This window comes from Stutzerimonas zhaodongensis, assembly GCF_003696365.1.
Taxonomy (GTDB): Bacteria; Pseudomonadota; Gammaproteobacteria; order Pseudomonadales; family Pseudomonadaceae; genus Stutzerimonas; species Stutzerimonas zhaodongensis.
Window position 1 is genome coordinate 1 of record NZ_RFFM01000002.1, and the last position, 57,227, is coordinate 57,227.

Consider the following 57,227-nt stretch of genomic DNA (forward strand, 5'->3'; position numbering starts at 1 on the left):
ACCACCTCTTTCAACCGCTTCCGATCAACCTGACCAGAGCCACCAACAAAGCTCAACCACCACCTTGTCAGCCCGGCGCATTCTACTCGAATTCGCCACCCGTGCAAGCCTTAAATTTCGCTAACTTCTTGATTTACAAGAGATTTCGCTAAAGGCCTGCGCCGGAGAAGGTGCGCATTATAGGCACTGCAATTCTCACGTCAACGGTTGTTTCAAATTTAGCTTCTGCTGTCTGTTCAACATAAGCAATCTGCGCTGCAGCAATCGACCTTCTATAGTGAAGGGTCTAGTTTCTTCTAACGAAGCCCTACACGCTTTACACTTATATATCCCCCGCGAATCTGCCCAGATGGCCTTCATGCCCCATACAGATACCGACCCGCTTGACCTATTACTGTTACCTACCTGGCTTGTTCCGGTGGAACCGGCCGGTGTTGTACTCACGAACTACGCGCTAGGCGTCAGGGATGGACGCATAGCGCTCATTGCTCCACGTGCGGAGGCAGCTCAATACCCTGCCCGAGAAACTCGCGAGCTTAGCGGAATGCTATTGGCACCCGGATTGGTGAATGCTCACGGCCACGCAGCCATGACCTTGTTCCGCGGGCTCGCAGACGACCTCCCCTTGATGACCTGGCTCCGCGATCATATATGGCCAGCCGAAAGCAAATGGGTGGACGAGGCCTTCATTTATGCGGGAAGCGAGCTGGCCATTGCGGAGCAATTGCAGAGTGGCATCACCTGCTTTTCCGATATGTATTTCTTCCCCGAAGTCGTCACCCAGCTTGTTCACAAGCACGGCGTAAGGGCGCAAATAACCATTCCGGTATTAGACTTCCCCATTCCAGGCGCGCGCGATGCCGACGAGTCGCTGCGCAAAGGCGTAGCGTTATTCGATGATCTCAAGCACCACCCGCGCCTGAATATCGCATTCGGCCCGCATGCCCCCTACTCAGTTGCCGACGACAAGCTGGACAGCATTCGGACCCTGGTGGCGGAAATGGACATAGGCATTCATATGCATGTCCACGAAACGGCGCATGAAGTTGAGGAAGCCATAAGCAAACACGGTGAGCGCCCGCTCGCTCGCCTGGCTCGCCTGCAACTCCTCGGCCCACGCTTCCAGGCCGTACACATGACCCAGGTAAACGACGAGGACATCGCACTGCTCGTTGAGCACAATTGCAGTGTCATTCATTGCCCGGAATCCAACCTTAAGTTAGCGAGTGGTTTTTGCCCTGTCGAGCGCCTGTGGGAAGCAGGCGTGAATGTCGGCATTGGGACCGACGGCGCCGCGAGCAATAACGATCTGGATTTGCTAGGCGAAACGCGGACCGCAGCGTTGCTTGCCAAAGCGGTTGCGGGGTCTGCGACTGCGCTCAATGCCCATCGGGCGCTACGCATGGCTACTCTCAATGGCGCACGCGCTCTAGGGCTGGAGGAACATACGGGCACACTGGAGGTAGGCAAGTTTGCCGACATGGTTGCATTCGACCTGTCACGCTTGGCCCAGCAACCCGTTTATGACCCGGTCTCACAACTGATTTATTCCAGCACTAGAGACTGCGTACGTCATGTATGGGTAGGCGGAAAGCAGCTGCTAGATGATCGCAAACTCACCCGTATCGATGAGGAGCGCGTAATCGCTACGGCCAAAGAATGGGGCGAAAGGATAGGCTCCAGAAAATAAACACGTGCCGATGACCACCCACACCGCGACAAACTGACCTACTCGCAGAGCCTCCATCAGGAGCTCTTCGTCTGACGGAAGCTGGCACCATTAGCGATTAGCGCTCAAGCTTCTCCCTCAAGCTTTCAAATGGAACACACCATGAGCAATGTCGACCACGCTGAAATCGCCAAATTTGAAGCATTGGCCCACCGCTGGTGGGACCGCGAAAGCGAGTTCAAACCGCTGCATGAGATCAATCCTCTTCGGGTTAACTGGATCGACGAGCATGTGTCCTTGGCGGGTAAGAATGTTCTTGACGTGGGGTGCGGCGGCGGAATCCTCAGTGAAGCCATGGCCCAGCGCGGCGCCGCCGTAACAGGAATCGACATGGGCGAAGCCCCGCTGTCGGTTGCGAGGCTGCACCTGCTTGAGTCCGGCCTGGAAATCGACTATCGACAAATCACTGCCGAGGCATTGGCCGAAGAGCAACCCGAGCAATTCGACGTTGTCACGTGCCTTGAAATGCTTGAGCACGTGCCCGACCCCGCCTCCGTTATTCGCGCCTGCTACAAGATGGTGAAGCCCGGCGGCCAAGTGTTCTTCTCCACTATCAATCGCAACCCCAAGGCCTACGCATTCGCCATTATTGGCGCTGAATATGTGCTGCAGCTGTTACCGCGCGGTACCCATGACTATCGCAAATTCATTCGACCATCAGAGCTTGGTGCCTGGAGCCGTGACGTCGGCCTCGAGGTCAAGGATGTCATTGGCCTTACCTACAATCCGCTGACGAAGCACTACAAGCTTTCACCTGATGTGGATGTGAACTACATGATCCAGACAGTACGGGAGGCCTGATGCGTCTGCGCGCAATATTGTTCGACATGGACGGCACGCTGCTCGATACCGCACCCGATTTCATAGCGGTTACTCAGGCCATGCGCACCTCTCGCGGCCTTGATCGCGTTCCTGACCAACATGTACGGGATGTCGTATCAGGTGGCGCGCGGGCAATGGTGCTGAGCGCCTTTGCAGTCGACCCGATGTCGGACGAGTTCGAAACCTTGCGACTGGAGTTCCTGGATCGATATCAAGAACACTGTGCCGTTGAAAGCTGTTTGTATGAGGGAATGGCGGAGCTGCTCGTCGAAATAGAGCAAGCAGGCCTTATATGGGGCGTAGTGACAAACAAGCCGTTGCGATTTGCAGAGCCGATCATGCAGCAGCTGGGTCTGGCATCCCGCTCTGCCGTGCTGGTCTGCCCTGACCATGTCAGCAAGAGCAAACCCGATCCGGAACCGATGACCCTGGCTTGCGAGCAGTTAGGACTGGACCCGGCGACCGTACTGTTCGTAGGAGACGATTTACGCGATATCGAGTCCGGCCGGGCGGCAGGCAGCCGCACTGCTGCTGTGCGTTACGGCTATATACACCCAGATGACAATCCAGACGCCTGGGGTGCGGATATCGTTGTAGAACACCCGCTCGAATTGCGGGCGTACCTCAATCAAGTCTCCACCAGCAACTGACATTCTCATCTTTTTTCCGACTTCACTGTGGGCTTTTCCCACGATCTGCAATGAGGCCTCAGATGTTCCAGTATTCCTCCCGCCCTGACCTGCTCAAGGGTCGGATCATCCTGGTTACCGGCGCTGGCCGGGGAATCGGTGAAGCAGCAGCCAAAGCCTACGCGGCTCATGGGGCGACTGTCCTGCTGATGGGCAAAAGCGAAGAAAATCTCAATCGCGTCTATGACGAGATCGAAGCTGCTGGCTGGGCACAACCGGCAGTGATACCGCTGAACCTTGAGACCGCACTACCCCACCAGTACGACGAGCTTGCCGCGACCATTGAGCGAGAGTTCGGCCGTCTTGACGGATTGCTTCACAACGCCGGAATCATTGGACCGCGCACGCCTATCGAACAACTGTCAGGTGACAACTTCATGCGTGTCATGCAGGTCAACGTCAATGCCGCGTTCATGCTGACCAGCACATTACTTCCTCTGCTCAAGCTGTCAGAGGATGCATCTCTAATTTTCACGTCGAGCAGTGTCGGGCGCAAAGGCCGTGCTTATTGGGGTGGATATGCCGTATCCAAGTTTGCCACGGAAGGCTTGATGCAGGTGCTAGCCGACGAACTCGAGGACACCGGAACCGTCCGCTGCAACAGTATCAATCCGGGCGCAACCCGAACTGATATGAGAGCTAAGGCTTATCCTGGCGAGAACCCAAACGTCAATCCGCTTCCATCGGACATCATGCCGCTCTATCTGTATCTAATGGGGCCAGACAGCATCGGCACAAACGGTAAAGCTCTGGACGCTCAGTAACGCAGACAGGCAAGCGCCTGTTTCCCGGCGCTTCGCTTGGGGTGCCATGTCAATTTGGCATCATTTCGCCGTTTCGCTGGCAGCCGTTTGCCACGTCAGCTGTCAATACACCAGTAACCTGCTGTTTCTTAACGGTTTTTCAAATTGGCATCAAATTCGCATTAGATCAACTACTAGCGCAAACTGCGTTCCGAGGTTGATCCCATGCTGCCCAATAAACAGGACCATTCCACAGTAAACATCCGCGCCGCACATGTCCGTCGGCTGGAGTTTCACGGCAGCCGGACGGCAGCACCCAGTAGGCGGACACTTGCGGAAGTGTTGCTAAGCCTTCCATTGCGTCTGCAAACCAGCCTCGAAATTGACCGGATCCTGGGATTCTTCCTAGAAGAAGCTCAGCACCTGCTGCCGCTTAGTGGACTTACTTACCACCATTCCGAGACGGACTTTCATCTTCAGCTCGGACAGCCAGTCGAAAGCAACGACGTCAGCTATTCACTTTTCCATCAGGGCGAGAGCATCGGTGAACTCAGCCTATTGAGTAATGAAGCCATTCCCGAGTGGGCATTGGATCAGGCTGAGCAGCTGATAAGCTGTACGTTGTTCCCGCTACGCAACGCGCTGCTATACCGCAGGGCGATCCAGGCGTCGCTGAAGGACCCACTGACCGGCGCGGGTAATCGCATAGCGTTGGAGCAAGGACTGGTGCGGGAAACAGAACTGTCGCGGCGACACGACCAGTCCCTGTCAGTCGTGATGCTCGACATGGACCATTTCAAAGCCTTGAACGACACATATGGCCATCAGGCAGGCGATGCTGCGCTGAAAGCAGTGGCGCTGCTGCTCAAAGAACAGTTGCGCAATGTCGATATGGTGTTTCGCTTTGGCGGCGAAGAGTTCGTTCTCGTGCTATCCAACACTGGGGCCGAGGCGGCTTTAGTCGTAGCGGAACGTATAAGAGCTGCAGTACAAACGCTTTGCCTGCTTGTTGGCGAAAAACAGGTGCGTCTGTCGGCCAGCCTCGGGTGCGCCACCTTTATGCCAACCGAATCTCACGAGCAATTATTGAGACGCGCTGACGTTGCCTTGTACCAAGCCAAACGGGACGGCCGTAATCTCACGCGTATCGCCTCAGCATAGGAAGCCTGTCCGCGAAAGGTGCCAAAAAGGCGGGCCATTACGGCACCGCCTTACACATTTCGGCGCTAACGCAAGATCAGGGACGCTTGCCGCGGTCGCCTCGGCCGAACCCAGGTCGCTGACCTTCTGACGCGGGCGGGCCGCCGCGCTTGGCAGGGGATGGCTTGCCACGGCCACGTCCTGCTGCGCCAGGACGCTCCGCAACAGGCGTACCACGACTCGGCTTGCTGCGCTCGTCTGCATCGCGAGGCTTACGGACCGGCTTATCGTCACGCGAACGACGGCCGGCGTCGCCGCCACTGGGTACATCCGCCTCGTGTGAAGAACGAAGGACTCGAGGCCGACGATCGCCACGTCCGATAGGCTTGGCTACCTTGCGTTGCATTCGATCGATCTTTTCCTTGGTCTTGGCCTTCATGCCCGGTAGCGCGACTGGCTTGAGGCCAACTTCCTCGCTGAGGATGTCAACTTCGCTCTGAGACATTTCGCGCCAGCGGCCCATGGGCAAATCGGATGTCATGAACACCGGACCGAATCGCACACGCTTCAATCGGCTGACGACAAGCCCTTGGGACTCCCACAGACGGCGGACTTCACGGTTGCGACCTTCCATTACGACGCAGTGATACCAGTGGTTAAAGCCCTCACCACCAGGCGCTTGCTGGATGTCAGTGAAGCGTGCCGGCCCGTCTTCAAGCATGACGCCGGTCTTCAGACGCTCGATCATCTCGTCATCGACCTCACCGCGTACCCGGACCGCGTACTCACGGTCCATTTCATACGAGGGATGCATCAAACGATTCGCCAGTTCGCCATCGGTCGTGAACAACAGCAAGCCGGTCGTATTGATATCGAGACGGCCGATGTTGATCCAGCGGCCCTCTTTCGGGCGCGGCAGGCGATCAAAAACAGTGGGGCGCCCTTCCGGGTCGTCGCGCGTACAGATCTCGCCATCGGGTTTGTTGTAGATCAGCACACGGCGGACTGTCTCAGAAGCTTCTTCGCGCTTGAGCAGGCGGCCGTCAACAGCGATGGCGTCATGCAGATCGACACGCTGGCCGAGCGTTGCGATGGTACCGTTGACCTTTACACGGCCAGCGGCGATCCAGTTTTCGACATCGCGGCGCGATGCAAGGCCGAGACGAGCAAGGACCTTCTGCAGCTTCTCGCCGTGAGCAATATGAGGGGTTGTATCTTCGTGTTCGGTCATCTGGGCACCTCCCGGTGTGGCAGTTCCGATAGAAAGGCCGCGCACTATACGCGGGCCGGCCTGCCAAAGCACTAGGGAGGTTAGCAGCCGAACCGCGTTACGTTCGAGCGCGGCCAGTCCTACCGTCGATTGATCAAGCGTTATTCAGCGCAGCCAGAGCGTCAGCTGTAGCTTTCTGAATGCTGGCCCAGTCTCCATTCTTAAGCGCTGCGCCGTCGATCATCCAGGTTCCACCCACACACATGACGTTCGGAAGCGAAAGGTACTGAGCGGCATTTGCCGCATTCACGCCTCCGGTGGGACAGAAGCGCACGTCAGCGAATGGCCCGCCCAGCGCTTTAATGGCGGCAACACCACCGCACACTTCGGCTGGGAACAGCTTGAAGCGACGATATCCCAGTGCATAGCCACGCATGATGTCGGACGCATTGCTGATCCCAGCCAGCAGCGGCACAGAGCAGTTCACTCCGGCTTGCAGCAGCTCGTCAGTAGCGCCGGGCGATACGATGAACTGCGCACCAGCTGCCTCGACCTCATCCATCATGCGCCTGTCCAGCACCGTTCCTGCCCCAACGCAAAGATCAGGGCGTTCCTGGCGAAGGCGCCGTATCGCCGTCAGGCCGTGAGCAGAGCGCAATGTGATTTCAAGAGCCTTGAGACCACCCGCCGCAAGCGCATCGGCCAATGGCAGGATCTGCTCCTCGCTGCCAATCGTGATTACCGGAAGGATGCGCGCTTCGGTACAGATCTGTTCGATCTGAGCGTTTTTCTGTTCCATGTTCATGGGCAAAGATCCTCGGCCCTCAGGGGCACCAATAGATTTCCAAAGGAGAATGCAGAAATGCGCGAATGGGCATTTGCATCGGTTCGAGGCTCAGGGCCTGTTGCAGTGTTTCGAGCTTTTCCGATCCCTGAATGGACAGTATTTGCGTGCGTGCCGAGACCAGGAGCGGATAGGTCATGGTGATGCGCTGTTGCGGCTTGGACGGCGCCAACATCGGCAGGCAGCGCTCTGTGCCGTCCGGATCCAATGCCTGCTCGAGCATCGGACTGGCAGGAAACAGCGACGCGGTATGACCATCGCTGCCCATGCCTAGTACCAACACATCAATGGGCTGCCGAAGGCTGGAGAGCTTCTGACCAGCCTGGTGTGCGGCCTGATCGAGTGATTCGGCGGGCTGAGACAATCCAATCAGCTGCGCTTCGGCCGCTGCGTTCTGCAACAGATGCCGACGCAGCAGACCCTCATTACTGTCTGGATCGCTGACGTCTACCCAGCGCTCGTCGGCCAGGCTGACCTGGACGCGCGACCAGTCAAGTTCGCATGTGGACAGCGCCTCGAAGAACGCAATGGGGCTTCGCCCACCGGATACCACCAAACTCGCCCCGCCCTGCTGGCTCACCGCATCATCAAGCGCGCGAGCGACACGCTCAGCCAGCGCCTGCGCCATATGCGCTGCGTCTTTGAAGCTTTGAGATCCGACTTCAGCCGGAAGCGGCAAATCAGAGATCGCCATACCAAGACCTCCCGTCACGAGTGATAAGTGCGATGGATGCAACTGGACCCCAAGAACCTGCCGGATACGCTTTTGGCGCATCGCCCATGCGTGACCACCCATCGATCAGCTGATCACACCATTTCCAGGCGTACTCAATTTCATCCTTGCGGACGAAAAGATTCTGGTTGCCCTGCATTACCTCGAGCAGCAATCGCTCGTATGCATCCGGAATGCGGGAGCTCTTGTAGGTTTGGGAGAAGTTGAGTTGCAGAGGCCCGCTGCGTAAATGCATTCCCTTGTCGAGGCCCTGCTCTTTGGTCATTACCTGCAACGAAATGCCTTCGTCCGGCTGCAAGCGAATGATCAACCGATTACTGATCAGCGAGCGCTGTTCGGGGGCGAAAATATAGAAAGGCGGCTCTTTGAAATGAATGACAATCTGCGAAACCTTTTCGCCCATGCGTTTGCCCGTGCGCAGGTAGAACGGCACGCCTGACCAGCGCCAGTTGCAGATGTCAGCACGCAGAGCAACAAAAGTTTCGGTGCTGCTCTCCGCATTGGAGTTCTCTTCTTCGAGATAGCCGGGCACCGCCTTGCCGCCGACCGAACCCGCGACATACTGGCCGCGCACTACTTGCTGGCCGATGCGCTCGGGCGTGATCGGAGCCAGCGCTTTGAGCACCTTCACCTTCTCATCACGGATGCTGTCGGCAGTGAGATCGCTCGGCGGGTCCATCGCGATCAGGCACAGGAGCTGGAGCAGATGGTTCTGGATCATGTCGCGCAGCTGTCCGGCCTGATCGAAGTACCCCCAACGCCCCTCGATGCCAACTGTCTCCGCAACCGTGATTTCCACGTGGGAAATATGGTGCTGATTCCATTGCGTTTCGAACAGACTATTGGCAAAGCGCAGCGCAATCAGGTTCTGCACAGTTTCCTTACCGAGATAGTGATCGATTCGGTAAATCCTCGTCTCCGGGAAGTACTGGGCAACCGCATCATTGACCACTCTGGACGATTCGAGGTCATGGCCGATTGGCTTCTCCAGCACTACGCGGGCCTGATCAGCCAACCCAGCCGCTGCGAGATTTTCACAAATAGCGCCGTACACCGAAGCAGGCGTAGCGAAATAGGCAATCAACGGCAAGTCCGGCGACACCACCTGAGCGAGGGCCGTGTAATCCTGGGCATTACGGAAATCCATTGTCAGATATTCCAGCCTTGCGCCGAACCGGGATAGGGTCTCCTCATCTAACTGCGCCGCTGGGACATACCGACGCAACGCCTGTTCGATCCGATCGAGGTGTACCGCTGAATCTCCGATATCGCGCGAGAGCGCCAAGATGCGGGTGTCACGATGGAGCAGCCCCGCTCGATCAAGCTGGTAAAGTGCTGGGAACAGCTTGCGTAGCGCCAGGTCGCCCAGCGCGCCGAACAAAGCAAAGGTAGTTGCGTCAACAGTAATAGCAGGCATGTTTTTTATACTAACCAAATTAGGCTGCGTGACAGGTTGTTGCGCACATTTTAAGCACATAATGTTGTTATTAAAACAACATATCGTGATTTTTTCGCGTCATGAACAGCTGCCGAAAGCCGCTGCAAACGCGAGCCCTTGAAAGAAGAGACATGGATCGCATGAAAAATCTCTTGGAACAGATAAAAAATCGGCTAGACGAACTGAACAAGGCCGAACGGAAAGTTGCGGAAGTCATCTTGAGCGATGCGCAGCAAGCCACGCGTTACAGCATCGCTGCACTGGCGCAGGCGGCAAAGGTCAGTGAGCCGACCGTCAATCGGTTTTGTCGGTCATTCGGCGCAGCGGGTTACCCTGCTTTCAAGATCCAGCTGGCACAGAGCCTGGCTAGTGGCGCGGCCTACGTCAGCCGCGCCGTGGAAGCTGACGACGGCCCGGAGGCTTACACGCGAAAGATCTTCGGCAGCACTATCGCTTCGCTCGACAGCGCCTGTCAGGCGATAGATCCGCAGGCAATCAGCCATGCCGTGGATCTGATGATCCAGGCGCGTCAGATTCACTTCTTTGGGCTGGGCGCATCATCCTCGGTGGCACTGGACGCACAACACAAGTTCTTCCGATTCAACTTGCCAGTAACTGCCCATAGCGACGTGCTGATGCAGCGAATGCTGGCATCGGTTGCACATACCGGCGACTTGTTCGTAATCATTTCGTACACGGGGCGTACCCGCGAGCTGGTCGAGGCAGCGACGATGGCGCGCGACAATGGCGCCTCGGTACTGGGATTGACGGCAGCAGGCTCTCCCTTGGCGAAGGTCTGCACCCTGAGCCTGGATATCCCCCTGCCGGAGGACACCGATATCTACATGCCGATGACGTCGCGCATCATCCAGCTGACGGTGCTCGATGCACTCGCGGCGGGCGTGACACTGCGCCGTGGGGTCGATTTTCAACCGCACCTGAGAAAGATCAAAGAGAGCCTGATGGCGACTCGCTATCCGGCCGAAGAAAACTGATTTACTTCTTTTTCTTCTTCGCCTTGCCAAGGCCTTTGAGCCGCTCGGCGGCCACTTCGTTGACCGCCTTGCGCTCTTTGTTCTTCATGCCTTTCCAGGCCTTCATCTCGTCCCGGCTGCGACCGCAACCGATACAGATGTCGTCCTTGAGCTTGCAGATACTGATGCACGGATTTTTAGCCTTGTCGCCCAAAACCACCTCCGGTAAAGCTGGGACCCTACCGCTAAGTAGAGGCCCACGCTGCCGGGAGGTTCTAAGCGATTTTGGCTATCGTTCCGATCAGTCCCACCAGTACTCGACCTGAACACCGAAGTTGGAGCCGTGCTGGGCATTGCCAAACGCACCGGTTTCAGACAGTGCGCTACCGGCTGCCATCAAGTTGGCCGCTTGCTGCGCCGCATCGTTCCACTGGGCATAGGTGTAATACAGACGCACTTCAGGACGTGACCAGAAGTCCGGGCCGGCAGGCGACCAGGTTGGCGCAACGGTGAACTTGGTCAGCTTACGGGTTCCTTCCGGAGCATCGATCTGGTCGTGGCCAACTTCTGCCACCAGCTTGAATTGATCGGTGAGTGCATAAACCGGCCGGACGCCCACGGAGATCCAATCCTGATCGCCGCCATCCTGACGCTTGTCCTTCTGATAAACAGCTTGGAACTGCCCACCGAAACGGGGCGTGACCTGCCAGTCGAAGAACTCGACCACGCGCCAGCTCTTATCGCTGCTACCAAGCGTGACGTCTCCGGTGTAGCCCAGCCCGGTGCCGGGACCTTCCCCATATTGAACCGCAAAGGTATTGCTGCCACCCAGGAAGCCAACCTGCTGATGCTGAGCCGTTACAGCCCAGCCGCTATTGGAGTCGCTCTGATCAGGATCATCGATGTAGCTGACCCCGAACTGCAGCTCGCCGTCAGGATTGGATTTGAAGCCCCCAACGTTGAAATCGTGACGGTTGATGTACTCCTTCTGAAACACGCTGTCCTTACGGGAGAAGGCATAGCTATATTTCAGACCGCCGATTTCCATATCTTCGATACCGGCACCGGTGGCGCTCTGGTTCCAGTAATAGAAGTCGGAAATGTGAATATCGTTCCGCTTGTAGAATCGCCGTCCGGCCCACAACGAACCGCCGTTGAGCGCAGGCATCTTGCTCCACTCAGCATAGGCCTGCACCACGCGGGCAAAGCCATGATCGCCAGTGAACCTGGGCGTGTGGTCGTACTCGTTGTATAGCGCAGCCATGCCCTCGATGCTGAATACAGAACCGTCGTTCATCGTGACCAGGTCATGGCGCAAGCCCAGCTCCGCGTACTGCTCGCACTCGTTACCAAGGCGAAACTTTGAAGGTGCGCCAGGCAATTGGAAACAGGCCTGCGAATCACTGCCGCTCGATTCGCCGACGCCGCTGCGAACATATCCGTTGAAGTCCAGTGCATGGACCGCAACAGGCATGGCGAGGCTGGCCAGCGAAACCGCGAGGCCCAGGCGTGTGGTTTTTTTCATATCCGCTCCAATTAGCTTCTTATTGTTGTTACTGCTGTTGGATCGAGCCGAACACGGCTCTCCTTACGATCCGCAAGCTCGCACAGGCGAGCTGCGTTTCGACTTTCTGGCATTTACGGTGTTCGCCCGTATCGCCGAAAAACCATGCACATCAATAACATTCGAATGAAACCTGTGCCGGTACGCAGATATACCGCGACCAAGCCTTTTTCCCACTCGAACTCATCGGGCCATCAAACGGGTAACGGTGCCATTTTGCCCGGTCGAGCCATTGTTTCTGACGACCCCCAGCCTCTCGCCTGTTTTGGCATCGAACAACAGCACCTTGTCCGGTTCGAATTGCAGATTCAGGCTGACACCCGGCGCAGGCGCCGAATCAGGCGCAAGCCGGACGCAGACCTTTGTCTGGTTCAGCTCGACGAAAACCATAGTGTCCGGGCCTGTAGGTTCCACTACCTGCACTTCTGCGCGCAGAGCAGGCAGGCCTCCCTCGGTGCCCAGACTGATCTGCTCGGGGCGAATGCCTAGAATCACCTCGCGACCTTCAAGCGATTCGCCTTCGGCAAGCTGCAGCGGCAGCTCGCAGCGATCCTGCCCACTGTCGAGCACCGCACGCCAGGTCGAACCTTGCTTGTTCAGCCTAAGGGGGATGAAGTTCATCGGAGGAGATCCGATGAAGCTCGCCACGAACAGATTCGCCGGGTTGTTGTAAATCTCTTTCGGCGTGCCGAATTGCTGGACGATACCGTCCTTCATGACCGCCACCTTATCGCCCAGCGTCATGGCTTCGATCTGGTCATGGGTGACGTAGACCGTGGTGGTTTTCAGACGCTGATGCATCAGCTTGATTTCAGTACGCATCTCGACGCGCAGCTTGGCGTCGAGGTTGGATAATGGCTCGTCGAACAGATAGATCTTCGGTCGCCGCGCAAGTGCCCGGCCCATGGCCACACGCTGCTGCTGGCCGCCGGATAGCTGCGAGGGTTTACGACCCAGCAAGTGTTCGATCTGCAGCAACTTGGCGACGCGTGATACTTCTTCCTCGATCTTTGCCGCCGGGATCTTGCGCATCTTCAGGCCGAAGGCAATGTTCTCCTGCACGGTCATGGTTGGGTAAAGCGCGTACGACTGGAACACCATGGCGATGTCGCGATCCTTCGGGCTGGCAGAGCTGATATCAGCCCCATCGACCCGAATCTCTCCTCCCGAAATGTCTTCGAGCCCTGCGATGCAGTTCATCAGCGTCGACTTGCCGCAGCCCGACGGGCCGACCAGGATCAGGAATTCACCATCCTCGATTTTAAGATCGATGTCTTTCAGCGTTTCATTGGCGCTGCCGGGATAACTCTTGCGGACGTTACAAAGTTCTAGTGCAGCCATGGTCGCTCTCCTAACCCTTGACCGCGCCGGCCGTAAGCCCGCGCAGGAAATACTTGCCGGCGAGGATGTACACCACCAGCGTTGGCAGCCCGGCGATCATCGCCGCAGCCATATCGACGTTGTATTCCTTGGCGCCCGTGCTGGTGTTGACCAGGTTGTTCAGCGCCACAGTGATCGGTTGCGTGTCACCGCTCGCAAACACCACACCGAACAGGAAGTCGTTCCAGATCTGGGTGAACTGCCAGATCAGGCAAACCATGATCGTGGGGATCGACATCGGCAGCAGAATCCGCCCGAATATGGTGAAGAAGCCCGCCCCATCGAGGCGCGCCGCACGGATCAGCGCGTCGGGGACGCTCACGTAAAAATTTCGGAAGAACAGAGTGGTGAACGCCAAGCCGTAAACCAGATGCACCAGCACCAATCCGGGGGTCGTGTTGGCGAGTCCGAGCTGACCCAGGGTGAATGAGGCTGGAAGCAGGATCACCTGGAACGGCAGAAAGCAGCCGAACAACAACAGTCCGAAGAACAGCTGCGAGCCACGAAACCGCCACATGGCCAAGACATAGCCATTGAGCGCGCCAAGCAGCGTCGAGATGATCACCGCCGGCACCGTGATCTTCACCGAGTTCCAGAAATAACCACCAACCGCGTCCCACGCCTTGATCCAGCCAATAGCGGTCATCACATCGGGCCACGACAGGAGATTGCCGGTACGGATGTCTTCCGGAGTCTTGAAGCTGGTCAACAGCATTACCACCAGCGGCACCAGATACACGGCTACCGCAATCAGCAAAGTCGCGTAGATCGCCACCCGGCTAAATGTCAGGCGCTTGCGCCCTACCAGACTAGTCATGGCGCTTGTTCCTCAATTCCGAATACAGGTAAGGCACGACGATTGCCATAACGGCCCCGAGCATCAGGATGGCGCTGGCAGCGCCGAGTCCCATTTGCCCACGAGTGAAGGTGTGGGCGTACATGAACATCGCGGGAAGATCCGAGGCGTAGCCGGGGCCACCTGCTGTCATTGCAGCTACCAGGTCGAACGCCTTGATGGCGATATGCGCAAGGATCATCAATGCGCTGAAGAAAACCGGACGCAGGCTCGGCAGAACGATACGAAGATAGATACTCGGTAGGCTGGCGCCGTCGATCTGCGCCGCGCGCACGATGGACTGGTCGACGCCACGCAACCCGGCCAGAAACAACGCCATGACGAAACCCGACGCCTGCCAGACGGCAGCGATGACCAGGCAGTACACGACCCGATCCGGATCCACCAGCCAGTCAAAACGAAACCCTTCCCAGCCCCAGTCGCGCAGCATCTTGTCGATGCCCAGCCCGGGGTTGAGCAACCACTTCCATGCCGTACCGGTGACGATCATCGATAGCGCCATCGGATACAGGTAAACGGTGCGTATGAAGCCTTCACGGCGTATACGCTGATCCAGCAAAACGGCGAGCAGCACGCCGATGGTAAGGCTGATGGTGATGAACAACCCGCCGAATACCAGCAGATTCTTGCTTGCCACCCACCAGCGATCATTGTTCCAGAGGCGCTCGTACTGCAGCAGGCCGACCCATTTATAGCTGGGCATGAAGCGTGAGTTGGTGAACGAAAGCAGGAACGTCCAGAAGATGTAACCGTAGAAACCGACCAGCACGATGAGCATGCTCGGCGCCAGGACCAGCTTGGGTAGCCAGGACTGCAATGCATCGAGCGGCGAGGCCTTGGTCAGCCGGGACGGCTTGGTGATGACAGCGGTTGAGCTCATGGTTGGCTCCGGACGAATACAGATCGCATGACGCGGTTCCAATGCTGATTACGAGGCATGACCTTCCCATCGCGGCCGATCATCGATCGGCCGCCGGGTTACGATGCCGAAGGCATCAGTCGTGTGTAAAAAAGGGCCGCGGAATGCGACCCAAAGCCCTACTGAACCGCTTGAATCGCCGCAGCCAATTGCTGCGCCGCCTTCTTCGGATCGGCAGCAGGGTCGTTGAAGAAGTTGGTGACGACGTCAAAGACCGCGCCCTGGACGTAGCTGGATGCTGCCATCCCATGGGCCAGACTCGGCACCAGACCCGGCCCTTGCGCTGCCGACTTGAAGTCCTTCATCGACTGCTGGGCGCAGACGTCGAATTCGCTCATGTCCTGATCCAGGCGTACCGGAATGGAGCCTTTGTTCTGGTTGAAGAATTGCTGGAATTCAGGCTCCAGAACAGTCCGTGCCAGGTCCTGCTGCGCTTGACGGTTATCGTCGTTGCTGAGTTTGAACATGGCTAGCGAGTCGATGTTGTAGGTAAAGCTACCTTCAGTTCCGGGGAACGGCAGGCACTTGTAATCTTCACCTGCGATCTTTTCTGCTGCGCTCCATTCGCTCTTGGCCCAGTCGCCCATGATCTGCATGCCGGCCTTGCCGTTCATCACCAGCGCGGTAGCACTATTCCAGTCACGGCCTGCAGCGTTGTTGTCGACATAGCCACGCAGCTTCTTCAGCGCGGTAAAAGCTTCGACCATCTTGTCGCCGGTCAGCACGTTGCGGTCGAGATCGACGAACGCCTTGCGGAAGTCTTCCGGGCCGAGCACCGCCAAGGCAAGGTCTTCGAAGACGGTACCGTCCTGCCAAGGCTGACCACCGTGGGCCAGCGGCATGAAGCCAGCCGCCTTGAGCTTTTCTGCCGCAGCAAAGAATTCGTCGAGGGTGGTAGGCGGCGTAGCGCCCGCCTTTTCGAATACTTCGGGATTGATCCACAGCCAGTTGACCCGGTGCACGTTGACCGGCACCGCCACGTAATCACCGTCATATTTCATGGCGGTGGAGACCTGCTTGGGCAGTAACTCGTCCCATTTGGCTTTCTCAGCCACATCATTGAGATCGGTCAGCAGACCCAGCTCGCCCCATTCCTGGATATCGGGACCCTTGATCTGGGCAGCGGCAGGCGCGTTGCCGGAAACGGCACGGGTCTTCAACACGGTCATGGCGGCTTCGCCACCGCCGCCGGCTACGGCGAAATCCTTCCAGGTATGGCCCTGCTCTTCCACGAGTCGCTGAAGGGTGTCTGCGGCGCGCTTCTCGCCGCCCGACGTCCACCAGTGCAGAACTTCAACCTCACCGGCGTGAGCAAAGGGTACGAGGGAGGCCAGGGAAACAGCAGTAACAAGACGATGTATTGCGTTCATTGGTTTTCCTTTCTTGTTGTTATCGATGCAAGTCTTCGCTTGCGCTGCACCGATTCTAGGCGCGAGTTACATCGCGCCGGGTAACGAAGGGATATCGAATCGTCACCGCTCCGTTACAAAGTGAGGGGTCGTTATGACGGCACCACGTGGTGGTCGACTTCAATCATCGTGACGAGGAAGGCTGAGCGTCACGCGCAGACCTCCCTGTTCCAGATTCCGCAGGCTGACTTCACCGCCATGGGCATGGGCAATATTTCGCGCGATACCCAAGCCAAGGCCGTATCCAGGCTGCTTGGCCGCAAGCCTGAAGTTCGGCTCAAACACCTGCTGCAGCCACGCCTGCGGCACCCCGGGGCCCTCATCGTCGACGTGAAGAACAAAGGTGCTCTTGTTGTCCTCAATCAGCAGATGCGCGCGCTCGCCATATTTGAGTGCATTGTCGAGCAGATTGCCGATGCAGCGCTTGAGCGCCAAGGGTTTGCCTGCGTAGGGCGCTGTCGCCCTGCCCTCCACTGTCACTCGCCCATTGCCGCCCGGCGCCAGGTAGGGCTCGGTGACGCAATCGAGCAGGAGATTGAGGTCCAGCGGCTCGATGTTCTCGTGGATATCGGTGTCCTTGACGCATTGCAGAGCGCCCTTGACCAGTAATTCGAGCTCGTCGAGATCACGGCTGAACTTGCGCTGCAGGGCTTCATCATCCAGCAGCTCGACTCGCAACCGCAGCCGTGTGATCGGTGTGCGCAGGTCATGGGAAATGGCGCTGAACAGTTGGCTACGTTCGGTAAGGTAACGACCGATGCGCTCACGCATGCTGTTGAAGGCTCGACTGACCTCAATTACCTCGCTACCGCCCCGCTCCGGCAATAACTCTACCTCGGTGCCAAGAGACATCTCTCGCGCGGCCTGAGCCAACTTCTTGAGCGGTCGGCTTTGCCAGTGCACGAGGATGCCAATGAACAACAGCAGAAAGCTGGTAGTGAGAAAGACGAACCAGAGCTGCTGAGTCGGAATGCCGTCATCTTCCAGGCTCACGTACGGCGCAGGCATCAGGGATGCGAGATAGAGCCACTCTCCGGGCGCAATCTGGATCTGAGTGACCAGCACGGGTGGATTCAGCGGCTCGAGACTCAACGCGTAATGCGCCCAGGACCGTGGCAATTCATCAAGCTTCACCCCGCCGTTGAAAATACGCAGATCATCCGGGCTTACGAAGTTAACCGACATATCCACGTCATTCCCAAGGCGCTCGCGCAGCACTTCATCCACTTCGGCAAGCACAGCCTGCTTGCGCTCGGTGGGCGGGAGAATCTGCATGTCCAGCGGCTTGTCATTTAACGAGACGAAAAAGCGTGTGCCGCCCATGCTGCGCAACTGGTCGAGCACCAGTGGCCGATAGCCGAGCGGCAGAGAGCGAAAGTAGCTGACGCTGGCCGACATCGACTGCGCGACGCTGCGAGCGCTGGTCAGCAATCCTTCCATCTGACTCGCGCGCAACTGGGAAACCCAGATGAAGCTCGACAGCGCCTGCGCCATCAACACCACCAGGAGCGTCAACAGCAGCATCCGGCCGAGCAGAGAGCGCGGGACCGGCAACCATCGGCGCTTAGCCGAGCGCGTCATGGTGCGGGGCCACCTGGGCTGCGAGCAGGTAACCGCTGCCTCGTACGGTGCGGATCAACCGAGGGCACTTGCCGGTATCCCGCAACCGCTGGCGAAGTCGGCTTACGGCCATGTCGACGATTCGTTCGAGCGGCATCACTTCCCGACCCCGCGTTGCGTTGGCAATGGTGTCGCGGTCTAGGATCTGTTGTGGATGATCGAGAAACAGCTTCAGCAGCGCGAAATCGGCACCTGATAACAGAACTTCCTCGCCGTCCTGATGAAACAGTCGATGGCTGATCATATCCAGCCGCCACTCATCGAACGCCAGCACGTCGCTTGCGCGCTCCTGGCCAAAGTTGACACGTCGAAGCAGTGCTTTGATCCGGGCAAGCAATTCTCGAGGGCTGAAGGGCTTGCCGAGGTAGTCGTCGGCACCAAGCTCGAGACCGATGACACGGTCGGTCTCATCTGAACTTGCGGTGAGCATGATGATAGGCATCTGGGCCAGACGTTGATGACCGCGCACCCACCGGCAAAGGCTGAATCCATCTTCGTCGGGCAACATCACATCGAGGATGACCAGGTCAGCCGGATCGCGGGCCATGGCCTCCCGAAACTGGGCGCCGTCCGCCACCGTGCGGACCTGGAAGCCGGAGCGGCTGAGGTAGGCATCCAACAGTTCGCGAATGTCCTGGTCATCGTCGACCAGCAAAATCGATCGTCCAGCCTGGTTCACCTGGCATCCCTTCTCTTGTTATGTATGTGCGTCTGGCCGTCAGCGGCCGCCGAGTGAGCCCTCCAGCAACTGCTGCAAAGCAACCCCAGCGCCTTCCAGCCCCGGGTACTCGGCTGTCACCACCCACACGGGGACCCTGTCAAAGTACCGGCTCATGTTGCCTTTGTCGCGGAAGCTTTTACTGAAGCCACTGCGCGCGAAGAACTCAACGAAGCGCGGCACGATCCCACCAGCGATGTATACGCCACCCTGTGCACCGGTAGTCAGTACGTTATCGCCGGCGATACGACCCAGCCAGACACAGAATTGTTCCAGCACAGCCTCGGCGTATGCATCGCCAGTCAATGCCGCAGCGGTTACTTCGGCAGGAGAGGTGAATCGAGGCGCTTCGCCATCCAGTGCGCAACTGGTCCGATAAAGCTCAAGCAGACCACCACCGCTCAGGATCGCCTCAGCATTAACATGCCCGAGTTTCTCATGCAGACGTGCCCACAGCGCTGCTTCCCGGGTGGTGCCGATTGGCAGACAGACATGCCCGCCCTCGCCCGGCATCGCCTGCCACATCCCGTCACCCACCGGCAGCAGTGTCGCAACACCGAGCCCGGTGCCTGGGCCAATCACGAGGCGCGCACGCCCGGCTGCCGATTGGCCTGGGCAGACCTCGATCAGCTCGCCTTCACGCAGGCGCGTCATACCCAGCGCCATCGCACTGAAGTCATTGATCAGCAACAGATCGCTGAGCCCCAGGTCCTGGCAAAACGAGGTTCGACTCAGGCGCCAGTGGTTGTTGGTAAAAGCAAAATCATCGCCCGATACCGGGCCTGCGCATGCCAGACAGACTGCCTGAAGTGCCTCAACGCTCTGCCCGACGCCTTGCAGATACGCGCGAATGGCGTCTTCGGGGCGCGGATACTCAACTGTCGGCAAGACCCTCACCGACTCGAGCTGACCATCGCGCCAGAGTGCGAAACGTGCATTCGTACCGCCGATGTCTCCTACCAATGCCGTCACTTGAGCGCCTCCAGCTCCTCGGTGAACACACTCGCGCCTTTCTCTGCCGGACTGAAGGCCGAACGTAGAAAGCCGAACAGTTCGCGGCCGCAACCGATCCCCAGATCACTTGGCGCCATGACTCGCTCGCGACTGTCAAACTCAGCCTGGTCAACCAGAACCCGTAACTCACCTGTTTCACCATCAACACGGATGATGTCGCCGTCGCGCACGCGGCACAGCGGGCCGCCGTCCAGCGCTTCCGGGCTGACGTGAATCGCCGCCGGCACTTTGCCCGAGGCCCCTGACATGCGGCCATCAGTCACTAACGCGACCTTGTGGCCACGATCCTGAAGTACGCCAAGGAACGGCGTCAGCTTGTGCAGCTCCGGCATGCCATTGGCCTTCGGTCCCTGGAAACGCACCACTGCAACAAAGTCCCGCTCCAGTTCGGCGTTTTTGAACGCCTGGGCCAGTTCAGCCTGATCACTGAATACACGCGCTGGCGCTTCGACCACGCGGTGCTCTGGAGCCACAGCGGAAATTTTCGTCACGCCGCGACCGAGATTGCCCTCCAGCACACGCAACCCTCCCTCTGGCGAGAAAGCGCGCTCGACCGGGCGCAGGATTGTCTCGTCCAAACTGCCTTGTGGTCCTTCTCTCCAGACCAGCTTGCCCTCCTCCAGAAATGGCTCCTGCGTGTACTGCTTGAGCCCCTTGCCCATTACGGTGAACACGTCTTCATGTAGCAACCCGGCATCTAGCAACGTCCGGACCATGAACGGCACACCGCCGCATGCGTGGAAGTGATTCACATCGGCCTGGCCGTTGGGATAGACCTTGGCCAAGGTAGGCGTGACGGCCGAGACGTCAGCCATGTCCTGCCATGTCAGCTGGATACCAGCCGCCTGTGCGAATGCCGGAATGTGCAAGGTGTGGTTCGTTGAGCCACCCGTAGCGTTCAGGGCCACCACCGAGTTGATGATCGATTTCTCGTCAACGATCTTGCACAGCGGCAGGTAGTTACCAGATTGCGGCGTCAGGCGCGTCACCTGCCGTGCGGCTTCGCGGGTCAATTCGTCACGTAGTGGCGTGTATGGGTTTACGAACGACGAGCCCGGCAAATGCAGACCCATGATTTCCATCACTACCTGGTTGGTGTTGGCCGTGCCGTAAAAGGTGCAGGTGCCGGGGCTATGATAAGAAAGCATCTCCGACTCCAGCAGCTCCTCGCGGCTGGCCTTGCCTTCAGCGTAGCGCTGCCGAACCTCGGCTTTCTGCTTGTTCGGAATGCCAGAAGGCATCGGCCCACCGGGTACGAATACCGCAGGCAGATGGCCGAAACGCAAGGCGCCGATCATCAACCCAGGGATGATCTTGTCGCAGATGCCCAAGTACAGCGCCGCATCGAACATGTTGTGCGACAGCGCAATAGCGGTGGCCATGGCGATCACTTCGCGGCTGGCGAGGCTCATTTCCATCCCCGGGTCACCCTGGGTCACGCCGTCGCACATTGCCGGCACGCCACCGGCGAACTGCCCCACCGAACCAACCTCACGCAAGGCCTGCTTGATGATTTCCGGGAAATGCTCATAGGGCTGATGCGCGGACAACATGTCGTTGTAAGCCGAAACGATTGCCACGTTGGCCTCGTTCATCAGGCGAAGCTGCTGTTTGTCGCTGGTCGAAGCGCAACCGGCAACGCCATGTGCGAAGTTCGCGCACTGCAGCTTGCCGCGTTGCGGCCCGTCGCTCGCCGCACCGGCCATCTGCGCCAAATAGCGTTCGCGCGTCGGGCGGCTGCGTTCGATCAAACGTTCGGTAACTTCTTGAATCCGCGGGTGCATGCCGTCACTCCTGCTTTAATCTGTAGTTTTATCAACAAAACAACTTACATTCGGGCTTGATTTCTATTTTGACAGGAATAATCTTGTAATTCCCACAACAAATTCCGCCCAGGACCTTCTTATGACTATTCGCATCGCCATCAACGGCTTCGGCCGTATCGGACGCAATGTCCTCCGCGCCCTGTACAGCCAGGATTACCGCGAGCACCTTCAAGTCGTGGCGATCAACGATCTTGGCAGCCCGGCGATGAACGCTCATCTCCTGCAGTTCGACAGCGTGCATGGCCATTTCGACGCAAAGGTCGAGGTCAGCGAGTCGGAAATGCGCGTTAATGGCGACACCATTGCCGTCACCGCAATCCGCAATCCAGCCGAGCTACCCTGGCGCCAGCACAAGGTCGACGTTGTATTCGAGTGTACCGGCCTCTTCACCTCCCGCGAAAAAGCCAGCGCACATCTGGATGCTGGCGCCGGCAAGGTAATCATTTCCGCACCGGCTTCGGGCGCCGATGCCACCATCGTCTACGGCGTCAACCACGATATTCTTCGGCAGTCGCATCAGATCATTTCTAACGCTTCCTGTACGACGAACTGCCTTGCGCCTGTAGCCCAGGTGCTGTCGCGCGAATTCGGCATCGAACATGGCTTGATGACCACCATCCATGCCTACACCAACGATCAGAATCTGTCGGACGTCTACCACAGTGATCCTTATCGTGCGCGCTCGGCGACCCAATCGATGATCCCAACCAAGACCGGAGCGGCAGAAGCCGTTGGATTGGTCCTTCCTGAGCTGGCCGGAAAATTGACCGGAATGGCGGTTCGGGTACCCGTGATCAACGTGTCACTTGTCGATCTGACCCTGGAACTCAGCCGCGAGACGACCGCAGAGGAAGTGAATGCACTCATGCAGAACGCCAGTGAGCGCTCGCCAATAATGGCCTGTAACTCGTTACCACTGGTGTCATGCGACTTCAACCACAATCCGATGTCCTCGATTTTCGACACCAACCACACCAAGGTTAGCGGAAGACTGCTGAAGGTGATGGCCTGGTACGACAACGAGTGGGGGTTCTCCAACCGCATGCTCGACACTTGCCGCGCCCTGCACGAGGCTGCGTAAGCGGCCTGCGGCCCATTTCAGTCACTACAAGGAAGAACATGAACCGCATTGATTTCATCAGCGCGACACTGCCAGCACGCAAGCGCATCGCCCTGGTTGCTCACGATCACTGCAAAGGACGGTTACTGGAATGGGCCGAGCGACAGAAAACTCGACTGGAGCGACATGAATTGCTCGCCACCGGCACTACCGGATTGCTGCTGGGGCAGCGCCTGGGACTGCCGGTGGAGTGCATGATCAGTGGTCCTTTAGGTGGGGACCAGCAGATAGGGGCACGCATCGCCGAGCGCCGGATCGACATGCTGGTGTTCTTCTGGGATCCCTTCGAACCCCAGCCACATGATCCTGATGTAAAGGCACTGCTCCGTGTCGCCGCAGTGTGGAATATCCCCCTGGCCGCCAACGAAAGCAGCGCAGATTATCTGCTGTCCAGCCCTATGCTGGATCAGGCGCATTCGCTGAGCATTCCGGACTACGGTAATTACCTGGCAGCTCGCCGACCAGCTGATCAGTAGTCTCGGCTGCGTTCGCTGGGGAAGCCGCTCTCTTCTTCGCTCTTGGCTTCTTCGGTCTCCGCTTCATCGTTCTCAGCTTCGCTGCGCAGATCGTCGAAGTCGGTCTTCAGCCCGGTTTCCATGCTGTCCAACTCTGCCAGCAGACTGCGGAAACTGGTCTGCTCGCGCGGCGATTCCGGATCCTGCTGGAGATCGGCGCGGGCTTGCAGCGCTGCTGGAACAGGAGGGTCCTCGACATCGACTGGCAGCGGTTCGGGCTCCATCTCGCGCAGTACCGCCAAGGGCGGTAGCTCGTCGAGGTTCTTCAGGTTGAAGTGATCGAGAAACTGCTTGGTAGTCGCGAACATGGCCGGCCGCCCCGGAACGTCGCGGTGACCGACCACCCGCACCCATTCGCGCTCTAGTAACGTCTTGACGATCTGACTGTTGACCGCCACGCCGCGTATATCCTCTATCTCCCCCCGGGTGATGGGCTGCCGGTAGGCGATCAGCACCAACGTCTCCAGCAATGCACGCGAGTAACGCTGCGGACGCTCTTCCCACAGCCGGCCGACCCAGGGCGAGAAACGCTCGCGAACCTGCAGACGATAGCCACTGGCAACCTGTTTCAGCTCGAAAGCCCGCCCCTTGCACGACTTCTCGAGTATCTCAAGCGCTTTGCGCAGCAATGTCGGTGATGGGCGCTCGGACTCCTCAAACAGCTCGGCCATTCGCTCGATCGACATCGGTTTACCAGAGGCCAGCATGAAAGCCTCCAGCAGAGACGCGAGATCTTTTGGCTCAGACAGGTTCACAGGCTTGGCTCCATCAGCACGTCCGCCGACAGCGACGACTCCTCGGTTCGCGTCCGGACATGAATTGGCGCAAAGGGCTCGTTCTGTACCAGCTCAACCAACGACTCCTTGATCAATTCGAGCACCGCCATGAATGTCACCACGACGCCCAACCGGCCTTCTTCGAGCGTGAATAACGCCGCAAACGGCACGAAAGCTCCGCCCTTCAAGCGCTCGAGCACATCGCTCATGCGCTCGCGGGTCGACAGGGTTTCGCGGGTGACCTGATGACTCTCGAACATGTCAGCGCGACGCAGCACCTCAGCCATGGAAATGAGCAATTCCTCGAGGCTGACCTCGGGAAGCAGCTTTCGAGCCCGCGCCTCAGGTGCATCCAGGCGCGGCACATGCAGATCACGTCCGACCCGTGGTAGCTGGTCGAGGTCTTCCGAGGCGGCCTTGTAACGCTCGTACTCCTGTAGTCGACGGATCAGCTCGGCACGGGGATCGAGCTCATCTTCCTCGACCTCTGCCGAGCGCGGCAGCAGCATGCGCGATTTGATTTCGGCCAGCATTGCCGCCATCACCAGATACTCGGCCGCCAATTCCAGGCGTACGGCTTTCATCAGCTCGACATAGCCCATGTACTGGCGGGTGATTTCCGCAACGGGAATATCGAGAATATCGATGTTCTGCTTACGGATCAGGTACAGCAAAAGGTCCAGCGGACCCTCGAAGGCTTCGAGGAATACTTCGAGCGCATCCGGCGGGATGTAGAGATCCTGCGGCAGTGTATTGAAGGCCTCCCCATAGACGAGCGCCAGCCGCAGCTGTTCGCCGGGCTGCTCGACCATGGGTACGACTGGGGGTTGCTGCATGATCTCTCCATGAAAGGGACTGTGCTGTAAGGGGCGGCAGCCAACATCGGCGATCCATAGCACCCTAGCGGTGGTTCAGGCCCATCGCCTGCCGCACGACTACCAGGGTTTCACGCGCTTCGTCGCGGGCATGCTCAGCGCCTTCAGCCAGAATGCTTCGCACCAAGTCCGGATTCTGCTCGTAGTCCTGAGCCCTTTCCTGCAGCGGCGCAAGCTCCGTCTTTATCGCTTCGATCAGCGGCGCCTTGCACTCCAGGCAACCGATTCCTGCGCTACGACAGCCTTGCTCGGCCCATTGACAGACATCCTCGGCCGAATGCGCCTGATGCATTTGCCAGACCGGGCAGCGCGTCGGCTCACCCGGGTCGTGACGATGCACCCGCGCTGGATCGGTCGGCATGCGTTTGATCTTTTCCTCGATTTCCGCAGGGGTATCACGCAGAAAGATCGAGTTGCTGGCAGATTTTGCCATCTTCCCACCGTCCAGGCCGGAGACCTTGGGCGTATCGCTGAGTAATGCCTGCGGCTCAGGCAACAGCAGCCGACCTCCCCCTTCCAGATAGCCGAACAACCGTTCCTGGTCGCCAATGGTAATGGTCTGCTGATCCTTGAGCAGTGCGCGGGCTGTATTCAAAGCGTCGAGATCGCCTTGTTCCTGGTAACTCTTGCGCAGACTTGAATAGAGTTTCGAACTTTTCTTTCCAAGCTTGCGAATAGCCGCTTCGGCTTTCAGCTCGAAATCTTCTTCGCTGCCATAAAGGTGATTGAAACGCCGGGCCACGTCACGCGCAAATTCGATATGCGGTAGCTGGTCCGCCCCCACCGGCACTACGCCGGCGCGGTAAGCCAGGATGTCGGCTGCCTGCAACAGCGGATAGCCAAGAAATCCGTAGGTGCCCAGGTCCTTGTGCTGCGCGTCGAGCTGCAGCTCCTTGTAGGACGGTACGCGCTCGAGCCACGACAAAGGGCAGATCATTGAAAGCAGCAAATGCAGTTCGGCGTGCTCTGGCACCTGGGATTGAATGAACAGATTTGCAGAGCTGGGGCTGATGCCTGCTGCCAGCCAGTCAACTGCCATGTCCTGCGCATTGCGGGCAATCTCGGCGCCCGAAGCATAATCGGTCGTCAATGCGTGCCAATCGACGATGCAGAAAAAGCACTGGTACTCGTGCTGCATCTTTACCCAGCTCTTCAATACGCCGTGGTAGTGACCAAGGTGAAGACGGCCGTTCGGCCGCATTCCGGAAACTACACGTCGCTGAGAATCCATGGAGCTCAAAAGGGTTTCCTTCGTAGGTTATAAAAAGGCGAACAAGGATCAGCCGCCAAAAGGTGCGGGGTCGCCGCAACCGACACGAACCACCTCAGGATCGCCATCCACCAGGCTGATTACCGTAGAGGCTTCTACGCCACCGTAACCGCCGTCGATGATCAGGTCCACCTGATGTTCCAGCGCGTCACGCATTTCATATGGATCGCTCATCGGCTCGGCTTGGCCGGGCAGAATCAGGCTGACGCTCATCAATGGCTCACCGAGTTCGGCAAGCAGCGCTTGGGCGATGGGTTGCGCGGGCACCCGCAGGCCGATGGTACGTCGCTTGGGATGCAACAGCATCCTTGGGACTTCCCGAGTAGCGCTGAGAATGATGGTGTAGGGACCGGGCAGATGAGTCTTGAGCAACCGGAAAGCCGCAGTATCCACCTTGGCAAACAGGCCGAGCTGGGACAGGTCGCGGCAGACCAGTGTGAAGTTGTGCTTGTCATCCAGCTGTCGCAACCGACGGATCCGCTCGATGCCTGTCTTGTTTCCCATCGAACAACCAACGGCATATGACGAATCGGTGGGGTAAACGACCACGCCCCCGTTGCGAATGATCTCGACCGCTTGCTTGATCAGCCGCGCCTGAGGATTGTCGGGATGTATCTGAAAGAACTGACTCATTGGAACTCCCTGCTCAGCCGGCAACAGCCGCGCCTGGTTCATGATCGAAATGTCTCCACAGTGGTTGCAGATCTTCGGGCAAGGTCCGGTACATTCCCAGCTCCGACCAATCGCCCGGCGCGTGAAAATCACTGCCAATGCTCGCCATCAAACCGAACTCGCGCGCCAGGATCGACAGACCACCGACCTGCTCCAGCGGCTGCATGCCATTGACCACTTCCAGCGCATGCCCGCCGGCCTGAGCAAACTCGTTCACCAGCCGGCGCCGTTTGCTGCGAGTGAAGTCGTACTGCCAGGGGTGCGCAAGACTGATCCAGGCGCCAGCATCGCGCAATGTGGTTACTGTCTGCTCCAGCGTTGGCCAATGCTGCTTGACGTCCCCGAGCTTGCCCGACCCCAGCCATTTTCGAAACGCCTCGGCGCGATCACGTACGTGGCCGGCGCGCACCAGATAATCAGCGAAATGCGGGCGCGCCGGCGCGTTGCCGCTGTCTCCCAGCTCCTGTTGAATCGCCCGGGCACCTTCCAACGCGCCAGGCATGCCTTTGGTTTCCAACCGCTGAGCGATCATCTCGGCCCGTCGCCAACGACCATGGTGGAGCTCGCCAATGGCCCGCTGCAACGCCTCGGCATCAGGGCGGAAGGCATAACCGAGCACATGAATGGTGGCGCCACTCCAGACGCAGGACAGTTCAATCCCATTGACGAGGCGGATGCCTAGCGAATCCGCTGCGGCGCGGGCGTCATCCAGGCCTTCCACCGTGTCGTGATCGGTAAGAGCGAGCAACTCGATGCCTCGCGCATGAGCGCGCTCCACGAGCATCGCTGGGGCCAGCGCGCCGTCAGAGGCGGTGCTATGGCAATGCAGATCAACAATCATTCAGAACAGGTTCTCCAGGGGCTTGACGGCACACATCTTGTGACCGTCAGTGCCGACGCTCGTGCAATCGTCCAACTTGGCAAAGCTTGCGCGATGTCGTGGAAATGGCTGGCGGACAGCGTTTCGCCAAAAGCGCGGTTTGTTATTATGCCGGCCACTCCCGCCTCTGGCTTGCCTTGTGAAACAAATCATCGACTTCGTTCCGCTGCTGCTGTTCTTCATCGTCTACAAACTCGAGCCGCAGACGTTCGAGATCTGGGATATGAGTTTCAGCATTGGCGGGATCTTCAGCGCGACGGCCGTACTCATCGCCAGCTCGGTGATCGTCTATACGGCATTCTTCATTCGTCAGCGCCGCCTCGAAAAGAGCCAGTGGCTTACCTTGGCCGCGTGCGTGCTGTTTGGCGGTTTGACGCTCGCGCTCCACAGCGAAACGATACTGAAATGGAAGGCGCCGGTACTCAACTGGTTATTCGCCTTGGCCTTCGCCGGCAGCCACTTCGTCGGTGACAGGCCACTTATCCAGCGCATGATGGGTCATGCGATCCAGCTGACTCCGGCGCAGTGGGCGCAGTTGAGCATCGCCTGGATACTGTTCTTTCTCGTCTGCGGCTTCGCCAACCTGTTTGTCGCGTTCGTCTATCCGGCTATCTGGGTAGACTTCAAGGTATTCGGCAGTCTTGGGCTGACCTTGCTGTTCATGGCAGGCCAAGCCGTGTATCTCGTGCGTCACATGCAACCCGAACCTGAACAATCATAGGAGTGACCATGCTTTACGCCATCATTGCCACCGATGTCCCCGATTCGCTGGAAAACCGCCTTGCGGCGCGCCCTGCTCATCTGGCCCGCCTGGATGACCTGAAGAATCAGGGCCGCATGGTTCTGGCCGGCCCGCATCCGGCAGTCGACAGTAACGACCCCGGCACCGCGGGCTTTACCGGCAGCCTGGTAGTCGCCGAGTTCGACTCCCTGCAAGCGGCCGAAGAATGGGCCGCTGCCGATCCGTACAAGGCTGCCGGCGTATACGGCAACGTAATAGTCAAACCCTTCAAACAGGTTTACCCCTGAGTCGAGCGACTTACACGCTCAGGTCAGTCTGGCCGTAGGGTTTCCCCGGCCCGTTGAGGAAAAAGGAGTTCCGATGCGCCAAGGTCTGCTGTCCCTACCGCTGGTCCTTATGCTGGCCAGCCCACTGCTTCAAGCCGAGCAAGCCCCGGCCGCTCAGGGCCCGATTGTGGATACAACTGATCGACAGGCAGAGTTGGAAGATCGCCTGAGCGAAAATCTGCAACAGCGCCAGACTCTGAAAGAGAGCCCGGATGTGACAGCCAGCGCCGCAGGCCAAGCGCAACTAGCCAGACTTCGGCAGGAAAACCATCGGCTTCGTTTGCAGCTCGAGGAATTGCAAGCCCGTCCGCAGGCGGAGCCACAACTGTTGAACGATCAGCAACAATGGTTTGCGGTCGGTGGCGGCGTTGGCGTACTGGGTTTTTTGCTGGGCGTACTGACGACCCGCGGCCGACGTCGCCGGCAATGGCTGAACTGAACCGACAAGAGTGACCCATGAGCGAATTGCTGCTGATAGACGACGATCAGGAACTCTGCGAACTGCTGGTGAGCTGGCTGGCCCAGGAGGGATTCGTCGCCCATGCATGTCATGACGGACGAAGCGCACGTGCCGCCCTGGCAGAACATCAGCCATCAGCCGTCGTGCTAGACGTGATGCTTCCAGATGGCAGTGGCCTCGACCTACTGAAGCAACTGCGCAGCGAACACCCGGACCTTCCGGTGCTGATGCTATCCGGACGCGGCGAACCGCTCGATCGTATTCTCGGTCTGGAGCTTGGCGCCGACGACTATCTGGCCAAACCTTGCGATCCTCGCGAGTTGACTGCCCGCCTCAAGGCCGTGTTACGCCGTAGCCAACCGGCCAGCGCGCCGACCCAGCTGGAACTGGGCGACCTCTGTTACAGCCCCGCACGCGGCGTCGCGAGCATAGGTGGGCATGAAGTTACGCTGACTCTCTCCGAAGGGCGAATTCTCGAAGCATTGCTCAGCCAGCCTGGGGAGCCACTTGAGAAACAGGCGCTCGCTCAACTGTCGCTGGGCCGTAAGCTAACGCTGTATGACCGCAGCCTGGACATGCATGTCAGTAATCTACGGCGCAAACTCGGCCCCCATCCGGATGGCCGCCAGCGCATCGTCGCGCTACGCAGCCGCGGCTACCTTTACGCATCCTGACGGCCTTTACCCTGCCTTTACCCTGCCCTGACGGCCGCTGACCTTGCGCGCCCTAGACTGAGCTCATCCGATCGAAGCCAGCTGAAGCCTGATCCACAGCGATGGCCAGAGATCGGTTTTCATACTCAGGAGATACCCACGATGCGCAAGACACTCATCGCCGTACTGTTCGCTTCCGCTCTTCCAGCTTTCGCCATGGCAATGCCAGACGGCAGCGGCTACCGCCATCATGGCGGCAAGCACGCGCCCTTCGAGCAACTGGACCTGACCAAAGAGCAGCGTGCCGAAATGCGCAAACTGATGGGCGAGCAGATGAAAAATCATCGCGACATCACCCAGCGCTACCTCGACAAGCTGCCCGAAGCCGAACGTAAGGCCATGCAGGATGAGCTCAAGAGCAGCAAGGAAAAGACTCACAAGCAGATGCGCGACCTTCTCAAGCCTGAGCAGCAGAAGAAGTTCGACGAAATGCACGAGAAGATGGAAGCCAAACGGGCCGATCGTGCCGAGTTCGAACAGTGGAAAGCCGAACGCGATCAGAAGAGCTGATCGACGACTGAACGACAACCCACCCGGCCCACGGCGCCAGCAACAGGCGCGCAGGTGCCGGGCTCTGCTTTGGAGTAGCTGACAGGTGCGATCACTGTTCTGGCGAATTCTTGCGACATTCTGGTCAGCAATCGCACTGGTGGCAGGCCTGGCGATGCTGCTCGGCCATGCGCTCAATCAGGACAGCTGGATTCTCAACCGCCACCCGGGTGTCAGCGGTCTGGCAGAGATGTGGACTAGGGTCTACGAGCGCCAGGGGCCGATCACAGCGCAGTTCCTGCTCGAACGGCACCGCAACCGATTTGGCGTCGATGTGCAAGTGCTCGCGGAAAATGGACAACCCATCATTCGTGGCACCTTCCCCCCTCGCGCCGCAGCCTTCGAAGCGCGTCAGGCACACCGCGACGGACGCCTGCCCTGGCGCCGCCTGACCAGCGATTACACAAGTCCTGATAGTGGCAATACCTACCTGTTCATCTATCGGATCCCCAATCAGGAGTTGCAGGCGTGGCACCGCGGCAGCCTGTTCTGGCCGCTCAGCGCCATCGCCATCGCCCTGGTCGTGCTGACAGGGTTCAGCCTCCTCCTCACCCTTTCCATCACTCGCCCGCTCGATCGCCTGCGCGGCGCTGTACATGATCTCGGGCAGACCACTTATCAGCAGAATTCACTGGCGCGGCTGGCCAAGCGACGCGATGAACTGGGCGTGCTGGCCAACGACTTCAACCGCATGGGCGCGCGGCTGCAAAGCCTGATCGGCAGTCAGCGGCAATTACTACGCGACGTCTCTCACGAGCTGCGCTCACCATTGGCACGCCTGCGCATCGCGCTGGCGCTCGCCGAACGGGCGACCCCCGCTGAACGCGAAGTCATCTGGCCACGCCTGGCGAAAGAGTGTGATCGGCTGGAAGCGCTGATCAGTGAGATTCTGGAGTTAGCGAGGCTTGACGCCGAACCAGGGCCGCCCAGCCCTGTCGACCTGCGTTCGATGTTCATGCAACTTGAAGACAACGCACGCATCGTTTCGCCGAACCAGCGTATCGAAATTCAAATCGAGACCGAAACCCAGCTCCAAGGCTGGACGGACATGCTGGAACGCGCCTTGGACAACCTTTTACGTAACGCGCTGCGCTTCAACCCGGAAGGGCCTCCGATAGAATTGCGCGCCAGCAGCGATGAGCAACATCTGCTGCTTAGCATTCGCGACCATGGCCCCGGGGTGGACGAAGCGCACCTTGCGCAATTGAGTGAGCCATTCTTCCGTGCTCCCGGCCAGACCACAGCTGGACACGGACTGGGCCTGGCTATCGCGCGTCGGGCTGCCGAGCGACACGGCGGAGAATTATTGCTGGGAAATCATCCCGACGGCGGTTTCGTTGCCAGTTTAAGGCTGCCCTTGAAAACTCCGCCTCAGCCAGCACGGCTGCCAGAATGAATCACTGCAGGCCGTCCCATGAGCCTACGAATTCGGCGGGATCAAGTTCTGGCGGTGTCCTCAGCTTCCCGTCTGGCGTGCCGAGGTAGATGAAGCCCAACATTAGCTCGTTTTCCTCCAGGCCCAGCGCTTTCGCCAGATATCGGTCGTACGAAAACTCACCCGTTCGCCACACGGCTCCGAGCCCCTGTGCGTGGGCAGCCAGCAGAAGACCGTGCGCCGCGCACCCGGCAGCCAGAACTTGCTCGTTGTCTGGCACTTTCGGATGCGGTACGACTCGCGCGATAACAACCACCAGCAACGGAGCACGCAACGGCATCTTGCGCGCTTTCTGCACCGCCTCCGGTGTTGCTTCCGGCTGACGAACCAACAGCGACTCAGCCATGACATCGCCCATCCGTTCGCGGGCTTCACCCTGAATTGTCAGGAACCGCCATGGCCGAAGCTGGCCGTGGTCGGGTGCTCGCAGCGCTGCGCGAAACATGATGTCCAACTGGGCGGTCGTTGGCGCCGGGTCCGAAAGTCGCGTAACGGATACACGGTTGAGCAACAGATCGAGAGCTTCCATCCAGCCACCTCCAAAAAACGAATCGGACATTCTAGAGCCGCAACCCGTTCGTTGGCAGTGCAGTTTCGCTGGCTTCGGTGGCGCCTCTTTCTCAAGCCACCCGATCAGGGGAAAGCTGCGGCTCCAGTGGCGGTGTCAGAGGAGGCAGGCCATGCGCTGCCCGAGCCGTGTCGCAATGGGCATTGTGCTGACCGTCGACCCATGACGCTTCGAATTCACGGCATGTGCTCGAGCGCTGCTCATACATGGTACAGCGCACGCCACACCCGACATCACCCATCAAACCGACGCAACGCGCGGGCTTTGATTCAGTGCCGAGCATCGCGACGTGGAACGGGCTCACCTGCACCGTCACGTTGTCAGGCACCACACCGCCGGACGAGGCGCATTCGCCCCAGAAGAAGGACACACGAAAGTACGCGCAGCAGGCGCCGCACGTGAGGCAAGGATTTTCGATGGACATGGTAGGCGGACACCCAGAAACCGGCAAAGGGCCGGCACCGAGCGGCTATTCTAGTCATCGCCAAGAACTTGGGAAGAGGGCCGACGGGGGCTTTGCGAAAGATTTTCCAACAAGCCGATCGCCGGTTTACTGCCGCTCCCACAGGGGTAGAATGGCGCCCTTCATTTTCAAGCCGAGCAGCAATAACACATGGCCTTGCCGACCCTGCGCATCATCGGTTTCATTCTCGGCATCTTCCTGATCACACTCGCTGTCAGCATGATCATTCCGATGATCACGTTGCTGACGTTCGATCGCACTGATGACCTGCAGGCGTTCATCTGGGCGAGCCTGATCACTTTCAGTAGCGGCATAGCCTTGGTAGCACCCGGACGCCCAGAGCTAACTCAGTTGCGGCCTCGGGATATGTACTTCCTCACCACGGTCAGTTGGCTGATCGTGTGCTGCTTTGCTGCCCTGCCCATGATGCTGATTCATCACATCAGCTACACCAATGCATTCTTCGAAACGATGTCGGGAATCACAACCACGGGCTCGACGGTCTTGTCCGGCCTCGACTCGGCATCGCCAGGCCTGCTGATGTGGCGATCAATGCTGCAGTGGCTCGGCGGCATCGGCTTCATCGGCATGGCGGTAGCCATTTTGCCGCTGCTGCGCATCGGTGGTATGCGTCTGTTCCAGACTGAGTCGTCTGACTGGTCGCAAAAAGCGATGCCGCGCTCGCACGTGATGGCGAAGTCGATCCTGTTCGTCTATCTGGCACTGACGCTGATCTGTGGAGTGGCTTATTGGCTCAGTGGAATGACGCCATTCGAGGCTATCAACCACGCCATGACGACGATCGCCACCGGCGGCTACTCAACCTCTGATAGCTCGATGGCAAAGTTTTCACCTGCCGCTCACTGGGTCGCGATCTGCTTCATGCTACTAGGAGGGTTGCCCTTCATTTTGATGGTTTCGACCGTGCGCGGAAATCGCTACGCATTGGTTCATGATCAGCAGGTTCAAGGCTTCGTGGGCATGTTGCTGATCATTTGCTTTGCGTTCGCAATCTGGCTGACGATGCATTCCGACTATGCCTTTCTGGACGCATTACGGATTGTGTCGCTAAACGTCGTGTCAGTTGTAACGACAACGGGTTATGCATTGGGCGACTACACACAGTGGGGTGAGTTTGCAGTTCTTGCCTTCTTCTACCTGACATTTATAGGCGGATGCTCAGGCTCAACTTCCGGGGGCTTGAAGGTTTTCCGTTTCCAGGTGGCTTATGCCTTGTTACGAGCCAACCTGGGGCAGCTCGTACATCCGCGAGCCGTCATCAAGCAGCGTTATAACAAGCACACGCTCGATGAGGAGATCGTACGATCCATCCTCACGTTCTCTTTCTTTTTCACAATAACTATCGGTGCGCTAGCGTTAGCGCTGGCACTGCTGGGACTAGACATGCTCACCGCTCTCACGGCGGCGGCAACGGCAGTCTGTAACGTGGGCCCAGGACTTGGGCCTATCATCGGGCCCGCCGGCAACTTCTCCACGCTGCCGGACGCGGCCAAGTGGCTGCTGTCGTTCGGCATGTTGCTAGGGCGTCTTGAGATCATCACCGTACTCGTGATGCTGACGCCCTCGTTCTGGCGTCACTGACAGCTTCAGGTCTCGCCAATGTCCTCGTTCCACAGCTCGGGGCTGTTGGCGATGAAGCTGCGCATCATTTCGACGCAGCTCGCATCCTGCACAACCTGCACGTCGACGCCCCGGCCACGCAGCAGCAGTTCCTCGCCCAGGAAAGTCTGATTCTCGCCGATGATCACCTTCGGAATGCCATAGAGCAGGATCGCTCCACTGCACATGGCGCACGGCGAGAGCGTGGTATAGAGCACCGATTCGGCATAGACGCTGGCTGGCTGGCGACCCGCATTCTCTAACGCATCCATCTCGCCGTGCAGCACGGCACTGCCCTGCTGGACACGCCGGTTATGCCCGCGCCCGATGATCTGGCCCCGATGGACGATCACCGAACCAATAGGTATGCCGCCTTCAGCGAGCCCCTGCTTAGCTTCATCGATTGCCGCCTGCATGAATGGGTCCATCGTTTCGCCCCCGTGTTCAAGCCTTCGTTAAAGTAAGCCTGAGTATGGTCAGGCTGCGCTGGTCTTGTCGCCACCTTTGAACAATCGGCCGCCCAGGGTTACAACCGCTAGAACCAGGCCTCCGACGAGTATGCCGAAGGCGGCATCTAATAGTGTCGGCAGCAACCCTGCCAGCACCGAGCCTATGTAGGGCAGCGCTACGGTGTTCTGCGCGCTGTCTTCGATGAAGTGGTGGATCGCCTTTATGCCATGAGTGAGGATGCCGCCGCCTACCATGAACATCGCCGCGGTGCCGACGACCGACAAGGTTTTCATCAGCCAGGGCGCTACGGTAAGAATCCCTCGCCCGATTGCCTGCGCCGCCCCGCTGGCACGCTTGCTTAGCGCCAGCCCGGCATCGTCGAGTTTGACGATGCCTGCCACCAGGCCATAGACGCCAACCGTCATGATGATCGCAATGCCAGCAAGCACAGCGATCTGTTGCGTGAAAGGCGCCGCCGCTACTGTGCCCAGCGTTATCGCGATTATTTCGGCAGACAGAATGAAGTCGGTGCGCACCGCACCGCTGATCTTGTTCCGCTCGAAGGCCACCATATCCACAGTGGGATCAGCCAGGGCATCAAGCTGCTGGGCATGGTGATCGTCGTCCTTATGCAGGAAGCGATGAGCAAGCTTTTCGAAACCTTCGAAACAGAGAAAAGCACCACCGAGCATCAACAGCGGCGTGATCGCCCAGGGAATGAATGCGCTGATCAACAAAGCCGCTGGCACCAGGATCAGTTTGTTGCGCATCGACCCTTTCGCCACTGCCCACACCACTGGCAGCTCCCGGTCGGCCTTGACGCCAGTGACCTGCTGGGCGTTGAGCGCAAGATCGTCGCCGAGTACCCCGGCTGTTTTCTTTGCGGCGATTTTCGTCATCACCGAGACGTCATCAAGAACTGTCGCAATGTCATCAATCAGAGCAAGCAGGCTACTGGCCAAGTCGGGCGTCCTTCGTCGTAGAAGCTAATGAGCGTGGCGCGAGCGCCGCAACAATTGGTAATAAGGCTATTCTCACCGGTCACAAGTTCCGGCGCTCCAGCGATAGCGTGAATCAACCCTCAATAGGCCGGCTTGACCCCGGCAGCGCGTAACCACCTGTCCGCGGTGTTCAGTGGACACCCGCGGAGCCATAGCCAGGAAGTGGCGAGCGAAACTAGACTGTGGTTTCAAAATAAGAGGAGGTGCAGCATGAGCACTCGAACCGCTGAACGCTTTACCCGGTTTGCAGATTTCTACCCCTTCTATCTGGCCGAACACAGCAATCCGACATGCCGCCGGCTGCACTTCATCGGCAGTCTGCTGGTGCTTTCGATCCTCGCCTACGCGTTGATCACTCAGCAGTGGCTATGGCTACTGGCAATTCCACTGGCCGGTTACGGTTTCGCATGGGTCGGGCACTTCATCTTCGAAAAGAATCGCCCTGCGACCTTCCAGTACCCGCTTTACAGCTTTCTCGGCGATTGGGTGATGCTCAAGGACATGCTCACCGGAAAGATACGATTCTGACGAATTCAAGCGCTACGGTGCTGTGGCCGATCCGCGGGCCGTCACGGATTGGACGGGTGGTTTGGCGCAATGGTGGCGACTTGGTTATCATCCGCGAGCCAGCGCCGGCTCACGCGCTGTCGCCTTCAACGGTGCATGTCAGCGCGCCGGAATTTCTCAGGGATAGCAACCACGATGTCAACCGTGACCGGTGAACGGCGTAACGGCCTTGCAACTCGCCCGCTGCGTGAGTATTACGCTCGCGTTTTTGCCTATCTGATATGCGCCGCAACGCTTGCCGCCGGAGTCTACACCCAGCAATTTGCCCTCAACCTGCTGTGGATGGTTCCGTACGCCCTCCTCTACCCCCATTTCGCTTATCACCTGAGCTACCGATTCAAGCGCGAACACCCAGAGCGAACATCGCAGACGCTCTTGTGTCTTGACGCGCTGAACGCTGGCGCCGGCATCGTGCTACTCGGGTGCACCCTCGTGCCGAGCATGATGTTTGTGCTGACGCTGACCTTCAGCGCGCTGGTCATCGGCAGTCTGCGAAACCTGTTGATGACGATGCTGATGGTCGCTATCGGCGTTGGCCTGACTAGCCTGCTGGTGCCTTTGCGCTTCGACAACGACGCATCGTTTCTGGTGTCGGCCGTCAGCATTCTGCTCACTTCGCTCTATGTCTGCGTCACGGCTTACTACGTGCATCAACAGGGTGTACGGCTGGCCCAGGCGCGCAGTGAAGTGGAAGCGCAGCAGGCGAAAGCCGCAAAGCTGGCTCGCAACCTGGCCAAGTACCTTTCACCCCAGGTTTGGGAGTCGATTTTTTCCGGCAAGCGCACCGTCCGCCTGGAAACCCAGCGCAAGAAACTCACGGTGTTCTTCTCCGACATCAAGGGGTTTACCGAGTTATCTGAAGAGTTGGAAGCGGAAGCTCTCACCGATCTGCTCAACACCTATCTCAATGAAATGTCGAAGATCACGCTCAAATACGGCGGGACCATCGACAAGTTCGTTGGCGACTGCGTGATGGTGTTCTTTGGCGACCCGGCCAGCCAGGGAGCGAAAAAGGACGCCGTAGCGGCCGTCTCGATGGCAATCGCCATGCGCAAGCACATGAAGGTGCTCCGGCAGCAATGGCGTGCCCAGGGCATCACCAAACCGATGGAAATTCGCATGGGCATCAACACTGGTTACTGCACTGTCGGTAACTTCGGTGCTGACACGCGCATGGACTACACCATCATCGGTCGGGAGGTGAATCTGGCCAGCCGGCTGGAGAGCTCAGCCGAGGCAGGCGAAATCCTGATCTCCCACGAAACCTATTCGCTGGTCAAAGACGTCATCATGTGCCGCGACAAGGGGCAGATCACCGTCAAAGGTTTTACACGTCCAGTTCAGATCTACCAGGTCGTGGATTTCCGGCGCGATCTGGGTGCGACCAATAGCTTCGTTGAGCACGAGCTGCCTGGCTTTTCGATGTACCTGGATACCAACGGCGTGCAGAACTTCGACAAGGAGCGGGTCATCCAGGCGCTCAATCAGGCGGCCGACAAACTGCGTGACAAGGTGATCATGTAGTAACCGACATTGGCTGGATGAGATGCGACTGCATATTCGGCCAGCCCTGATGGCCACTCCATCACAAGCAGCCGAGGACACCATGCCACCGATCCTGTCGCTGCGGCATTACAACCAAGACCAGATTATCCACAGCCATCAGCACACTCAGCTGGTATTCGGGCTTCAAGGACAACTGGACTTCGAAATCGATGGCCGCGGCAGTCGCATCCATCAACAGCTGCTCGCAGTGGTGCCAAGCGCTGCTCAACACGCTTGCGACAGTGTGAACGGCAGCCTTTGTCTTGTGGTGGATTTGCCTGATCTCGATTGGATGCGCACTCGCCTCGGGCATCACGCCGACTCCGCACGGCGCATGCTTGATCAAGCTGCAGCGCTGCGCCTGAGTGCAACGCAAAACCAGTTGGTGACCTGGCTTTCAGCAAGCCCGATCAATGACCCCATCATCGCCGAGCAAGGCGCTGTTTTATTGCTGGCAAGCTTGGCCTCAGGTTGCGAACCGATTGGTCGTAGGTCCCCGCTGCCTCTGGACGCGATACATGCTCACATCGACCGCCATTTGGCACACCCATTAGAAGTTCGAGATCTGGCACGGCTGACGGGCCTTTCCGTGCAACGCTTTCATCATCGTTTCGTCAACGAAACGGGTAAGACGCCTCAGGAGTTCATTCGATTACGGCGCCTTCATGAAGGACGAGAGTTGATAGTAAGCACCCAGCTGCCGATCGGCGAGATAGCTACACGGGTCGGATACTCATCGCAGAGTGCCTTCACCGCGGCCCTGAGCCGTGAATACGGTTCGACGCCACGGGTGCTCAGACGCGAGCCACGCGACAAAACGCGGGGGTAGCGCGACAGACTGCCCGCCGCGCGGTCCTTATCATGGATGCCCAAGTCTGCACGCTCCTTACACCGAGGCTCCATGTCCGTTATTTGCTCTGCTTCGTTCCGCCATCCCATACCGGGTTTGGTCCGGTGACCATGACCCATCGCAACGCGCTGCTCGCCATTCACTTCGGCGCGCTGATGTTCGGGCTGGCCGGCATCTTCGGTAAGCTCGCCGAGAGTTCGCCGCTCATCATCACCCTTGTCCGAGCCGGTTTTGCCGTGATCGCATTGCTGCTGGCCGCGAAATTTCTTCAGAGCAACGGAGCGTTACCTAACGGCCGACAACGAGCAGGCCTACTGCTTGGTGGATTATTATTGGGTGGCCACTGGCTGACCTTCTTCATGGCCGTGAAGATCGCCGGAGTGGGCATCGCCACGCTGGGTTTTGCCAGCTTTCCAGCCTTTACTCTGTTGCTTGAAGGGCTACTGTTCCGAGAGCGCACCCGGCCGGTGGAATTCGGCATGGTGGCGCTCGTCTGTGCGGGTTTGCTGCTGGTCACACCTCACTTCGATCTAGCCAACGAAAGCACCCTGGGCCTGCTTTACGGGATTCTTTCGGGACTGATGTTCGCCCTGCTGTCGCTGCTCAACCGGGCGGTGACGCGCGGCGTCGATCCAGTTCAGGCCGCCCTCTGGCAGAACGGCATCATTCTGGTGTGTCTGCTGCCCTTCACTTGGGCCTCGCTACCGGCTGTTCCGGCCATGGACTGGGTATGGCTCGGGTTACTGGGGGTGCTCTGTACCGGCCTGGCGCACAGCCTGTTCGTGGCCAGTCTGAAAGTCCTGAACGCACGTACGGCCTCGGTTATCTTCGCGCTGGAGCCGGTTTATGGAATCGCGTTCGCATGGTGGCTGTTCAATGAACAGCCCACACTACGAATGCTGATCGGCGGCGCCTTGATCATCCTCGCCTCGGTCATCACCAGTCGATTGAAGGCGCCAGCCGCGAAAAATGAGGCAACTCCGCTCGCAAGTCCTCAGCCTGCCTCAGAACGACAGTGACAGCGGCAGCCGCACAAAATACGGCCGCGCTATGGCGATCAATGCGAATGGCGCGGCACCTCGGCGCCGCGGCAACCGACCAGGAAGTCGAAGTCGCACCCCTCATCGGCCTGCAGCACGTGATCGACGAACAGGCGCCGGTAGCCACCGTCCCACAGCAAACCCTGCGGAGCCTGCCAGGAAGCCAGTCGTTCTTGCAGTTCAGCATCAGAGATATCCAGGTGCAGGCGACCAGCAAAACAATCCAGCTCGATGAAGTCGCCGTTGCGCACCACCGCCAGCGGGCCGCCAGCAGCGGCTTCGGGAGCGACGTGCAGCACCACGGTGCCGTAAGCCGTGCCACTCATGCGCGCATCGGAGATCCGCACCATGTCGGTAATCCCTTTGGCCAGCACCTTCGGCGGTAGCCCCATATTGCCGACTTCGGCCATGCCCGGATAACCCTTTGGCCCGCAGTTCTTCATGACCAACACGCAGGTTTCGTCGACATCCAGCTCCGGATCGGCGATGCGCGCCTTGTAGTCATCGAAATCTTCGAAGACCACCGCGCGCCCGCGGTGCTTCATCAGTTCAGGGGTCGCCGCCGACGGCTTCAGCACCGCACCGCTCGGCGCAAGATTACCCCGCAGCACACAGATGCCGCCGTCCTCGCGCAGTGGATTGTCGAGCGCACGAATCACTTCGTCCTCTCCGTAAATGGGGGCCTGTGCGCAGTTGTCCCACAGCGACTTACCGTTGACGGTGAGCGCATCGGGATTGGGCAACAGCTGATTTTCACCCAGACGCCGGATGACTGCGGGTAATCCACCGGCGTAGTAGAACTCCTCCATCAGGAAGCGTCCGGAAGGTTGCAGATCGACTATGGTCGGCATGCCCCGCCCGATGCGCGTCCAGTCATCCAGATCGAGTTCGACACCCATCCGCCCGGCGATAGCTTTGAGGTGGATCACTGCATTGGTCGATCCGCCGATAGCGGCATTGACCCGAATTGCATTCTCGAACGCCTGCTTGGTCAGCACCTTCGACAACCTCAAGTCCTCTTGCACCATATCGACGATGCGCATGCCCGACAGATGCGCGAGCACGTAGCGGCGGGAATCCACCGCTGGTATCGCCGCGTTGTGCGGCAGTGAAGTTCCCAGCGCTTCGGCCATGCAGGCCATGGTTGACGCCGTGCCCATGGTGTTGCAGGTTCCGGCTGACCGCGACATGCCGGCCTCGGCAGACAGGAACTCATCAAGGCTGATCAGGCCCCCCTTATAAGCTTCGTGCATCTGCCAGACGATGGTACCGGCGCCGATGTCGCGGCCGTTGTGCTTGCCATTAAGCATCGGACCGCCGGTGACGACTATCGCGGGAACGTCGCAACTAGCCGCACCCATGAGCAGCGCCGGCGTGGTCTTGTCGCAGCCGGTGAGCAGTACCACGGCATCGATGGGGTTGCCGCGGATCGACTCCTCCACATCCATGCTGGCGAGATTACGCGTGAGCATGGCGGTGGGCCTGAGATTCGACTCACCGTTGGAGAACACCGGGAATTCGACGGGGAAACCACCTGCTTCCAGCACGCCTTTCTTCACGTGCTCGGCGATTTTGCGAAAGTGCGCATTGCAGGGCGTCAGCTCTGACCAGGTGTTGCAAATGCCGATGATCGGCTTGCCCTGAAACTCATGGTCGGGGATGCCCTGATTCTTCATCCAGCTGCGGTACATGAAACCATTCTTGTCGGTGGTACCGAACCATTGAGCGGACCGCAGGGGGCGTTTTTCAGTCATTGCAATGCACCTGTTTTCGTCGATGGGCCACAGGGCCCGCCAGATTGAACGTTCGGGTTGGTTAGAGCAGCCAGGTCGAGATTGCCGGGACGTACAGCAACAGGCCGAGCACAGCGATCTGAATGACGATGAAGGGGACCATCGAGCGATAGATATCGGTCAGGGTGATATCTGGGGGTGCCACGCTCTTGAGGTAGAAGGCTGCCGGCCCGAAGGGTGGCGAGATGTAGGAAACCTGCATGCTCACCGCGAAGAGAATGCCGAACCACACAGGGTCGTAGCCGAGCTGGACGACGATGGGAACGAAGATCGGCAGGCAGAGCATGGCGATTCCGATCCAGTCGAGGAACATGCCCAGCAGCAGGAAGATCAGCATCATCACCAATATGATGACGAACGGCGCTACCTCGAGCCCAGTGATCGCCGACAACACGAATCGGTTGCCGCCCATGAGGTTATAGACACCCACCAGGCAGGCCGCACCAATACCGATCCAGACGATCATCCCACAGGTTTCCAACGTCTGCGTCAGGCTTTCCTGTAGCAGCTTGAGGCTGAACTCCCCCCGTACCAGCACTGCCATCAGGACGCCCAAGGCTCCCATGGCCGCCGCCTCGGTAACCGATGCGATACCACCATAGATGCTGCCAAGCACCAGCCCGGCAATGGCAATCGGAAAGAACATGCCCTTGAAGGCTTCAACCAACGTGAGCCGCGGCTGATTGACGTCCTTCTCAAGATGCGCGCCGCCCATATGCGGGTAACGCATGCACATGATCACTACATAGAGCATGTAACTGCCCATCAGCAGCGCTGCGGGCATGATCGCCGCCTTGAACAGGTCAGCAATGGAGACGCTGGCAATCAACCCGTAGATGATCAGCACGATCGACGGGGGCACCATGGTGCCCAGCGAACCGCCTGCGCAGACCACGCCGATGGCGATGCGCTTGTCGTAGCCAAGCCGCAGCATCTGCGGTAACGCCAGCACACCCAGCAGCACGATTTCCCCACCGATAATCCCGGAGATTGCGGCCAGAAAGAATGCGACCACAATGGTCTGCACCGCGACGCCACCCGGCAGCCGCCCGGCAAAAAAGCGCATGGCATTGAAGAGGTCGCGCGCCAATCCGGATCGATCCAGCAGCCCCGCCATGAATACGAACATCGGGACGGCGACCAGCGAATACTCGGTGATGAAACCGAACATGCGGCTCGCCACTAGCGGCACGCCAACCGGGCCGAACCAGCCCAGGGTGAAACCTGCGGCGACCAGACCGGTGACAAAGGCCAACGGCAGGCCCAGAACCAGCAGCGCGAAGATGGCAAAAATCATCAGGTAGGTAGCGATCTCGATGCTCATTTGGGCGCATCCAGATCAGAGCGCGCACGCCGGTGAGTGGCGATCCGCACCACTTGCTGCACCGCCATGAGCGCGATGGACACCAGAATCACGATCTTGGTGAAGGCCGGCAGCGGCTGATTCCATGAAGAACCGGAGGTTTCCAGGCGCCAACTGCCATCCGGCGCATGTGTCGCGTTATAGGCCAATACCCAGGCCGCATAGCCGATAGCCAGGCAGAACAGGACTCCCAACACCAGATTCAGCAGTTCCAGCCAGCTCCGCTTACGCGGCGAAAGCCGGTCAAGCAGGATGCGAATCTGGATATGCCGATTGGTGGCCAGCGCGTAGGGCCCGCCCAGCGCAAAGATACTGGCGACCAGAAACGTGGTGGTCTCGTGCGCCCAGTCGGTGGGCGCGCCGAAGCCATAGCGCATGACAACTTCGAACACGCTGACCAGCATTGCCAGGAATACCAGCCAGGCAATCAGCTGACCACCGCGTCTGATACCGCGATCGAGAACGCCTTGCCCGGGCTCGGGGGCAAAGGCGTCGAGATGATCGTCAGACGAGGGTTGGGGTTTTTTCACAGCGAAACTCCTCGGACAGCCCGGCTATACCGGGTGTCGTTGGTCATCGAACAGACTGCCGCTGAACGCGGCTCAGAGCATGCCCTTGTCCTGCAGGTAGGCCTGGATGGAATCCACTGCCTCCTTGGCCTGGGGGCTGCGGTCACGCCAACGCGCCCACTCTTCGCGAGCGGACTGACGGAATTTCTTCAGCTCGTCCTCAGGGAGTGAGGTCAGCGTCACGTCGCCTTTCTGTTTCGCCAGCGCCACCTGCTCCTCGTCTTTCTTCTGCAGGTCACTGACCAGCTGCTCGGTGAAGGCATCGACCGAGTCTTCGAGGATTTTCTGCTGCTCGGACGACAGGTCGTCCCAGAGCGTCTTGTTGACCGAGATATCTTTCATCGGCATCGAATGAAAGCCCGGATAAACCGCGAAGGGTGCGTACTTGTGATAACCCTGTTGGTAGTTGGTCGAGAACACCGTGTAATCGGCGGCGTCGATCACGCCCTTTTCCAGCCCGGTGTACACCTCGGAGGTAGGCAGATTCACCGGGGTGGCGCCGACAAGCTTGAAGATGTTGGAAACCATCCCCTCTGGCGCACGGACTTTCAGGCCCTTGAGATCATCGAGTGACTCGATATTGCGCTTGCTGATAAGGGCTTCCGCACCGACCGCACCGGCGCGAATGAGGTGCACGTTGTAAGGCTCGACGAGCCGGTTGTAGCCCTCCTCGCCGCCGGCGTTGCGCATGTAGTCGAGGAATGGAGCCGGGCCGGTCCAGGCGCCGACCATATTGCCGTACACCGCGAACGCCGGGTTCTTGCCTGAAAAATAGCCAGGATCGGTGATGTGGCCCTGAATGATGCCCGCGCCAACGGCATCAAGCGTCTCGTTATTGCCTACGATGGTGCCGGTCGGTAGCACCTCAATGGTGATTTCACCATTGGTCTTCTCACCGACGCTTTTCGCCCATTGCTGAGCAATCTGATATTCGTCGTCCCCCGCGTTGACGTTGATCTGGAATTTCCATTCCTGCTTGGCGAAGGCACTGCCAGATGCGAGCACCAGAGTTGCGGCAAGGCCGAACCCGAAACGTTGGACGTTCGATTGCATAGCTGCCTCTCCAATTATTTTTATAAGGCATTTGATCTCGAGCGAGGCGCAGGCCGTAAGCATGCGCCCCTCGTTTAACCAGAGCCTAAGGAGACAAGGCATTATCAACAAATATATATTTCGGTCTTACCCATACATGAATGGATATGCCAAATGAAGCCGATCAACAGCAACTGGTTCGTCCGGGCAAGGCTCAAGAGCCGCCACATCCCGCTGCTGGCGGCCCTTGGCGACACCGGAAATCTCAATCGAGCCGCTGTTGGCCTGGGTATTTCCCAGCCCGCCATTTCGAAGCTGCTCAAAGAGTTGGAGGACGGGCTTGGCGTCGAGCTGTTCGAACGCCATGCACGTGGGGTGGTCCCGACGCTGTATGGCGAAGCGATGATCCGCCACGCCAGGCGTATGTTGAACACCCTCGACAGCGCCTACAGTGAAGTCGACGCTCTGCGACACGGGCAACAGGGGCATGTGCGCATCGGCACCATCCTGACGCCCTGCGCAGAGCTGCTGCCCGAGGTGATCCGCCTTGCCAAACAGCGTTTTCCAGCCCTGGAGATAACCATCCGCACCGGGTCCAGTCGCGACCTGTTGGCGATTCTGGATGACGGGGAATTGGATTTCCTGGTGGCGCGGTTCTCCGCTGGCAGCCACCAGGACAATCTGTACTTCGAGCCATTGGCCAAGGAGCCGCTACAGATCTGCGCACGTGCCGGGCTTATTGAAGGCCCCATGTCGCGCGCCGAGCTGAATGCTGCGGATTGGGTGCTGCCACCGACTGGAAGCGTGTTGCGCCAGGAGTTCGATGCGCTATTCCAAAGGGTCGGCATGCGCCCGCCTAGAAAGGTCGTGAACGCGGAGAACCTGTTGATGGTGACTACACTGGTCGAGAAGGACGACATGCTCACCGTCCTGCCGCGCGACGTGCTGGCCCACTATGCGCGCTATGGCATGTTGGCGGAGATCGAGGTTGACGCGAGCATCGACGCCGATCTCAACCAGGGCCTGATGGCATACGGCATTATCACCAAAACCCCACACCAGCTCTCGCCAGCCGCCGTTGGCGTGCTTGATCTGCTTCGCACTACCGCAGCGGGAATGGGGTTGGGAACGAAAGAAAGCAGCTCACCCGTAGCCGAGTGAGCCGCTTTGCGCTCAGAGCGCTGCGTCTGAGGTTTCACCGTCCACAAGGCGCTTGATGCGCAGCGGATTGGCATTTTTCAGCGCATCCGGCAGCAACGCATCCGGGAAGTTCTGGTAGCACACGGGACGCAGGAACCGGTCGATCGCCAATGTACCGACCGAAGTACCCCGCGCATCCGACGTGGCAGGATAAGGCCCGCCATGCACCATGGCATCGCAGACTTCCACACCGGTCGGATAGCCGTTGAGCAGCAGTCGGCCGGCCTTTTGCTCCAACAGAGCCACCAGGTCGGCGGCTTCGGTCAGGTCACCTGGTTCGGCAATCAGCGTCGCGGTCAGTTGGCCATGCAGGCCCTGGAGCGCGCGCATCAACTCGGCCTTGTCAGCAACTTCGACCACGACGGTGGTCGGGCCGAACACCTCCTCCTGCAGCAGCGGATCCCCTTCGATCAGCAGTCGCGCATCTGCCTTGAACAGCTGCGGTTGCGCCTGGTTGCCTTGCTGCGCCTTGCCGGCAAGATGGCTGATCCCGGTATGGCCCTTCAGATGTTCCAACCCGCTGCCGTAGCTGCTCAGCGTACCCGCGTTCAGCATGGTTTGTGCCGGCTGCTCGCTCATGAAACCGACCAGTTTCTCCAGAAGCGCGTCGAACTCAGGGGAGCGCACACCGATAACCAGGCCTGGGTTGGTACAGAACTGACCACAGCCCATCACGACTGAAGCGGTCAGCTCGTTGGCGATAGCATCGCCGCGATTCTTGAGCGCATCGGGCATCACCACCACAGGGTTGATGCTGGACATCTCGGCAAATACGGGGATCGGTTGCGGGCGCGCCGCGGCCATGTCGCACAGGGCGCGGCCGCCGCGCAGCGAACCGGTGAAGCCCACCGCCTGGATGGCCGGATGCTTGACCAGCCACTCACCAACTCCGCCCCCATAGATCATGTTGAACACGCCTTTGGGCATGTTGGTTTTTTCAGCTGCGCGGATCACCGCATCGGCGACGCATTCAGCCGTGACCATGTGCCCGCTATGGGCCTTGAATACCACCGGGCAGCCTGCAGCCAACGCCGATGCGGTGTCACCGCCCGCCGTGGAGAACGCCAACGGAAAGTTACTTGCGCCGAACACTGCTACCGGGCCAAGGCCCATGCGGCACTGACGAAGGTCCGGTCGGGGCAGTGGCTTGCGCTCTGGCAGCGCACGATCAATCCGCGCGCCATAGAAGTCGCCCCGACGCAGCACTTTGGCGAACAGCCGCATCTGGCCGCTGGTACGGCCTCGTTCACCCTGAATGCGGGCGGCCGGCAATGCCGTTTCGCGGCATACCAGCGCGACGAAATCATCGCCAAGGGCATCCAGCTCGTCGGCAATGGCGTCGAGAAACTCGGCTCGCCTGCTCGCCGATAGTGAACGGTATTGAGGATAGGCGCTGGCCGCCGCTTGCGCGGCAGCATTCACTTCTTCTTCGGTGGCTTGATGGAATTCATAAGGCAAGGCCTCCCCGGTGCTGGCATCGAGACTCTGCACGATGACTGTGCCTTTCGCACTACGAGCGCCGGCGATGTAGTTCTGACCGCTGATATCGGGCATGGAATGTCTCCTCTGATTGCATGGATTCATGAGGCTTCGCCCTGTCCGCTACGAGCGAAGAGCTTGAAACGAGCAACCCGGCGTACTGTGCACGCCGGGTTGTGTTGCGGCCTATCAACCGCCTGGAAGGACGTCAGAGTGGCGTTACGCCGCCCGGAGAAATACCCGGTTGGCAAACGCTGATGCCGTTGCGCAGCGGCGCGCCGAACTCGTCCAGACTGACCTCGAACTGATCACCCGGCTGGGCTTTGATCCCGTCGGCAAACGAGAGCGTTGCCGTGCCAAAGAAGTGCACGTGTACATCACCCGGACGCAGGAACTGCGCATACTTGAAGTGGTGGTACTCCAGATTCTCCAGGCTATGACACATGTTCTCCTCGCCGGATAGGAACTCTTTCTCCCAGAGCACTTCACCACCGCGACGAATACGACTGATACCCGCCAGATGGGCTGGCAATGACCCCACTCGCAATTCGGGACCGAATGAACAGTAGCGTAACTTCGAGTGCGCCAGGTACAGGTAGTTCTTGCGCTCGAGCACGTGGTCAGAAAACTCGTTACCCAGGGCAAAGCCCAGCCGGTAAGGCCGCCCATCCCCCCCAATCACGTAGAGGCCGGTCAGCTCGGGCTCCTCACCGTAGTCCTCTGCAAACTCCGGTGCCGGGAAGTCTCCGCCCGGGCGCACCACGATGCTGCCATCACCCTTGTAGAACCATTCGGGCTGCGCCCCAACGTTACCCGACTGTGGGCGGCCGCCCTGAATGCCCCAACGGAACATCTGCATGGAGTCGGTTAGCTTTGCGTCGTCCTGTTCGCCCTGTTGATGCATCTTGTCTCGTGTCGCTGCGCTACCCAGATGGGTCAGACCGGTGCCACTGACGAGGCAATGAGCGGCGTCGCTATGATCGAGTGGCGGTAGCACATGGCCTGCTTCGAGCAGGTCGCGGTATGGCGGGCCTGGTTGGCGTTCTGCCATCTGGATCTGCTCACCCAGGCTACGTTGCCCGCGGATTGCCTCCAGTGCCAGCTCGCGAGTGCTGCCAACCCCGGCAAGCACCTCGATGCGCTCACCGGCAACCACGCCCACCTGCCTGTGACCCTGCTCGTTTTCGAATTGAATCAACCGCATGCGCACCTTCCTCTTGTTGTGTTGCCGCCCCACCTCATGGAGGTTTGTTGTGATCACTTTAAAAACCGCTCTCGCTGGTGCCTAATGACGGCTTCTGATTGAGTGATAACTTCCAGTCATCCCATGATTGCCGCCCTGCCCTCCATCGTTTCCCGCCTCCGGCTCAAGCAGCTGCGGTTATTGATCGCCCTCGACGAACAGGGGTCGCTGCATCGCGCCGCCGAGCAGGTGTTCATCAGCCAGCCCGGCGCGACCAAGTCGCTGCATGAGATCGAAAACACCTTTGGCGCAGAACTGTTCACCCGCAACAGCCAGGGGTTGGTGCCAAACGACCTGGGCCGCTGCGTAATCCGCTACGCCCGCCTGATCCACAGCGATCTGGCGCACCTGCGAGAGGAAATGGTCGGGATACTGCAGGGCCAGGGAGGACGGCTCTCTGTGGGCACGATCATGGGCGCCGTTCCGATGCTGATGCGTGCCCTGGGCCGGCTACGGCGCAAGCAACCCGAGCTTTCAGTGGAGATCGTCGAAGACACCAGCGCGCGTTTGCTGGGACTGGTCGAGCAAGGCCGGCTGGATCTTGCGATCTGCCGTACCAGCGTGAGCCAACGGCCGGACGCCTACGACGCCCTGACGTTGCATCCTGAGCAACTGACCATTGTGGCTCACCCGGACCACCCAGCTGGGCGCGCAGGCATGCTCTCCCTGGCCGACCTCAGCATTTACCGCTGGGTCGTCTATCCCGCCAACATGCCCATGCGGCTGCTGCTCGAACGTGAGTTCAGCCAGTGCGCTTTGGAATTCCCGCGCTACCCGGTTGAGACCGCTTCTACTTTTACGATGCTCAGCCTCCTTCAGGAAGACCCGGAGCTGGTCGCGGTGATGCCATTGGCGGTCGCGGAGTTCAGCGAAAAGTTCGGCATTATTCGCCGCCTGCCCCTGAAGCTGCAGTCACGTAGCGAACCTTATGGCGCCGTCGCCCGGCGTGGCAGCAGGCTGTCTGCTGCGGCTCTGTTGTTGCTCGAAGAATTGCAGACCGAGCAGCTCTCGGCCTGACTGCTGCGCCAATGAGAGTTGCCGGCCGCTCAAGGCCGATCGTTATGCCCCAGGCTACGCTGAGGATCGATCTGGTCGCGCACCCGTTGCTTCAACTCCTTGGCCTCGGGGAAACCGCCGTCCAGCTTGCGTTCCCAAATCTGAACGCCATCGCAACTGATGTGGAAAGTGCCGCCAGTGGCCGGCACCAATGAAACCTTGCCCAGATCGTCGGCAAAGGTGGAGAGCAGCTCCTGAGCGAGCCAGGCGGCACGAAGCAGCCACTGGCACTGAGTGCAATAGGTGATGACGATTTCCGGCTTGGTATCTGCCATGGTAGAGCGCTCGGATCGGTGATCGGACGCCTATAATAGCCGCCATTTTCGCGTGCTTCCGTTCGGTACTGCCATGCTGCGCATCCTCTGTTTCTTCTGCTTGCTACTGCCGCTTTCAAGCTTCGCCGACACCCGCCAGAGCACAGGTCTGGTGTTGTCGGGCGGCGCCGCACGCGGGCTGGCTCATATCGGTGTATTGAAAGCACTCGAGGAACAGGGTGTGCAGATCGATGCGATTGCCGGCACCAGCATGGGCGCGGTGATTGGGGGTCTTTATGCAGCAGGCTATAGCGTTCATGAGCTGGAAAAGCTGGCACTCGAACTGGATTGGCAACAAGTGCTCTCCGACGATCCACCGCGCCAGGACATCCCTTTCCGACGCAAGCAGGATGACCGGGATTTTCTGGTCAAGCGTAAACTGAGCTTTCGCGATGACGGCAGCCTCGGCCTACCGCTCGGTGTGATCCAGGGCCAGAATCTGGCGCTTCTGCTCGAGCGATTGCTGGTTCATGCCAGCGATACACGGGACTTCGATCGGCTTCCTATTCCGTTCCGTGCTGTGGCAACCGATATCGCCAATGACAAGAAGGTGATATTTCGAAACGGTCACCTCCCCCAGGCCATCCGGGCCAGTATGTCGATCCCAGCGGTTTTCGCTCCGGTAGAGATCGATGGAAGACTGCTGGTGGACGGCGGCATGGTCGACAACATTCCCATGGACGTCGCGCGGGACATGGGCGTGGATCGACTGATCGTCGTCGACATCGGCACGCCTTTGCAGCCCCGTGAGCAACTGCTGACCGTCGTTGACGTACTCAACCAGTCCATCACCATGATGACCCGGCGTAACTCGGAAGCGCAGCTGGCGACCTTGCGTCAGGAGGACATTCTGGTCCAACCGATGCTGGCCGCTTTCGGCTCCACGGACTTCGAGCGCGCCGAGCAGCTGATCGACGCCGGTTACCGTGCTGCCGATGCTCTGCAAAATCGACTCGCCGGCATGCGCCGGGAAAGTGGTGGCAATCTTGCACTGAGCCTTGCTCGCTCCGCCGAGCCGCGTACGCCACTGATCACTGCCGTTCGCATCGAGAACGACTCGAAAGTTGGAGACGCAGTGATCCGTCGCTACATCCGTCAGGAGGCCGGAAAACCGTTGGACCTGCAGGATCTGCAGAAAGACATGGGCACTTTGTACGGACTGGACTACTTCGACCAGGTCGAATATCGCGTCGTGCACGGCGAGGCTGGGAACACGCTGGTGATCACAACCCGAGAGAAACGCTCAGGAACCGACTACCTGCGCCTGGGCATTAACCTCTCGGATGATTTTCAGGGCGACAGTGCGTTCAACATTGGCGCGAGCTTCCGCAAGAACGGTATCAACGAATTGGGAGCCGAGTGGCTGACTCGCCTGCAACTTGGCGACCGACAGGAACTTTTCAGCGAATTTTATCAACCACTAGATGCGGGCTCGCGCTGGTTCGTCGCGCCTAACCTGATCGCCGAAGCGCGAAATGTCGACGCGATTCTGGATAACGACCCCATCGCCGAATATCGGCTGCAACGCTACGGCTACGGGCTGAACCTGGGACGGCAGATTTCCAACAATGGCGAAATACGCTTTGGAATAGGACAGAGCTGGGGCGAGGCAAACATTCGCGTCGGCGATCAACAAATGCCGGACTTCAGCTTCGAGGAAGGTTATTACCAGCTTCAATACGCTTTCGACACGCTCGACAACGTCGACTTCCCTCGCGAAGGAGAAGATATAGGTCTAGGGCTACGTCAGTACGATCCTGCGCTCGGTTCGGATGAGCGATACCGGCAGTGGGAGATCAACCTGGACAAGGCAGTCAGCCATGGCGTGAATACGTTCGTTCTGGGCGGTCGATACGGCCGCACCCTGGACGAGGCTGAAGTGATCACATCGAGCTTTCAGCTCGGCGGTGCGCGGCAGCTATCGGGCTTTCGGCAAGACGCCCTGGCCGGTCAGAACATCAGCCTGGCACGAGTGATCTACTTCCGGCAGATGACACCGCGGTCATTTCTGCCTCTGGATTTCCCACTGTATCTAGGCGCCTCGCTTGAACGCGGGCGGGTGTACAACGACAACGAATTCGACAGCGGCTACATAAACGCCGGTAGCATCTTTGTCGGTTACGAAACACCCCTCGGCCCTCTGAACTTCAGTTACGGGCTGAACGATGAAGCCGAACGCGCGCTTTACATGAACCTGGGACGCAGCTTCTAACTGCGTCCAGACCATGAACGGCCGTCAGGCGATCTGTGCGAGCAACTCGTTGACCTGTTGGCGCTGCGCTTCGTCGCCTTCTGTCGCCAGGGTTTCGAGAATGATGCACGCACTTTCCATGTTGCCTTGCTTTATGTAAGCAACGGCCTGGTTGAGCCGTATCAGATGCTCCGGGTTCGGCTCGAGCTGCCGTAGTTCCTCGGCCGTCGGTTTCACCTCGACAGTTTCTGAATTTCCCAGCAGCGACGGCAATTCGCCTAGCGTCAGGGCTTCGTCGAAGCCATCGATTAGTGGTTGCGCCGGATAAACCCGAGTGGCTTGCACCGATGGGTTTTGCTGATCAAATTCGAACGAAGGATCCAGAAAGTCCGCATCCAGCGTTTCATTCAACACGAAGGTTATGTCCGGATCCAGAATCGGCTCAGCTTCTGCCGGCTCGGCGGCCGCAACTGCAGACGCCAAAGCCGGATGCAACGCCAGCAGCTGATCGAGCTGCGCACGCGCACCGCCAACGTGCAAGAACCCGGCAGCTGCCGCGCTGTAGCTTTCAACATCGCCAGATTCGGCCAGAAGCCCGAGGTAGCGGAGGCGTATATCCAACTGATCAGGCGTGCGCTCGATGCCGCGCTGCAGTACATCGAGCGCCTCATCGCGACGGCCATAGGTGATGTAGATGTCCGCTGCTTCAAGGACATCTGTCTCGCTGACAGAGGCCTGCGCGGGCTGACGCGGCATTTCCACTGCAGCTTGTGTGGCCGCGTTGGGCACACGCTGCGCCTGCACGGGTGCTACGAATTCCGGCTCGAGTGCCTTGGGTCTGTTCCGTCGACCAAGCCAGAGCGCCCCAAGTAAGAGGGTTGCCAGCACCGCACCGCTTGGCAACGCCCAGTCCTGCCACCTCAACGGCGGAGTTGACTCGACCGACATCATTGCGGGAGTCGGTTCTGCCACTGCTTGGGTCACGTTTTGCACCACCGGCTGAGGTGCAGCGGACTGCGCACTTCTCTGCTCGACCAGTTGGGCAGTTACCGTCTCCATCTGAACCTGCATGTCCATCAGCATTTGCTTGAGCTGCTGATTTTCCTCGCGGCTGGCGGCGAGCTCTTCGAAGAGCTGGCGCCGCAGATTCGCGACTTGGTCGTCCACTGGCTCCGCGTCGCCTGCCATAGCAACAGTAGCCGGCCGTGATTCAAGGGGCTCGGCCAGCGGTTCACGCTCAGCGATCGCAGCCTTTGCCGGCTCAGCCGAATCCGGCAGGAGCAGGTTCGCACCGGCTTTGATACGCGCAGCATCACCGCCTGCGAACGCTTCTGGATTCAATGCTTTGATGTCTCGCATGAACTGCGCCTGGGTCCCCCGAGCGCCGCCCGCGTAAAGACTGGCAATTGTCCAAAGGCTCTCGCCATCCGCGACCCGGTGACGCTTGCCCTGCCCCGCTTGAGGAAGTTCGGCTGGAGGAACGAAACGCGACGGTTCGGTGCGCAAGGTAGAAGTGACGCTTTGTGGAACACTGGCAGCCACTTCACTCACCGCATCCGGCATGCCTGGCAGGGGATCGAGGAGCACCGTGTATTCCCGAAGCATCCGGCTCTTGGCCCGGGTGATCTCGACCAGGAAATTAAGGTATGGCTCACGCACCGGCTTGCTGGAAACCACTTGAATGCGGCTGCGCTGGCCATCGATCACAGGTGTGAAATTGAGGTCCTGAAGGAAATCCACGCGCTCTACACCCGAGCGCGTAAAATCAGCGCTGGAGGCCAGCACGACGCGGACGTCGTCCGCCGACAGATCGCCGACGTCCAGCAGATCGATATCAGCGCTCAGTGGTTGATTCAGCGCAGAATGGAGTGTGATATCACCCATTCCCAGCGCCGATGCCACGCCCGAATAGACCAGCGAGCCGAAAGCTACGGTTAACAAGACTCGACGACCTAGTGCCATGGCATCTCCGCGAGCGGCCGGGCGTGTGTTCGCCGGGTCCACTGTTCGATTGTTGAACTGTGACGCGGTTATCGACTGAATCGGCAAAAGGTTGATGCAGTTCGTCGGCTAGCGCTTGAAGGCATTGTGCCATCACGCAATGGCGCAGCCTAGCTGCAGAAGACAAACGGTGGCGGACCGGGGTAGCCAGAACAGACTAAGTGCTGTACCGAGCTGCTGGGGGCGTACGCCGGTGCGTAGTTATGCCCAGCTTGGCAAAGGCTCGCGGCGGTGCGTTAGCGCTTGGCTGTAACGAGATTGGCCAGGATCCGTTCATGCACCTGCTGGCACTTGCGCAGATCGGCTTCATCGATGCCATCGAACAGCTCCTGCCGGACTTGGGTAGAGATCGCTTCGATTCTCTGGATTAGCGGGCGGGCCGGGGCGCCAAGGGTGATCAGTTTAGCTCGCCGATCTCCGGGTGCCGGTTTGCGATGTACCAGCCCTTGCGCTTCTAGACTATCGAGCAACCTCGCCAGTGTAGGCCCCTCCACTGCCACGCTCTGTGCAAGCTCGCGCTGGGTGGGGTCGTGATCGAATCGTGCGAGGTGCAGCAAAACCAACCAGCGGGCCTGTGAAAGGCCTAGATCGGCCAGCCGACGGTCCAGTTCAGCGCGCCAGCCACGCGAGAGTTGTGCGAGTTGCATCGCGAAGCGGTGTTGGTCGGGATACATGGAGCAGTCTTTCCGGAAATACTAATTATTAGCGAGCTAACCACAGCTCCCGGATACAGGCAAGACCACTATTGGCGGGGTGCGTAACCCTGTGTTGCAAAGCACCGCGCCAGAGCGCGTGCCGTCCAAGCGAAGCGACAGCAGGTCGCTCCCATTTGCGAATCAAAGTTCGAATTCGGCCTGCAAGGACGCGCGAACACAGAACAGCACTGCCTCGGGCACACGCCCGGCGAACTGCTCTGCGACTGCCGCAACCGGCGGTAGCTCGCCCTCCCCGTCAAGGAAGGCCTCCTGGATTTCACTCAGCAGGTCCTCCGGTAGATCCAGCGCCTGTTCCAGACTGAGCTGTTGCTGACCGATAGCTTCAGCGAGCATGGCGTAAACGTTCTTTTCACTGCAGTCCAGCTGCCGGGCGATCTGCGCTGGCGTCATCCCTGCACGGGCAAGCGTGATCAGCTCATGACGAATATCAGCGGGCGATCTGACTACTTTTGCATCGCCCTGCAGCACTTCCAGAAACGCCTGGCCGTAGCGTTCCAGTTTGCGTGCCCCGACACCACTGATTCGCGCCATGTCGCCCAGAGTACCGGGTTGACTACGCAGCATCTCCAGCAAGGTCGCATCGGGGAAGATCACATAGGGTGGTACGCCATGCTCTTCGGCCAGCTTGCGGCGCAGGGTCCGCAGCGCCTCCCAGGTCTCGCGCTCCTCGCTGCGCACCAGCTGGCTGGCTGCGCTGACGGCAGACTTGGGAGTCTTTGCCGTCAGTTCACGGCGCAGCTCCAGTGTCACTTCGCCGCGTAGCAAGGAACGACAGCTGTCGCTCAGACGCAGACCACCGAAGCCCTCAAGGTCCACATCGGCCAGCCCACGCGCAACAAGCTGACGATATAGCGAACGCCAGTCACCTTCGGACAACCCTTTGCCAACGCCGAATACAGAGAGGTGCTGATGTCCGAGGCTGCGAATCTTTTCGTTGTCGCGGCCCAGCAGGATGTCCACGAGATGCCCGACGCCGTAACGCTGGCCGCTACGGTAGATGGCCGACAGCGCCTGTCGGGCCGGCTCGGTCGCATCCCAGGTCTGGACGCCGTCGACGCAGTTGTCGCAATGACCGCATGGCTCAGGCATTTGCTCGTCGAAATAGGCGAGCAAAACCTGGCGGCGGCAACGGGTCTCCTCGCACAGAGAAAGCATGGCGTCGAGCTTGTGTTGCTCGATGCGCTTGTGTCGGTCGTCGCCCTCTGAATTGTTGAGCATCTGCTTTAAAAAGATCACGTCTTGCAGCCCGTAGGCCATCCAGGCGTCTGCCGGCAGACCGTCCCGACCCGCGCGGCCGGTCTCCTGGTAATAGGCCTCAAGGGACTTGGGCAGATCCAGATGCGCAACGAAACGGACGTTAGGCTTGTCGATGCCCATGCCGAACGCAATGGTTGCCACCATGATCAGGCCTTCCTCATTAAGGAAGCGCTTCTGATGGAAGGCTCTGAGCTCGTTTGGCAGGCCTGCGTGATAAGGCAACGCCGGGAAACCCTGCTCGGTGAGAAAGGCGGCAATGTCGTCGACCTTCTTGCGCGACATGCAATAGATGATGCCAGCATCGCCGCGACGCTCCGCCAGAAACGCCATCAACTGTTTGCGCGGCTGCTCTTTGGGCACGATGCGATAGAAGATGTTTGGCCGGTCGAAACTGGAGAGAAAGCGCTCGGCTTTCTCCAGATGCAGTCGCTGGACGATTTCTTCCCGGGTACGTTTGTCGGCGGTTGCGGTCAGCGCAATCCGCGGCACGCTGGGGAAAAATTCTGCCAACTGACCCAGCTGCAAATACTCGGGGCGGAAGTCGTGCCCCCACTGGGATACGCAGTGCGCTTCGTCGATGGCGAAAAGTCCGATCTGCAGACGTTGCAGGAAGGCCAGCATGCGCGGTTGAACCAGGCGCTCCGGCGCCAGGTAGAGCATCTTGATTTCGTTGCGGCGCAAGCGATCGGCGATGTCACGCTGCTGCTCGGGCGTCAGGGTCGAATTGAGCGCAGCAGCAGAAACGCCGAGCTCTTCCAGCGTGGCGACCTGATCGTCCATCAGCGCGATCAGCGGCGACACCACGACGGCCAGGCCATCGCGAAGCAGGGCCGGCACCTGATAGCAAAGCGATTTGCCGCCGCCCGTGGGCATCAGCACCAACGCATCCTCGCCATCTGCCACACGCTGGATGATCGCACCCTGGTCGCCACGAAACGCGTCGTAGCC

The 57,227-nt window shown here is 59.2% G+C and carries 55 protein-coding genes (1 of these 55 running past the window's edge); 22 read left to right on the plus strand and 33 right to left on the minus strand.

All coding sequences use genetic code 11. The features are described from left to right. The first annotated feature begins 358 nt into the window (after positions 1–358). The 5 genes from EA797_RS08300 to EA797_RS08320 all read left to right on the plus strand — a co-directional run bounded on the left by EA797_RS08300 (position 359) and on the right by EA797_RS08320 (position 5,144). Positions 359–1,690: a TRZ/ATZ family hydrolase gene (locus EA797_RS08300; RefSeq protein ID WP_122166184.1), complete on the plus strand. Its 1,332-nt coding sequence runs from the start codon at positions 359–361 to the stop codon at positions 1,688–1,690. Positions 1,691–1,831: 141 nt separating this feature from the next. Next, entirely contained in the window at positions 1,832–2,530 is a 699-nt protein-coding gene (gene ubiG, locus EA797_RS08305; RefSeq protein WP_122164755.1) for a bifunctional 2-polyprenyl-6-hydroxyphenol methylase/3-demethylubiquinol 3-O-methyltransferase UbiG, read from the plus strand. Beyond that, entirely contained in the window at positions 2,530–3,201 is a 672-nt protein-coding gene (gene mupP / locus EA797_RS08310) for an N-acetylmuramic acid 6-phosphate phosphatase MupP (RefSeq protein WP_122164756.1), read from the plus strand. The genes ubiG and mupP overlap by 1 nt, the downstream gene beginning before the upstream one ends. Before the next feature lie 62 nt (positions 3,202–3,263). Next, a complete protein-coding gene (locus EA797_RS08315; protein ID WP_122164757.1) occupies positions 3,264–4,004 on the plus strand; it encodes a YciK family oxidoreductase in 741 nt (246 codons plus the stop codon). A gap of 204 nt (positions 4,005–4,208) precedes the next feature. Beyond that, positions 4,209–5,144 (plus strand): GGDEF domain-containing protein, encoded by a 936-nt coding sequence (locus EA797_RS08320; RefSeq protein WP_122164758.1) that lies wholly within the window; start codon positions 4,209–4,211, stop codon positions 5,142–5,144. A 76-nt stretch (positions 5,145–5,220) separates the two neighbouring features. Here the strand turns inward: EA797_RS08320 and rluB are convergent, their stop codons facing one another. The 4 genes from rluB to zwf form a co-directional block, all read right to left on the minus strand. Next, a complete protein-coding gene (rluB, locus tag EA797_RS08325; RefSeq protein WP_122164759.1) occupies positions 5,221–6,354 on the minus strand; it encodes a 23S rRNA pseudouridine(2605) synthase RluB in 1,134 nt (377 codons plus the stop codon). A gap of 133 nt (positions 6,355–6,487) precedes the next feature. Next, positions 6,488–7,138: a bifunctional 4-hydroxy-2-oxoglutarate aldolase/2-dehydro-3-deoxy-phosphogluconate aldolase gene (locus EA797_RS08330; RefSeq protein ID WP_122164760.1), complete on the minus strand. Its 651-nt coding sequence runs from the start codon at positions 7,136–7,138 to the stop codon at positions 6,488–6,490. A 19-nt stretch (positions 7,139–7,157) separates the two neighbouring features. Next, the gene (gene pgl / locus EA797_RS08335) at positions 7,158–7,871 is read right to left on the minus strand and encodes a 6-phosphogluconolactonase (protein ID WP_122164761.1); all 714 of its coding nucleotides are present in this window, start codon (positions 7,869–7,871) and stop codon (positions 7,158–7,160) included. Beyond that, positions 7,858–9,327 carry a glucose-6-phosphate dehydrogenase gene (gene zwf / locus EA797_RS08340; RefSeq protein ID WP_122164762.1) on the minus strand — a complete coding sequence of 490 codons (1,470 nt, stop codon included), beginning with the start codon at positions 9,325–9,327 and terminating at the stop codon, positions 7,858–7,860. Before zwf ends, pgl begins: the two co-directional genes overlap by 14 nt. Positions 9,328–9,479: 152 nt before the next feature. Between zwf and EA797_RS08345 the strand changes: the two genes are divergently transcribed. After that, positions 9,480–10,343, plus strand: coding sequence for a MurR/RpiR family transcriptional regulator (locus EA797_RS08345; RefSeq protein ID WP_122164763.1), 864 nt, complete (start codon positions 9,480–9,482; stop codon positions 10,341–10,343). A 1-nt stretch (position 10,344) separates the two neighbouring features. Here the strand turns inward: EA797_RS08345 and EA797_RS08350 are convergent, their stop codons facing one another. From EA797_RS08350 to edd, 10 genes are all read right to left on the minus strand, one after another. Continuing rightward, a complete protein-coding gene (locus tag EA797_RS08350; protein WP_122164764.1) occupies positions 10,345–10,536 on the minus strand; it encodes a DUF1289 domain-containing protein in 192 nt (63 codons plus the stop codon). Between the two features lie 87 nt (positions 10,537–10,623). Continuing rightward, a complete protein-coding gene (locus tag EA797_RS08355) occupies positions 10,624–11,847 on the minus strand; it encodes a maltoporin (RefSeq protein WP_122164765.1) in 1,224 nt (407 codons plus the stop codon). 222 nt (positions 11,848–12,069) lie between these two features. Beyond that, a complete protein-coding gene (locus EA797_RS08360; RefSeq protein ID WP_122164766.1) occupies positions 12,070–13,227 on the minus strand; it encodes an ABC transporter ATP-binding protein in 1,158 nt (385 codons plus the stop codon). Between the two features lie 10 nt (positions 13,228–13,237). Next, positions 13,238–14,083, minus strand: a complete 846-nt coding sequence (locus EA797_RS08365) for a carbohydrate ABC transporter permease (RefSeq protein WP_122164767.1) — start codon at positions 14,081–14,083, stop codon at positions 13,238–13,240. Next, complete coding sequence (locus EA797_RS08370; RefSeq protein ID WP_122164768.1) at positions 14,076–15,002, minus strand: carbohydrate ABC transporter permease; 927 nt, start codon at positions 15,000–15,002, stop codon at positions 14,076–14,078. The genes EA797_RS08365 and EA797_RS08370 overlap by 8 nt, the downstream gene beginning before the upstream one ends. A 158-nt stretch (positions 15,003–15,160) precedes the next feature. After that, complete coding sequence (locus EA797_RS08375; RefSeq protein WP_122164769.1) at positions 15,161–16,411, minus strand: ABC transporter substrate-binding protein; 1,251 nt, start codon at positions 16,409–16,411, stop codon at positions 15,161–15,163. A gap of 159 nt (positions 16,412–16,570) precedes the next feature. Continuing rightward, positions 16,571–18,031, minus strand: a complete 1,461-nt coding sequence (locus EA797_RS08380) for an ATP-binding protein (protein WP_122164770.1) — start codon at positions 18,029–18,031, stop codon at positions 16,571–16,573. Then, a complete protein-coding gene (locus tag EA797_RS08385) occupies positions 18,015–18,749 on the minus strand; it encodes a response regulator (RefSeq protein ID WP_122164771.1) in 735 nt (244 codons plus the stop codon). Before EA797_RS08385 ends, EA797_RS08380 begins: the two co-directional genes overlap by 17 nt. 39 nt (positions 18,750–18,788) lie before the next feature. Then, entirely contained in the window at positions 18,789–19,760 is a 972-nt protein-coding gene (locus EA797_RS08390; RefSeq protein WP_122164772.1) for a glucokinase, read from the minus strand. Further along, entirely contained in the window at positions 19,757–21,586 is a 1,830-nt protein-coding gene (gene edd / locus EA797_RS08395; RefSeq protein ID WP_122164773.1) for a phosphogluconate dehydratase, read from the minus strand. The genes EA797_RS08390 and edd overlap by 4 nt, the downstream gene beginning before the upstream one ends. A 121-nt stretch (positions 21,587–21,707) precedes the next feature. On the opposite strand from edd, the gene gap reads away from it, so the two are divergent. Continuing rightward, complete coding sequence (gene gap / locus EA797_RS08400) at positions 21,708–22,709, plus strand: type I glyceraldehyde-3-phosphate dehydrogenase (RefSeq protein ID WP_122164774.1); 1,002 nt, start codon at positions 21,708–21,710, stop codon at positions 22,707–22,709. A gap of 38 nt (positions 22,710–22,747) precedes the next feature. Continuing rightward, positions 22,748–23,224 carry a methylglyoxal synthase gene (locus tag EA797_RS08405; RefSeq protein WP_122164775.1) on the plus strand — a complete coding sequence of 159 codons (477 nt, stop codon included), beginning with the start codon at positions 22,748–22,750 and terminating at the stop codon, positions 23,222–23,224. On the opposite strand, the gene scpB is transcribed toward EA797_RS08405, so the two are convergent. From scpB to EA797_RS08430, 5 genes are all read right to left on the minus strand, one after another. Further along, the gene (gene scpB / locus EA797_RS08410; protein WP_122164776.1) at positions 23,218–24,018 is read right to left on the minus strand and encodes an SMC-Scp complex subunit ScpB; all 801 of its coding nucleotides are present in this window, start codon (positions 24,016–24,018) and stop codon (positions 23,218–23,220) included. The two genes, EA797_RS08405 and scpB, sit on opposite strands and share 7 nt — an antisense overlap. Then, entirely contained in the window at positions 24,015–24,875 is an 861-nt protein-coding gene (locus EA797_RS08415; protein WP_122164777.1) for a segregation and condensation protein A, read from the minus strand. The genes scpB and EA797_RS08415 overlap by 4 nt, the downstream gene beginning before the upstream one ends. Positions 24,876–24,939: 64 nt before the next feature. Next, a complete protein-coding gene (locus EA797_RS08420) occupies positions 24,940–26,115 on the minus strand; it encodes a tryptophan--tRNA ligase (RefSeq protein ID WP_244214110.1) in 1,176 nt (391 codons plus the stop codon). A gap of 78 nt (positions 26,116–26,193) precedes the next feature. Next, positions 26,194–26,817: an L-threonylcarbamoyladenylate synthase gene (locus EA797_RS08425; protein ID WP_122166186.1), complete on the minus strand. Its 624-nt coding sequence runs from the start codon at positions 26,815–26,817 to the stop codon at positions 26,194–26,196. Positions 26,818–26,830: 13 nt separating this feature from the next. Continuing rightward, the gene (locus tag EA797_RS08430; RefSeq protein ID WP_122164779.1) at positions 26,831–27,697 is read right to left on the minus strand and encodes a PHP domain-containing protein; all 867 of its coding nucleotides are present in this window, start codon (positions 27,695–27,697) and stop codon (positions 26,831–26,833) included. A 178-nt stretch (positions 27,698–27,875) separates the two neighbouring features. Between EA797_RS08430 and ispZ the strand changes: the two genes are divergently transcribed. The 6 genes from ispZ to EA797_RS08460 all read left to right on the plus strand — a co-directional run bounded on the left by ispZ (position 27,876) and on the right by EA797_RS08460 (position 31,922). Next, positions 27,876–28,457 (plus strand): septation protein IspZ, encoded by a 582-nt coding sequence (ispZ, locus tag EA797_RS08435; protein ID WP_122164780.1) that lies wholly within the window; start codon positions 27,876–27,878, stop codon positions 28,455–28,457. Between the two features lie 8 nt (positions 28,458–28,465). Continuing rightward, positions 28,466–28,765, plus strand: a complete 300-nt coding sequence (locus EA797_RS08440) for a YciI family protein (RefSeq protein WP_122164781.1) — start codon at positions 28,466–28,468, stop codon at positions 28,763–28,765. 73 nt (positions 28,766–28,838) lie between these two features. Beyond that, positions 28,839–29,243: a hypothetical protein gene (locus EA797_RS08445; RefSeq protein ID WP_122164782.1), complete on the plus strand. Its 405-nt coding sequence runs from the start codon at positions 28,839–28,841 to the stop codon at positions 29,241–29,243. A 17-nt stretch (positions 29,244–29,260) separates the two neighbouring features. Beyond that, positions 29,261–29,938, plus strand: a complete 678-nt coding sequence (locus EA797_RS08450) for a response regulator transcription factor (RefSeq protein ID WP_122164783.1) — start codon at positions 29,261–29,263, stop codon at positions 29,936–29,938. A gap of 141 nt (positions 29,939–30,079) precedes the next feature. Further along, positions 30,080–30,487, plus strand: coding sequence for a Spy/CpxP family protein refolding chaperone (locus EA797_RS08455; protein ID WP_122164784.1), 408 nt, complete (start codon positions 30,080–30,082; stop codon positions 30,485–30,487). A gap of 85 nt (positions 30,488–30,572) precedes the next feature. After that, the gene (locus EA797_RS08460) at positions 30,573–31,922 is read left to right on the plus strand and encodes a sensor histidine kinase (RefSeq protein ID WP_122164785.1); all 1,350 of its coding nucleotides are present in this window, start codon (positions 30,573–30,575) and stop codon (positions 31,920–31,922) included. A 1-nt stretch (position 31,923) separates the two neighbouring features. Here the strand turns inward: EA797_RS08460 and EA797_RS08465 are convergent, their stop codons facing one another. Continuing rightward, the gene (locus EA797_RS08465; RefSeq protein WP_122164786.1) at positions 31,924–32,490 is read right to left on the minus strand and encodes an NAD(P)H nitroreductase; all 567 of its coding nucleotides are present in this window, start codon (positions 32,488–32,490) and stop codon (positions 31,924–31,926) included. Positions 32,491–32,581: 91 nt separating this feature from the next. Next, the gene (locus tag EA797_RS08470; protein WP_122164787.1) at positions 32,582–32,953 is read right to left on the minus strand and encodes a YkgJ family cysteine cluster protein; all 372 of its coding nucleotides are present in this window, start codon (positions 32,951–32,953) and stop codon (positions 32,582–32,584) included. Positions 32,954–33,142: 189 nt separating this feature from the next. On the opposite strand from EA797_RS08470, the gene EA797_RS08475 reads away from it, so the two are divergent. Further along, a complete protein-coding gene (locus EA797_RS08475; protein WP_122164788.1) occupies positions 33,143–34,594 on the plus strand; it encodes a TrkH family potassium uptake protein in 1,452 nt (483 codons plus the stop codon). Positions 34,595–34,599: 5 nt separating this feature from the next. Here the strand turns inward: EA797_RS08475 and EA797_RS08480 are convergent, their stop codons facing one another. Both EA797_RS08480 and EA797_RS08485 read right to left on the minus strand, forming a co-directional pair. Beyond that, complete coding sequence (locus tag EA797_RS08480) at positions 34,600–35,040, minus strand: nucleoside deaminase (protein WP_122164789.1); 441 nt, start codon at positions 35,038–35,040, stop codon at positions 34,600–34,602. A gap of 48 nt (positions 35,041–35,088) precedes the next feature. Further along, positions 35,089–36,024, minus strand: a complete 936-nt coding sequence (locus EA797_RS08485; protein WP_122164790.1) for a DUF808 domain-containing protein — start codon at positions 36,022–36,024, stop codon at positions 35,089–35,091. 249 nt (positions 36,025–36,273) lie between these two features. On the opposite strand from EA797_RS08485, the gene EA797_RS08490 reads away from it, so the two are divergent. The 4 genes from EA797_RS08490 (at position 36,274) to EA797_RS08505 (ending at position 40,044) form a co-directional block, all read left to right on the plus strand. Continuing rightward, a complete protein-coding gene (locus EA797_RS08490; RefSeq protein ID WP_122164791.1) occupies positions 36,274–36,591 on the plus strand; it encodes an Mpo1-like protein in 318 nt (105 codons plus the stop codon). Between the two features lie 174 nt (positions 36,592–36,765). Beyond that, the gene (locus EA797_RS08495) at positions 36,766–38,154 is read left to right on the plus strand and encodes an adenylate/guanylate cyclase domain-containing protein (RefSeq protein ID WP_122164792.1); all 1,389 of its coding nucleotides are present in this window, start codon (positions 36,766–36,768) and stop codon (positions 38,152–38,154) included. An 82-nt stretch (positions 38,155–38,236) separates the two neighbouring features. Beyond that, on the plus strand, positions 38,237–39,004 hold the full coding sequence (locus EA797_RS08500; RefSeq protein ID WP_122166188.1) for a helix-turn-helix transcriptional regulator: 768 nt from the start codon (positions 38,237–38,239) through the stop codon (positions 39,002–39,004). A 131-nt stretch (positions 39,005–39,135) separates the two neighbouring features. Further along, complete coding sequence (locus EA797_RS08505) at positions 39,136–40,044, plus strand: DMT family transporter (protein WP_122164793.1); 909 nt, start codon at positions 39,136–39,138, stop codon at positions 40,042–40,044. Between the two features lie 38 nt (positions 40,045–40,082). On the opposite strand, the gene EA797_RS08510 is transcribed toward EA797_RS08505, so the two are convergent. From EA797_RS08510 to EA797_RS08525, 4 genes are all read right to left on the minus strand, one after another. Next, positions 40,083–41,819: an IlvD/Edd family dehydratase gene (locus tag EA797_RS08510; protein ID WP_122164794.1), complete on the minus strand. Its 1,737-nt coding sequence runs from the start codon at positions 41,817–41,819 to the stop codon at positions 40,083–40,085. Positions 41,820–41,880: 61 nt separating this feature from the next. Further along, complete coding sequence (locus EA797_RS08515; protein ID WP_122164795.1) at positions 41,881–43,182, minus strand: TRAP transporter large permease; 1,302 nt, start codon at positions 43,180–43,182, stop codon at positions 41,881–41,883. Then, complete coding sequence (locus tag EA797_RS08520) at positions 43,179–43,751, minus strand: TRAP transporter small permease subunit (RefSeq protein ID WP_244214083.1); 573 nt, start codon at positions 43,749–43,751, stop codon at positions 43,179–43,181. The genes EA797_RS08515 and EA797_RS08520 overlap by 4 nt, the downstream gene beginning before the upstream one ends. Positions 43,752–43,823: 72 nt before the next feature. Then, positions 43,824–44,843 carry a TRAP transporter substrate-binding protein gene (locus EA797_RS08525; protein WP_122164796.1) on the minus strand — a complete coding sequence of 340 codons (1,020 nt, stop codon included), beginning with the start codon at positions 44,841–44,843 and terminating at the stop codon, positions 43,824–43,826. Positions 44,844–44,996: 153 nt separating this feature from the next. On the opposite strand from EA797_RS08525, the gene EA797_RS08530 reads away from it, so the two are divergent. After that, complete coding sequence (locus EA797_RS08530; RefSeq protein WP_244214084.1) at positions 44,997–45,983, plus strand: LysR substrate-binding domain-containing protein; 987 nt, start codon at positions 44,997–44,999, stop codon at positions 45,981–45,983. A gap of 12 nt (positions 45,984–45,995) precedes the next feature. On the opposite strand, the gene EA797_RS08535 is transcribed toward EA797_RS08530, so the two are convergent. Together EA797_RS08535 and araD1 are read right to left on the minus strand one after the other, a co-directional pair. Beyond that, the gene (locus EA797_RS08535; protein ID WP_122164797.1) at positions 45,996–47,576 is read right to left on the minus strand and encodes an aldehyde dehydrogenase (NADP(+)); all 1,581 of its coding nucleotides are present in this window, start codon (positions 47,574–47,576) and stop codon (positions 45,996–45,998) included. Positions 47,577–47,709: 133 nt separating this feature from the next. Continuing rightward, positions 47,710–48,705: an AraD1 family protein gene (gene araD1 / locus EA797_RS08540; RefSeq protein ID WP_122164798.1), complete on the minus strand. Its 996-nt coding sequence runs from the start codon at positions 48,703–48,705 to the stop codon at positions 47,710–47,712. 123 nt (positions 48,706–48,828) lie between these two features. On the opposite strand from araD1, the gene EA797_RS08545 reads away from it, so the two are divergent. Further along, entirely contained in the window at positions 48,829–49,761 is a 933-nt protein-coding gene (locus EA797_RS08545) for a LysR family transcriptional regulator (protein WP_122164799.1), read from the plus strand. A 29-nt stretch (positions 49,762–49,790) separates the two neighbouring features. Here the strand turns inward: EA797_RS08545 and EA797_RS08550 are convergent, their stop codons facing one another. Continuing rightward, positions 49,791–50,075: an Rdx family protein gene (locus tag EA797_RS08550; protein WP_122164800.1), complete on the minus strand. Its 285-nt coding sequence runs from the start codon at positions 50,073–50,075 to the stop codon at positions 49,791–49,793. Positions 50,076–50,148: 73 nt separating this feature from the next. On the opposite strand from EA797_RS08550, the gene EA797_RS08555 reads away from it, so the two are divergent. Continuing rightward, positions 50,149–52,326 carry a patatin-like phospholipase family protein gene (locus tag EA797_RS08555; protein ID WP_122164801.1) on the plus strand — a complete coding sequence of 726 codons (2,178 nt, stop codon included), beginning with the start codon at positions 50,149–50,151 and terminating at the stop codon, positions 52,324–52,326. A gap of 24 nt (positions 52,327–52,350) precedes the next feature. Here EA797_RS08555 and EA797_RS08560 read toward each other — a convergent pair whose 3' ends face one another. The 3 genes from EA797_RS08560 to recQ all read right to left on the minus strand — a co-directional run. Next, complete coding sequence (locus EA797_RS08560) at positions 52,351–54,267, minus strand: FimV/HubP family polar landmark protein (protein WP_122164802.1); 1,917 nt, start codon at positions 54,265–54,267, stop codon at positions 52,351–52,353. Positions 54,268–54,542: 275 nt separating this feature from the next. Further along, positions 54,543–54,980 carry a MarR family transcriptional regulator gene (locus EA797_RS08565; protein WP_122164803.1) on the minus strand — a complete coding sequence of 146 codons (438 nt, stop codon included), beginning with the start codon at positions 54,978–54,980 and terminating at the stop codon, positions 54,543–54,545. 162 nt (positions 54,981–55,142) lie between these two features. Then, a protein-coding gene (gene recQ / locus EA797_RS08570) for a DNA helicase RecQ (RefSeq protein ID WP_122164804.1) crosses the window boundary here: on the minus strand, positions 55,143–57,227 show its 3' portion. 39 nt of this gene lie beyond the right edge of the window; the window shows 2,085 of its 2,124 coding nt (coding positions 40–2,124); its start codon lies off the right edge, out of view — the gene reads right to left on this strand; it ends in the stop codon at positions 55,143–55,145.

Coding starts and splice junctions, on each gene's coding strand:
- EA797_RS08300 (WP_122166184.1), top strand. CDS start 359: ATGCCCCATACAGATACCGACCCGCTTGACCTATTACTGTTACCTACC.
- ubiG (WP_122164755.1), top strand. CDS start 1,832: ATGAGCAATGTCGACCACGCTGAAATCGCCAAATTTGAAGCATTGGCC.
- mupP (WP_122164756.1), top strand. CDS start 2,530: ATGCGTCTGCGCGCAATATTGTTCGACATGGACGGCACGCTGCTCGAT.
- EA797_RS08315 (WP_122164757.1), top strand. CDS start 3,264: ATGTTCCAGTATTCCTCCCGCCCTGACCTGCTCAAGGGTCGGATCATC.
- EA797_RS08320 (WP_122164758.1), top strand. CDS start 4,209: ATGCTGCCCAATAAACAGGACCATTCCACAGTAAACATCCGCGCCGCA.
- rluB (WP_122164759.1), bottom strand. CDS start 6,354: ATGACCGAACACGAAGATACAACCCCTCATATTGCTCACGGCGAGAAG.
- EA797_RS08330 (WP_122164760.1), bottom strand. CDS start 7,138: ATGAACATGGAACAGAAAAACGCTCAGATCGAACAGATCTGTACCGAA.
- pgl (WP_122164761.1), bottom strand. CDS start 7,871: ATGGCGATCTCTGATTTGCCGCTTCCGGCTGAAGTCGGATCTCAAAGC.
- zwf (WP_122164762.1), bottom strand. CDS start 9,327: ATGCCTGCTATTACTGTTGACGCAACTACCTTTGCTTTGTTCGGCGCG.
- EA797_RS08345 (WP_122164763.1), top strand. CDS start 9,480: ATGGATCGCATGAAAAATCTCTTGGAACAGATAAAAAATCGGCTAGAC.
- EA797_RS08355 (WP_122164765.1), bottom strand. CDS start 11,847: ATGAAAAAAACCACACGCCTGGGCCTCGCGGTTTCGCTGGCCAGCCTC.
- EA797_RS08360 (WP_122164766.1), bottom strand. CDS start 13,227: ATGGCTGCACTAGAACTTTGTAACGTCCGCAAGAGTTATCCCGGCAGC.
- EA797_RS08365 (WP_122164767.1), bottom strand. CDS start 14,083: ATGACTAGTCTGGTAGGGCGCAAGCGCCTGACATTTAGCCGGGTGGCG.
- EA797_RS08370 (WP_122164768.1), bottom strand. CDS start 15,002: ATGAGCTCAACCGCTGTCATCACCAAGCCGTCCCGGCTGACCAAGGCC.
- EA797_RS08375 (WP_122164769.1), bottom strand. CDS start 16,411: ATGAACGCAATACATCGTCTTGTTACTGCTGTTTCCCTGGCCTCCCTC.
- EA797_RS08380 (WP_122164770.1), bottom strand. CDS start 18,031: ATGACGCGCTCGGCTAAGCGCCGATGGTTGCCGGTCCCGCGCTCTCTG.
- edd (WP_122164773.1), bottom strand. CDS start 21,586: ATGCACCCGCGGATTCAAGAAGTTACCGAACGTTTGATCGAACGCAGC.
- gap (WP_122164774.1), top strand. CDS start 21,708: ATGACTATTCGCATCGCCATCAACGGCTTCGGCCGTATCGGACGCAAT.
- EA797_RS08405 (WP_122164775.1), top strand. CDS start 22,748: ATGAACCGCATTGATTTCATCAGCGCGACACTGCCAGCACGCAAGCGC.
- EA797_RS08415 (WP_122164777.1), bottom strand. CDS start 24,875: ATGCAGCAACCCCCAGTCGTACCCATGGTCGAGCAGCCCGGCGAACAG.
- EA797_RS08420 (WP_244214110.1), bottom strand. CDS start 26,115: ATGCGGCCGAACGGCCGTCTTCACCTTGGTCACTACCACGGCGTATTG.
- EA797_RS08425 (WP_122166186.1), bottom strand. CDS start 26,817: ATGAGTCAGTTCTTTCAGATACATCCCGACAATCCTCAGGCGCGGCTG.
- EA797_RS08430 (WP_122164779.1), bottom strand. CDS start 27,697: ATGATTGTTGATCTGCATTGCCATAGCACCGCCTCTGACGGCGCGCTG.
- EA797_RS08440 (WP_122164781.1), top strand. CDS start 28,466: ATGCTTTACGCCATCATTGCCACCGATGTCCCCGATTCGCTGGAAAAC.
- EA797_RS08445 (WP_122164782.1), top strand. CDS start 28,839: ATGCGCCAAGGTCTGCTGTCCCTACCGCTGGTCCTTATGCTGGCCAGC.
- EA797_RS08450 (WP_122164783.1), top strand. CDS start 29,261: ATGAGCGAATTGCTGCTGATAGACGACGATCAGGAACTCTGCGAACTG.
- EA797_RS08455 (WP_122164784.1), top strand. CDS start 30,080: ATGCGCAAGACACTCATCGCCGTACTGTTCGCTTCCGCTCTTCCAGCT.
- EA797_RS08465 (WP_122164786.1), bottom strand. CDS start 32,490: ATGGAAGCTCTCGATCTGTTGCTCAACCGTGTATCCGTTACGCGACTT.
- EA797_RS08470 (WP_122164787.1), bottom strand. CDS start 32,953: ATGTCCATCGAAAATCCTTGCCTCACGTGCGGCGCCTGCTGCGCGTAC.
- EA797_RS08475 (WP_122164788.1), top strand. CDS start 33,143: ATGGCCTTGCCGACCCTGCGCATCATCGGTTTCATTCTCGGCATCTTC.
- EA797_RS08480 (WP_122164789.1), bottom strand. CDS start 35,040: ATGGACCCATTCATGCAGGCGGCAATCGATGAAGCTAAGCAGGGGCTC.
- EA797_RS08490 (WP_122164791.1), top strand. CDS start 36,274: ATGAGCACTCGAACCGCTGAACGCTTTACCCGGTTTGCAGATTTCTAC.
- EA797_RS08495 (WP_122164792.1), top strand. CDS start 36,766: ATGTCAACCGTGACCGGTGAACGGCGTAACGGCCTTGCAACTCGCCCG.
- EA797_RS08500 (WP_122166188.1), top strand. CDS start 38,237: ATGCCACCGATCCTGTCGCTGCGGCATTACAACCAAGACCAGATTATC.
- EA797_RS08505 (WP_122164793.1), top strand. CDS start 39,136: ATGACCCATCGCAACGCGCTGCTCGCCATTCACTTCGGCGCGCTGATG.
- EA797_RS08510 (WP_122164794.1), bottom strand. CDS start 41,819: ATGACTGAAAAACGCCCCCTGCGGTCCGCTCAATGGTTCGGTACCACC.
- EA797_RS08515 (WP_122164795.1), bottom strand. CDS start 43,182: ATGAGCATCGAGATCGCTACCTACCTGATGATTTTTGCCATCTTCGCG.
- EA797_RS08525 (WP_122164796.1), bottom strand. CDS start 44,843: ATGCAATCGAACGTCCAACGTTTCGGGTTCGGCCTTGCCGCAACTCTG.
- EA797_RS08530 (WP_244214084.1), top strand. CDS start 44,997: ATGAAGCCGATCAACAGCAACTGGTTCGTCCGGGCAAGGCTCAAGAGC.
- EA797_RS08535 (WP_122164797.1), bottom strand. CDS start 47,576: ATGCCCGATATCAGCGGTCAGAACTACATCGCCGGCGCTCGTAGTGCG.
- araD1 (WP_122164798.1), bottom strand. CDS start 48,705: ATGCGGTTGATTCAATTCGAAAACGAGCAGGGTCACAGGCAGGTGGGC.
- EA797_RS08545 (WP_122164799.1), top strand. CDS start 48,829: ATGATTGCCGCCCTGCCCTCCATCGTTTCCCGCCTCCGGCTCAAGCAG.
- EA797_RS08550 (WP_122164800.1), bottom strand. CDS start 50,075: ATGGCAGATACCAAGCCGGAAATCGTCATCACCTATTGCACTCAGTGC.
- EA797_RS08555 (WP_122164801.1), top strand. CDS start 50,149: ATGCTGCGCATCCTCTGTTTCTTCTGCTTGCTACTGCCGCTTTCAAGC.
- EA797_RS08560 (WP_122164802.1), bottom strand. CDS start 54,267: ATGGCACTAGGTCGTCGAGTCTTGTTAACCGTAGCTTTCGGCTCGCTG.
- EA797_RS08565 (WP_122164803.1), bottom strand. CDS start 54,980: ATGTATCCCGACCAACACCGCTTCGCGATGCAACTCGCACAACTCTCG.